The organism is Actinokineospora fastidiosa (assembly GCF_014648415.1).
GTDB lineage: Bacteria > Actinomycetota > Actinomycetes > Mycobacteriales > Pseudonocardiaceae > Actinokineospora > Actinokineospora fastidiosa.
Map to the genome: position 1 here is coordinate 342,143 of NZ_BMRB01000004.1, position 57,671 is coordinate 399,813.

At 71.8% G+C, this 57,671-nt stretch carries 46 protein-coding genes and 1 pseudogene (2 of these 47 running past the window's edge); 26 read left to right on the forward strand and 21 right to left on the reverse strand.

The annotated features are described in order from the left end of the window. Both IEY98_RS23660 and IEY98_RS23665 read right to left on the reverse strand, forming a co-directional pair. A protein-coding gene (locus IEY98_RS23660) for a DUF8741 domain-containing protein (RefSeq protein ID WP_229787292.1) crosses the window boundary here: on the reverse strand, window positions 1–996 show its beginning. 1,821 nt of this gene lie to the left of the window's left edge; only the first 996 of its 2,817 coding nucleotides appear in the window; it begins with the start codon at window positions 994–996; its stop codon lies off the left edge, out of view. Then, complete coding sequence (locus tag IEY98_RS23665) at window positions 993–6,140, reverse strand: DEAD/DEAH box helicase (protein WP_189212805.1); 5,148 nt, start codon at window positions 6,138–6,140, stop codon at window positions 993–995. The genes IEY98_RS23660 and IEY98_RS23665 overlap by 4 nt, the downstream gene beginning before the upstream one ends. Before the next feature lie 134 nt (window positions 6,141–6,274). On the opposite strand from IEY98_RS23665, the gene IEY98_RS23670 reads away from it, so the two are divergent. Continuing rightward, window positions 6,275–6,700 (forward strand): winged helix-turn-helix domain-containing protein, encoded by a 426-nt coding sequence (locus IEY98_RS23670; protein WP_189212806.1) that lies wholly within the window; start codon window positions 6,275–6,277, stop codon window positions 6,698–6,700. A 17-nt stretch (window positions 6,701–6,717) separates the two neighbouring features. On the opposite strand, the gene IEY98_RS23675 is transcribed toward IEY98_RS23670, so the two are convergent. Next, window positions 6,718–7,206: a metallophosphoesterase family protein gene (locus tag IEY98_RS23675; RefSeq protein WP_189212807.1), complete on the reverse strand. Its 489-nt coding sequence runs from the start codon at window positions 7,204–7,206 to the stop codon at window positions 6,718–6,720. Between the two features lie 74 nt (window positions 7,207–7,280). Here IEY98_RS23675 and IEY98_RS23680 point away from each other — a divergent pair, with 74 nt between their 5' ends. The 3 genes from IEY98_RS23680 (at window position 7,281) to IEY98_RS23690 (ending at window position 9,503) form a co-directional block, all read left to right on the forward strand. Beyond that, window positions 7,281–7,685, forward strand: coding sequence for a DUF6098 family protein (locus IEY98_RS23680; protein WP_189212808.1), 405 nt, complete (start codon window positions 7,281–7,283; stop codon window positions 7,683–7,685). A 64-nt stretch (window positions 7,686–7,749) separates the two neighbouring features. After that, a complete protein-coding gene (locus IEY98_RS23685) occupies window positions 7,750–8,949 on the forward strand; it encodes a hypothetical protein (RefSeq protein ID WP_189212809.1) in 1,200 nt (399 codons plus the stop codon). Next, window positions 8,946–9,503: a hemerythrin domain-containing protein gene (locus IEY98_RS23690; protein WP_189212810.1), complete on the forward strand. Its 558-nt coding sequence runs from the start codon at window positions 8,946–8,948 to the stop codon at window positions 9,501–9,503. Before IEY98_RS23685 ends, IEY98_RS23690 begins: the two co-directional genes overlap by 4 nt. Here the strand turns inward: IEY98_RS23690 and IEY98_RS23695 are convergent, their stop codons facing one another. Continuing rightward, window positions 9,504–9,932, reverse strand: coding sequence for a DoxX family protein (locus tag IEY98_RS23695; protein ID WP_189212811.1), 429 nt, complete (start codon window positions 9,930–9,932; stop codon window positions 9,504–9,506). 63 nt (window positions 9,933–9,995) lie between these two features. Then, complete coding sequence (locus tag IEY98_RS23700; protein ID WP_189212812.1) at window positions 9,996–10,817, reverse strand: carbohydrate kinase family protein; 822 nt, start codon at window positions 10,815–10,817, stop codon at window positions 9,996–9,998. Window positions 10,818–11,368: 551 nt separating this feature from the next. Here IEY98_RS23700 and IEY98_RS23705 point away from each other — a divergent pair. The 3 genes from IEY98_RS23705 to IEY98_RS23715 all read left to right on the forward strand — a co-directional run bounded on the left by IEY98_RS23705 (window position 11,369) and on the right by IEY98_RS23715 (window position 14,575). Further along, window positions 11,369–12,202: a phosphotransferase family protein gene (locus IEY98_RS23705; RefSeq protein ID WP_189212813.1), complete on the forward strand. Its 834-nt coding sequence runs from the start codon at window positions 11,369–11,371 to the stop codon at window positions 12,200–12,202. 136 nt (window positions 12,203–12,338) lie between these two features. Next, complete coding sequence (locus IEY98_RS23710; protein WP_189212814.1) at window positions 12,339–13,541, forward strand: DUF6801 domain-containing protein; 1,203 nt, start codon at window positions 12,339–12,341, stop codon at window positions 13,539–13,541. A 38-nt stretch (window positions 13,542–13,579) separates the two neighbouring features. Further along, on the forward strand, window positions 13,580–14,575 hold the full coding sequence (locus IEY98_RS23715) for a linear amide C-N hydrolase (protein WP_189212815.1): 996 nt from the start codon (window positions 13,580–13,582) through the stop codon (window positions 14,573–14,575). A gap of 60 nt (window positions 14,576–14,635) precedes the next feature. Here the strand turns inward: IEY98_RS23715 and IEY98_RS23720 are convergent, their stop codons facing one another. From IEY98_RS23720 to IEY98_RS23740, 5 genes are all read right to left on the reverse strand, one after another. Beyond that, entirely contained in the window at window positions 14,636–15,748 is a 1,113-nt protein-coding gene (locus IEY98_RS23720; protein WP_189212816.1) for a GH12 family glycosyl hydrolase domain-containing protein, read from the reverse strand. A 92-nt stretch (window positions 15,749–15,840) separates the two neighbouring features. Further along, complete coding sequence (locus IEY98_RS23725) at window positions 15,841–17,484, reverse strand: alpha-amylase family protein (RefSeq protein WP_189212817.1); 1,644 nt, start codon at window positions 17,482–17,484, stop codon at window positions 15,841–15,843. Then, window positions 17,481–18,434 (reverse strand): TIGR03885 family FMN-dependent LLM class oxidoreductase, encoded by a 954-nt coding sequence (locus tag IEY98_RS23730; RefSeq protein WP_189212818.1) that lies wholly within the window; start codon window positions 18,432–18,434, stop codon window positions 17,481–17,483. Before IEY98_RS23730 ends, IEY98_RS23725 begins: the two co-directional genes overlap by 4 nt. Window positions 18,435–18,512: 78 nt before the next feature. After that, a complete protein-coding gene (locus IEY98_RS23735; RefSeq protein ID WP_189212819.1) occupies window positions 18,513–21,695 on the reverse strand; it encodes a S8 family serine peptidase in 3,183 nt (1,060 codons plus the stop codon). Window positions 21,696–21,869: 174 nt separating this feature from the next. Next, the gene (locus tag IEY98_RS23740; protein WP_189212969.1) at window positions 21,870–23,249 is read right to left on the reverse strand and encodes an MFS transporter; all 1,380 of its coding nucleotides are present in this window, start codon (window positions 23,247–23,249) and stop codon (window positions 21,870–21,872) included. Window positions 23,250–23,338: 89 nt separating this feature from the next. On the opposite strand from IEY98_RS23740, the gene IEY98_RS23745 reads away from it, so the two are divergent. Beyond that, a complete protein-coding gene (locus tag IEY98_RS23745) occupies window positions 23,339–23,746 on the forward strand; it encodes a winged helix-turn-helix transcriptional regulator (RefSeq protein ID WP_189212820.1) in 408 nt (135 codons plus the stop codon). Between the two features lie 102 nt (window positions 23,747–23,848). After that, entirely contained in the window at window positions 23,849–24,838 is a 990-nt protein-coding gene (locus IEY98_RS23750) for an alpha/beta fold hydrolase (protein WP_229787294.1), read from the forward strand. A gap of 2 nt (window positions 24,839–24,840) precedes the next feature. On the opposite strand, the gene IEY98_RS23755 is transcribed toward IEY98_RS23750, so the two are convergent. Next, entirely contained in the window at window positions 24,841–25,272 is a 432-nt protein-coding gene (locus IEY98_RS23755) for a helix-turn-helix domain-containing protein (RefSeq protein WP_189212821.1), read from the reverse strand. Window positions 25,273–25,334: 62 nt separating this feature from the next. Between IEY98_RS23755 and IEY98_RS23760 the strand changes: the two genes are divergently transcribed. The 10 genes from IEY98_RS23760 to IEY98_RS23805 all read left to right on the forward strand — a co-directional run bounded on the left by IEY98_RS23760 (window position 25,335) and on the right by IEY98_RS23805 (window position 35,904). Continuing rightward, window positions 25,335–26,519: an MFS transporter gene (locus tag IEY98_RS23760; RefSeq protein ID WP_189212822.1), complete on the forward strand. Its 1,185-nt coding sequence runs from the start codon at window positions 25,335–25,337 to the stop codon at window positions 26,517–26,519. Between the two features lie 102 nt (window positions 26,520–26,621). Continuing rightward, the gene (locus IEY98_RS23765) at window positions 26,622–27,143 is read left to right on the forward strand and encodes a thermostable hemolysin (RefSeq protein WP_189212823.1); all 522 of its coding nucleotides are present in this window, start codon (window positions 26,622–26,624) and stop codon (window positions 27,141–27,143) included. Window positions 27,144–27,178: 35 nt separating this feature from the next. After that, window positions 27,179–28,288, forward strand: a complete 1,110-nt coding sequence (locus IEY98_RS23770; protein WP_189212824.1) for a monodechloroaminopyrrolnitrin synthase PrnB family protein — start codon at window positions 27,179–27,181, stop codon at window positions 28,286–28,288. A gap of 278 nt (window positions 28,289–28,566) precedes the next feature. Continuing rightward, window positions 28,567–29,283 (forward strand): response regulator transcription factor, encoded by a 717-nt coding sequence (locus IEY98_RS23775; protein ID WP_189212825.1) that lies wholly within the window; start codon window positions 28,567–28,569, stop codon window positions 29,281–29,283. Window positions 29,284–29,471: 188 nt separating this feature from the next. Further along, window positions 29,472–30,803 (forward strand): aspartate aminotransferase family protein, encoded by a 1,332-nt coding sequence (locus tag IEY98_RS23780; protein WP_229787297.1) that lies wholly within the window; start codon window positions 29,472–29,474, stop codon window positions 30,801–30,803. Continuing rightward, window positions 30,803–31,822: an NAD-dependent epimerase/dehydratase family protein gene (locus tag IEY98_RS23785; RefSeq protein ID WP_189212971.1), complete on the forward strand. Its 1,020-nt coding sequence runs from the start codon at window positions 30,803–30,805 to the stop codon at window positions 31,820–31,822. Before IEY98_RS23780 ends, IEY98_RS23785 begins: the two co-directional genes overlap by 1 nt. After that, the gene (locus IEY98_RS23790; RefSeq protein WP_189212827.1) at window positions 31,822–32,823 is read left to right on the forward strand and encodes a glycosyltransferase family 2 protein; all 1,002 of its coding nucleotides are present in this window, start codon (window positions 31,822–31,824) and stop codon (window positions 32,821–32,823) included. The genes IEY98_RS23785 and IEY98_RS23790 overlap by 1 nt, the downstream gene beginning before the upstream one ends. Window positions 32,824–32,858: 35 nt before the next feature. Next, on the forward strand, window positions 32,859–33,827 hold the full coding sequence (locus IEY98_RS23795) for an endonuclease/exonuclease/phosphatase family protein (protein ID WP_189212828.1): 969 nt from the start codon (window positions 32,859–32,861) through the stop codon (window positions 33,825–33,827). Between the two features lie 2 nt (window positions 33,828–33,829). Then, window positions 33,830–34,825 (forward strand): glycosyltransferase family 2 protein, encoded by a 996-nt coding sequence (locus tag IEY98_RS23800; RefSeq protein WP_229787299.1) that lies wholly within the window; start codon window positions 33,830–33,832, stop codon window positions 34,823–34,825. Next, complete coding sequence (locus tag IEY98_RS23805) at window positions 34,822–35,904, forward strand: endonuclease/exonuclease/phosphatase family protein (RefSeq protein WP_189212830.1); 1,083 nt, start codon at window positions 34,822–34,824, stop codon at window positions 35,902–35,904. The genes IEY98_RS23800 and IEY98_RS23805 overlap by 4 nt, the downstream gene beginning before the upstream one ends. Here IEY98_RS23805 and IEY98_RS23810 read toward each other — a convergent pair. After that, entirely contained in the window at window positions 35,810–37,738 is a 1,929-nt protein-coding gene (locus IEY98_RS23810) for a glycosyltransferase (protein ID WP_189212831.1), read from the reverse strand. The two genes, IEY98_RS23805 and IEY98_RS23810, sit on opposite strands and share 95 nt — an antisense overlap. A 353-nt stretch (window positions 37,739–38,091) precedes the next feature. On the opposite strand from IEY98_RS23810, the gene IEY98_RS23815 reads away from it, so the two are divergent. Further along, complete coding sequence (locus IEY98_RS23815) at window positions 38,092–39,630, forward strand: S8 family peptidase (protein ID WP_189212832.1); 1,539 nt, start codon at window positions 38,092–38,094, stop codon at window positions 39,628–39,630. Here IEY98_RS23815 and IEY98_RS23820 read toward each other — a convergent pair. The 3 genes from IEY98_RS23820 to IEY98_RS23830 are packed head-to-tail and all read right to left on the reverse strand — an operon-like array spanning window position 39,605 to window position 42,589. Beyond that, complete coding sequence (locus IEY98_RS23820) at window positions 39,605–40,828, reverse strand: FAD-dependent monooxygenase (RefSeq protein ID WP_189212833.1); 1,224 nt, start codon at window positions 40,826–40,828, stop codon at window positions 39,605–39,607. The two genes, IEY98_RS23815 and IEY98_RS23820, sit on opposite strands and share 26 nt — an antisense overlap. Window positions 40,829–40,839: 11 nt before the next feature. After that, window positions 40,840–41,877, reverse strand: coding sequence for a type III polyketide synthase (locus IEY98_RS23825; RefSeq protein WP_229787301.1), 1,038 nt, complete (start codon window positions 41,875–41,877; stop codon window positions 40,840–40,842). Window positions 41,878–41,881: 4 nt separating this feature from the next. Next, on the reverse strand, window positions 41,882–42,589 hold the full coding sequence (locus tag IEY98_RS23830; protein WP_229787303.1) for a class I SAM-dependent methyltransferase: 708 nt from the start codon (window positions 42,587–42,589) through the stop codon (window positions 41,882–41,884). Between the two features lie 27 nt (window positions 42,590–42,616). Here IEY98_RS23830 and IEY98_RS23835 point away from each other — a divergent pair, with 27 nt between their 5' ends. From IEY98_RS23835 to IEY98_RS33445, 3 genes and pseudogenes are all read left to right on the forward strand, one after another. Then, entirely contained in the window at window positions 42,617–43,411 is a 795-nt protein-coding gene (locus IEY98_RS23835) for a UbiA family prenyltransferase (RefSeq protein WP_229787305.1), read from the forward strand. A gap of 688 nt (window positions 43,412–44,099) precedes the next feature. Further along, window positions 44,100–44,435, forward strand: a pseudogene (locus IEY98_RS33440) (transposase); the annotation flags it as partial. Window positions 44,436–44,464: 29 nt separating this feature from the next. After that, a complete protein-coding gene (locus IEY98_RS33445) occupies window positions 44,465–44,689 on the forward strand; it encodes a transposase family protein (RefSeq protein WP_373292436.1) in 225 nt (74 codons plus the stop codon). A gap of 151 nt (window positions 44,690–44,840) precedes the next feature. Here the strand turns inward: IEY98_RS33445 and IEY98_RS23845 are convergent, their stop codons facing one another. Beyond that, window positions 44,841–46,019, reverse strand: a complete 1,179-nt coding sequence (locus IEY98_RS23845; protein ID WP_189212835.1) for a cytochrome P450 — start codon at window positions 46,017–46,019, stop codon at window positions 44,841–44,843. Between the two features lie 231 nt (window positions 46,020–46,250). On the opposite strand from IEY98_RS23845, the gene IEY98_RS23850 reads away from it, so the two are divergent. Together IEY98_RS23850 and IEY98_RS23855 are read left to right on the forward strand one after the other, a co-directional pair. Beyond that, complete coding sequence (locus IEY98_RS23850) at window positions 46,251–47,399, forward strand: carboxylate-amine ligase (RefSeq protein WP_189212836.1); 1,149 nt, start codon at window positions 46,251–46,253, stop codon at window positions 47,397–47,399. Next, complete coding sequence (locus tag IEY98_RS23855) at window positions 47,396–48,013, forward strand: UdgX family uracil-DNA binding protein (protein ID WP_189212837.1); 618 nt, start codon at window positions 47,396–47,398, stop codon at window positions 48,011–48,013. Before IEY98_RS23850 ends, IEY98_RS23855 begins: the two co-directional genes overlap by 4 nt. 4 nt (window positions 48,014–48,017) lie before the next feature. Here the strand turns inward: IEY98_RS23855 and IEY98_RS23860 are convergent, their stop codons facing one another. The 3 genes from IEY98_RS23860 to IEY98_RS23870 all read right to left on the reverse strand — a co-directional run bounded on the left by IEY98_RS23860 (window position 48,018) and on the right by IEY98_RS23870 (window position 50,633). Next, entirely contained in the window at window positions 48,018–48,839 is an 822-nt protein-coding gene (locus IEY98_RS23860; protein ID WP_189212838.1) for an SDR family oxidoreductase, read from the reverse strand. A 12-nt stretch (window positions 48,840–48,851) separates the two neighbouring features. Beyond that, window positions 48,852–49,784: a Ppx/GppA phosphatase family protein gene (locus tag IEY98_RS23865; protein WP_189212839.1), complete on the reverse strand. Its 933-nt coding sequence runs from the start codon at window positions 49,782–49,784 to the stop codon at window positions 48,852–48,854. 108 nt (window positions 49,785–49,892) lie between these two features. Continuing rightward, the gene (locus tag IEY98_RS23870) at window positions 49,893–50,633 is read right to left on the reverse strand and encodes an META domain-containing protein (RefSeq protein WP_189212840.1); all 741 of its coding nucleotides are present in this window, start codon (window positions 50,631–50,633) and stop codon (window positions 49,893–49,895) included. A 191-nt stretch (window positions 50,634–50,824) separates the two neighbouring features. On the opposite strand from IEY98_RS23870, the gene IEY98_RS23875 reads away from it, so the two are divergent. After that, entirely contained in the window at window positions 50,825–54,280 is a 3,456-nt protein-coding gene (locus tag IEY98_RS23875) for a ThuA domain-containing protein (RefSeq protein WP_189212841.1), read from the forward strand. Window positions 54,281–54,334: 54 nt separating this feature from the next. On the opposite strand, the gene IEY98_RS23880 is transcribed toward IEY98_RS23875, so the two are convergent. Both IEY98_RS23880 and IEY98_RS23885 read right to left on the reverse strand, forming a co-directional pair. Beyond that, window positions 54,335–56,266, reverse strand: coding sequence for a S8 family serine peptidase (locus tag IEY98_RS23880; protein ID WP_189212842.1), 1,932 nt, complete (start codon window positions 56,264–56,266; stop codon window positions 54,335–54,337). 221 nt (window positions 56,267–56,487) lie between these two features. Continuing rightward, on the reverse strand, window positions 56,488–57,671 hold the 3' portion of the coding sequence (locus IEY98_RS23885) for an MDR family MFS transporter (RefSeq protein WP_189212843.1). The gene runs 364 nt beyond the window's last position; 1,184 of the gene's 1,548 nt are visible here — the last part of the coding sequence; its start codon lies off the right edge, out of view — the gene reads right to left on this strand; it ends in the stop codon at window positions 56,488–56,490.

The window sequence follows — 57,671 nt, forward strand, 5'->3', positions numbered from 1 at the left end:
GAGGTAGTACTTGTGCTCCTGGATCAGGCGGTCCTGTGGGAACGGGGTGTCCTCGAGGAACTTGCGGATGTGCGCGCGGCGGCGCTGCACCATGTGCTTGGCCAGGCGCTCGCGGCCTGCGGGCGTGCCCAGGTCGACCGTGGCCAGATCGGGGTCGAGCAGGCCGATCAGGTTGCGGAAGCCCTCGTCCTTGCCGCTGTGCGGGGTGGCGGTGACCAGCAGCAGGTGCCTGCTCGGGACCGCGGCCAGCTTGCGCAGCAGGTCGTAGCGCAGCGTCCGGCCGCTGCTGGTCGACCCGTCGGCGACGCAGGTGTGGGCTTCGTCGACGATCACCAGGTCCGGGCACATCCGCACGAAGCGGTCCCGGTACTTGGTCGACTTGATGAAGTCGGTCGAGACCACGGTGAACGGGTAGCGGTCGAAGATCGACTGATCGTCGTAGAGGCCGCGCTCCAGCCGTCGCACCGTGCTGGGCAACACCAGCTCGGCGTCGATGCGGAACTTCGCGCTCAGCTCGGCCTGCCACTGCTCAGCCAGCGCGGGCGAACACAGCACCGACATCCCACGGGCGCTGCCCTGGGCGAGCAGCTCGGCGGCGATCAGCGAGGCCTCGATCGTCTTGCCGATGCCCACGTCGTCGGCGATCAACATGCGCACCGTGTCCTGCCGCAGCGCCATCAGCAGCGGCACCAGCTGGTAGGGGCGCGGCTCGACGGCGATGCCCGCGAGCGAGCGGAACGGCCCGGCCGTCGACCGGAAGCCGACCCGCAGCGCCGTGCGCAGCAGACCCGCGCTCACCGCGTTGCCCGCGTCCGTCGGATCGGGCTTCGGGAAGGTGGCCTGTTCGACCTGTTCGACGCCGGTGAGGATGCCCGCGATCTCGTCGTCGGTCCCGCCGAGCGGGCGGACCACGAGCAGGTCGGCGTCGGAGTCGGGCAGCACCACCCAGTCCCGGCCGCGGGCCCGCACCAACGATCCGACGGTGAACTGGCTCACCGATCTCCCTTCCGGCTCGCGCCGAACACGCTCGGGTACTTCGTCACAATCTGCGCGTATGTCGCTCCGCGCGGCACCGTTATTACACCCCATCCGGCGTCGCGAAGATCATCAACCGCATCATCGTCCTGGTCACCGACGAAAACCGCGACTGGCCCGGTGGGGGTGCGGTAGATCAGGTCGGGGTCGGTGGACTTCGCCGACGGCGTCACCTCGTCCGGGCAGCGGTGGTCGTGGTCGCGCAGCCACGCCAGCAGGTCGGCCACCATCGGGGCGGCACCGGCGATGGCCGCCGACCACTGCTCGTCCGGGTCGCCCGCGGCCGGTCGGCTGACCGTCGAGTTAGCGCAGGCGACCAGCATGTCCCTGGCCAGGTGCCGGTCGATGGCGAGGTGGGCGGACTGGTTGCCGTAGGACAGCAGACAGTCGTAGCAGGCGCGGGCGCACGGCTCGCCGGAGTCGTCGACCACCCCGCCTTGGTCCTTGCCGTGCTCGTCGAAGTGGCAGATGAGCAGGGCACGCCGCGCGGCGCGGGCGAGCGCGTCGGGCTCGTCGACCAGGCGGCGCAGCACGCCCGCGCCGCCCTCGGCGCTCTCCACGAACAGGGTCCGGCCCCGTTCGTCGGCGTCGGGCAGCAGCTCGCTGGCCAGCTCGCTGTCTTCCAGCTGGAACTCGGCCTCGATCCCGCGCTCCAGGGCGTACATGAACGACAGCGCGGTGGCCTCGTCCACGGTGCGGCGGTGTTCGGGGTCGCCGTGCCCTGCGCCGTCCTGGCCTGCTCCATCGGTGAACCGGGTGATCAAAATGTTGCGCCGGTCCTCGACGTACGGGATCACCTTCTGCTTGCGGGGCACCTTCTCGGCGTCCTCCAGCTCCGTGGTCTCCGCTGCCTCCAGCGCCTTGCTCTCGGACAACCAGTGCCCGGTCTGCACGTCGATCCAGTAACCGTTGTTGTCCTCGCCCGCCTTGCGCCTGCGCCTGCCCAGATTGGTCACCCGGACAGTGGCGGTGTCGCCGTAGCGCAGGTCCAGCACCGGCTTGCCGTCCATCTCGGCGACCGCGTCGAACCGGCCGGGCCGCGCGCCGTGGTCGGTGAACCGGTAGGAGGTGACCAGCTCGAACCCGCCGCGCCTGCGCTCCTCCTCGTCGGAGGAGATCCGCTCCCGGCGCACCGTCTTGACCGTCTGCAGCCGCAGCAGGCGGTACATCGCCTTGCGCAGGGGCGTGGCGCACGACTCGCAGACGTCGGTGCCCATCTCGTTCTCGTGCAGGTACCCGCACGCCTCACAGCGGCGCGCCGCGCGCGTGTCCAGCCCGGTCTGCCCGTCCTCGGAGGGAGCCAGCTGCACCTGGTTGACCAGATAGCGCGAACCTTCGTGGTAGATCAGCGCGCCGGGGCCGAACTCGCTGATCGCGATGAACCGCGGCCGGTGGATGAACTCCGCGTCCTTGGGCATCCCACGCCGCCCGGGCACGTAGGCGCGCAGCGGCAGCCGAGGGAAGGAGTACCCCGGCAGGAATCCCTCCGCGGCGAAATACCGGTAGGAGTAGAAGTCGGTTTGCAGGTCGGTGTCGTCGTTGCGCAGCAACCGCAGTTGGTTCTCCGCTTCCCGCCGCCGCGCGGTGGCCTTGACGCGGGCGTCGTGGCTGCTCGCGTGGTCGAGCACGATGGCGTTCTGCTCACGCTGCTCGGCCAGCGCGATGCGGTAGAGGTCGCGCCAGCGCTCCAACGCCTCGTCGAAGGCGTCCGGGGCGCTCGCCACCACCCGCGACACCCAGTCGTCGTGCCACCACGAGGTGTCGATCAACTCCTCCGACAGCGGTGCCAGGATTCGCCGGGTCCGCCGCTCGGCGCGCTCCCGCGCGTCCGTGCGGTCGATATGCGCACGCACCTCGTCGTTGATCGGGTAGCCCTCGCGGCCGGTGTCGACCACGTTGCCGATCGACTTGTCCATTACCAGGCCGGTCTCGGCGAGCCAGACCGCGTGCACGTGTGAGCGCAGCAGGTCCTCGTTCACCAGGTCGAGCCTGGGTGCGGCGACCGAGCCGCCGACCATCTGGTCCCGGTTGCGGAAGTAGTACTGGTCGTGGGCGTTGCCGGTCGCGCAGTACGTCGTGACCAGGGCGGGCTGGCCGGACCGGCCCGCCCGACCTGCGCGCTGGGCGTAGTTGGCCGGTGTCGGCGGCACGTTGCGCAGGCCGACGGCGTTGAGGCTGGCGATGTCGATGCCCAGTTCCATCGTGGGCGAGCAGAACAGCACCGGCAGCTCGCCGCCACGGAAGGCGTCCTCCCGGTCCATCCGGTCCTTGCTGCTCACCTGCGCGGTGTGCTCCTTGGCTCGCAGGCCCGCCAGCGTCTCGGCCACGTCGGAGTACAGGCGTCGGAAGAACGGGTTGACCCGGGGGCCCGACTCGGCCGCCACCTCGCGGCGCAGCCGGTCCTCCGCGCCGGAGGTGCCGTCGCCGGGCCGCCAGATGATCGAGGACGCCTTGAGCTTGTAGCCGGGGGCGCCCGTGTCGGGGTAGTCGGTCGCGGTGAGCAGGCCGCAGCGCTCCATGATCCGCAGCAGGTCGCTGATGATCTTCTGGGCGTCGTCGCGGTTGAGGCCGATCGGGCCGAACTGGCCCGGACGCAGCAGATACCGGCCATAGGCGCCGAAGCCGCTGAGATAGAGGTGCCTGCGCCTGCCGCCCTTGCCGCCCGCGCGGGCGAACGCCTCCCCGGTCTCCGGGGGCTTGGTCTCCCGCTCCGCCAGCGTCCACGGCTCGGCCAGATGGTGTGCGCTGAGCTTGTGCAACTGCTCGAAGCCGATGTCGGTGAAGCAGTCGACGTCGATCGCCAGCACCCGGCGCAGTTCATCGAGCAGGATGCGCATCAGCTCGTGGCGGTGCTCGGGGATGTCGTCGCGCAGCGCGGGATGCCGGTCCGACCACAGCTCCTCATCCGCGGCGATCTCGGCGAGGTCGATGTAGTCGATGCGCAGCAGACCGGTCTGTTCGAGGTTGGGCATCGTCACCCGCCAGCCGCGTTCAAGGTCCTGGTAGAGGCGGAAGCCGATGAGCCGCCGAAGCGACTCCCACGCCCGCCGCGCGGCGCTGAACCTGGCCTCGACGTTCTGCGCGAAGTCCGGCAGTTCCAGGCCCAGCGCGTCGGTGACCCGCTGCTCGACGACCTCGTGGGTGAGCCCGTCCGGCTCGTCCTTGATCGCGCGGTAGAGAGCTCCGCGCAGCTGCGTCACCTGGACGAAGTCGTTGAAATGGCCCGCTTGCAGGCTCGCGTCTTGGCGGTTGTCGGCGAACGCGAGGAGCTTGCGCGCGTCCGGGGGCACGTCGGCCTGCTCCCGCAGACTGCGCACGATGCTGGCGGTCACCACCGACATCGCCGAACTGCGCCCCTCGGCCGAGAGCGAGGCCAGCTTGGCGAAGTCGTTGCTGCGGATCTGCTCGTATGAGACGCGGCAGCGCAGGCAGAACGCGAAGGGGCTGGGGATGAAGGCCGCCCGCACGCCGCTGCCGCGCTCGACCTGGTTGCCCGCCCGGTCCAGGTGGACGACCGAGGGAAGGCTCTTGAGCCTGCGGGGCAGCACGACGGTCGCACCGTCGTCGGCGGTGGTCAGCCAGGTCTCCGGAAGTCGCTGTTCGCCGATCGCCAACTCGACGCTGTCCGGCCAGGGGATGTCGGAGCTGAGGAAGAGATACCCGGTCTCCGCCCCGTCACTGTCGGTTCGGGCGGTGAAACGCAGGCCGCTGCGTTGGACGACCAGGTAGTCCTGTCCGCACTCCCGGCAGAACGCGGCAGGCAGCAGGATTCGCTCGTCCGCGGTTCGCTCGGGCACAACCGTCTGATAGCGACTGGTGATGTACCGCGAGTCCGGTTCATCGATACTGAGGTAGACGTTGTCTCCCTTGGAGAGGAACTGGTGCAGGCGGAATGCGAAGACGGGCCTGCCAGTCCGCGGATCGGTCAGCGCGGCGCCGAATTGCAGGGTCCGCTCCACCGCGCGTGCGCAGTCGTCGACCGTTTCCCCCGTCCGCTCGGCCAGGATCGCGGCGGCCTCGGGCACTGTGCGCGGTGTGCGCGGCCGGATGAGCCTCCCGTCCTCCTCCACCACGCCGAACGTGGCCTCCACCCACGCCGCGAGCGGGTCGGCGGTGAACTCGGCGAACGACGTGGCGACCGAACCCGCGGGAATCCGGGCGGCCAGCGCCGCCGCGTCCACCTGATCGGCGGTCGTGGCCCGGCGCAGCGTCTCCCCGATGACGTTCACCCCCGACACCGGCACGCCGAACAACCGGGTCGCGACATCGGCGACCACCGCCCGCCGGTCGTGGTCGGAGCCCTCGGTCGTCATCGTCGCCGATGTCCCCACACACATGATCTCCTCGGCCGCGCACGCGTCACGCAGCCTGCGCACCAGCATCCCCACGTCCGCGCCCGCCCGGCCGCGGTAGGTGTGCAGCTCGTCGAGGACCAGGAACCGAAGCCCGTGCGCGGCCGTGATCAACCGCTCGCGCTCGCGGGGACGGGTGAGCACCAGTTCGAGCATCACGTAGTTGGTGAGGAGGATGTCCGGCGGGTTGTCCAGGATCGCCGCCCGCTCGGCCTCGCGGTCCTGCCCGGTGTAGCGGCGGAACGTGACGGCCTGCTCGTCCTCGGCGCCGAGGAACTTCTCCAGTTCGTTGCACTGGCTGTTGGCCAGGGCGTTCATCGGGTAGACGATGATCGCCTTGACACCAGGCTGGTAGCGGCCCTGGGCACGCAGCCGCAGCACGTGGTCGACGATCGGGATGATGTAACTGAGGCTCTTCCCCGACCCGGTGCCGGTCGTCAGCACGTAGCTCTGCCCGGTCCCGGCGATCTCGATGGCCTCGCGCTGGTGCTGGTGCAGCGTGAGCTCGCTGGCGCCGAGGCGGAAGACCTCGGCGCAGTGGGGATGCAGCAGGCCCTCGGCCACGAGATCGCCGACCGTGCCGCCGGGGGCGAAGTTGGGGTTCAGTGACAGATAGGGATCCGGCCACTGGTCGCCTGCGCGCTGCCGGTGCTCCACATGATCGCGGATGCGCCTGTCGTGGATCTCCGTGAAGCCCGACGTGAACGCCTGATAGTCGGCGATCAGCTGCTCGTGCAGCTTGAAGACATCCATGCCGTTCTCCCGGTCACCAGCATGCGCGACAGGCTACTTGTCCTGCTGCCGAAAGCGCGAGCACGCGCTGTAGCCAATCTTGCAACTTCTCGGTCAAGGTTGCAAGATTGGGGCAGGTTGACGAGGGAGGTCGGATGCCGGTCACTGTCCGTTTGGACGACGACGTGTTCGAAGCGCTGCAGAAGTTGGCGACGCCATTGGTCGACGACATCAACAGCGTCCTGCGCAGGCAGCTTGGGTTGTCCGAGCGGCCCGCCGCTCGTGCCGGGGGTCCCGCTCTGGGGGATCGCGAGTTCGAGGCGCCAGTGCTCCAGGCGCTGGTCCGCCTTGGCGGTAGTGGCCAGACCAAGGCGGTCATCGACCTCGTCGGCGAGATCCTGGCTCCGAGGATGCGCGAAGGCGACTTCGAGCGACTGGAGTCGGGCGACATCCGGTGGCGGAACCGCGCCCAGTTCGCGCGTCTCAACCTCATCCGGGCAGGTCTGATGAGGGAGGGCTCACCGAGGGGCCTGTGGGAAATCACCGACGCGGGCAGGCAGCGGGTCGAGGCGGACGAGTGATTCCCGGGGCGGACCGATCACGTCACCGGCACGATTCGCGCCTGCAGTTCGCCCCCGCTGACGTCCCACAGGCCGATCGTTCCGTGGGGCTGGCGGCGGCGGTCGGTGGGGGAGCCGGGGTTGAACACCCGGACCCCGTCCCCGGTGACGTCCATCGGGATGTGCGAGTGGCCGAAGACCACCACGTCCGCCTCCGGGAACCGCCTGCGCATGCGGGCGGTGCGGCCGGTGGCCTGGCCGCTGTCGTGGATCATGGCCACCCGCAGGCCGTCGATGGTCAGCTCCAGCGTCTCCGGCGCTCCCCAGGCCGCCACGTCCGGGCCGTCGTTGTTGCCCAGGACGGCGTGGACCGGGGCGTAGGCGGAGAGTTCGTCGAGGACGTCGGCGGTGCAGACGTCGCCTGCGTGCAGGATCAGGTCGGTGTCGCGCAGGTGGGCGGCGACGGCGGGCGGGCAGCCGCGCCACCGTCGGGGGGCGTGGGTGTCGGAGAGGACCACGACGCGCATGCCGCGATCATCCCGGGTTTCGCGCGCGGGCGGCGGGGGAAGCCGGGGCGCACGATTCGGACCGGAGGACGCCTTTGTTCACGCTGCTCAGCCTCGGCGAACTGGCCGAGGTCTGCCACATGGGACCCGAGCTGTACCTGCGGTACTCCCACGGGCCGGAGGCCGACGCCGGGCACGCCAGCACCGACCACGAGAGCGGGCTGCTGATGCCCGGCCTGTCGGCCAACCCGCTGGCCGCCCCCAAGTGGTGGACGCTGCCGGTGGAGGACTGGCTGGCCCGGCGGGTGTGCCAGTACCTGCGCGAGACCCACGAGGGCGCGCGGCCGTGGGTGCTGCACGGCCGGGTGGTCGACTTCGGCCCCGACAACGAACCCTTGCTGGTCGAGGTGAATCCGGTGGCGTGGCTGGACGGGCGGCTGGTGGCCGAGGCGCACGCGCGTTACACCGAGCGGATGAACGTGGGCAAGTCGACGCACTGAGGGTTTCGCCGCGGCGGCGCGGGGCAATCCGCGACATGTTTGCCCCCGATCGAGAGGCGCCCTGATGTCGTTCAACCCGCTGGAGCACCGCGGCATCCCACTGGACCGGCAATTGCGCAACTGGCGTGAGCTCGATGTGGAGCCGACGGATCCCGACCACGCCGATCCGTACACCCGCTGCCGCATCATCACGATGAACGGCATCGAGGTGGAGGCGCTGATGTTCAGCCACCACTTCGCGCGGCAGTGCCCGGACATGGAGGTCAAGCGCAAGCTCGCGGAGATCCGCTACCTGGAGCAGCAGCAGCAGAAGGTCGTCAACTGGCTGCTGCCGGGCACGGCGTCCGCGCTGGAGACGACGATCGCCTACGAGCAGGTCGCCGTCGACCTCACCGCGTGGGTGGCCCGCATGGAGCCCGACCCCTACCTGACCCAGGCGTACGAGTTCGGCGTCCTGGAGGACTTCGACCACCTGTACCGGTACGCCAACCTCTACGAGATGGTGCAGCACCGCAAGGCGGAGAAGATCGTCGACGGCCTGACCGAGGTGATCCCGGGGCGGCCGACGAAGTACCACCACCGGCACCCCGCCGACAACGTCCGCACCCCGTACGACAAGTCGACCGCCGCCCCCATCTCCAAGCTGCACGCGCTGACGATCATGTCGGCCGAGCAGCAGACCATGAACTTCTACATGAACGTCGGCCCGCAGTACATGGAGCCGATCGCCCGCCAGCTCTACCAGGAGATCGGGCTGATCGAGGAGGAGCACGTCACCCACTACGAGTCCCTTGTGGACCCGGGTGAGACATGGTGGGAGCGGCTGGTCCTGCACGAGTACAACGAGTGCTACCTGTACCACTCGTTCATGCAGACCGAGTCCGACCGCCGGGTGAAGGCGATCTGGGAGCTGCACCTCAACATGGAGCTGGAGCACCTGCACGCCGCGTGCGACCTCATGCGCGCCAACGACGGCCGCGAGCCCGAGGAGGTCCTGGGCGACAGCCTGCCCGAGCCGGTCACCTTCGAGCCGAACAAGGAGTACCTGCGCGAGCTGCTCGACACCCAGATCGACCTGACCACCCTGGGCGAGGGCTACGTCCGCGACGCCCACGAGCGCTTCGAGCGCATGCAGGCCGCCATCCACGGCGGCGAGGACCCGCCGAGCGAGCGGGTGATCGACGACCACGCCGCCCTGTTCGACGGCGCCGACTACCGCCTGTCGACAGAGGGCGCGCACCCAGTGGAGGAGTTGCGGCGATGACCGGGGTCAAGACGGCCGACGTGGTGGAGCTGCTGATCGGCCAGCACATGCGTATCCGCGACCTGTTCACGCAGGTCGAGTCGACCGCGGGCAAGGAGAGGGAGGACGCCTTCCGGGAGCTGGTGTGCCTGCTGGCGGTCCATGAGACGGCCGAGGAGCTGGTGGTCCACCCCGAGGCCCGCCGGGTCCTGGAGGGCGGCGACGACGTGGTGGAGGACCGGCTGCTGGAGGAGCGGCAGGCCAAGGAACTGCTCAAGCGGCTGGACTCCCTCGGACCCGACCACGCCGACTTCCTCCCCGCGCTGGCGGAGTTGCGGGCGGCGGTGCTCGAACACGCCTCGTACGAGGAGCAGTACGAGTTCCGCTACCTGCGCCGCACCCTCGACCCCGAGCGGCTCGCCCAGCTGGCCGACGCGGTGCTCGTCGCCGAGAAGATGGCGCCGACGCGGCCGCACCCGGGCGCCGAGTCCGCCACGGCCAACCTGGCGGCGGGCCCGGTCCTGGGGCTCTACGACCGCGTGAAGGACGCCGTGCGCTCCGCGCTCTCGCGGTGATCACCGTCGGTCGGCTTCCACGGGCGCGACCGCGGCGGCCATCACGACCAGGGCCGCGGTGAGGAGCACGAGGTTCTTCACCACGAACTCCCCGGTCATGGTGAGCAGCAGCGGGTTGCCCGTCTGGAAGGCGACCGACGGCTGGACCACCAGCGTCAGGAAGATCCCGCAGAGGTGCGCGGCGACCAGCAGCGCCACCCACTTGACCTGCCTGCCGATCACCATCGCGATCCCCAGGACGACCTCGGTCAGCCCCAGCCCGACGACGAGCGCGGTCGGCTCCAGCCAGGGCACGGTCCCCGCCACCAGGTCGGCGACCGGGGTCGTCCCGGTGATCTTCAGCGCGCCGAACCAGACGAACACGACGCCGAGCGAGACGCGCAGCAGGGGGATGCTCAGGGCGCGGAGCGTGAGCAGGGCACTCGCCATCCGGATCACTTCCTGTCGATCGGTTGGGAGCGCTCCCAGTGAGATTACCGGCGATCCGGCCGCTCACGCAAGATCGGGCGAGGCGAGGCAGCGGGCGGCGTGCTCCGCGCCCGCGTGCAGGGCGGCCCGGACGTCCGCGCCTGCCAGGCGCGCGACCAGGAAGCCCGCGAAGAACGCGTCGCCCGCGCCGTTGGTGTCGACGATCTCGGCGACTTCGACGGCGTCGACGCGCTCGATCCCCGCCGCGGTCGCGGCCATGGCGCCCCGGGCGCCGAGGGTGGCGACGGCGGTCTCGGCCCCGGCCCGGACGCGGGCGGTCAGGAACGACTCGGGGTCGCCGATGGCGTCGTCGTTGAGGAACACGTGGGCGGCGGCGGCGAGGAAGTCGCGGTGGTACTCGGCGGCGCCGTCGTAGTCGTGCAGGTCGCACCAGATGGGGGCGTCGGCGGCGAGGAACGGGCGGGCGTGGTCGGCGAGGTCGACGACGACGGCATCGGCAGCGCGCGCCGCCGCCCAGGCCGCTGCGTCGTGGCGGGGCTGGGTGAGGCTGGGGAGCTCCAGATAGACCGACAGCCGCCCGCCGTGCGGGTCCATGAGGTTGAGGTGCTGCTCCGTGGGCGTGTCGGCGACCTCGGCGATGACCTCGATCCCGGCACCGGCGAGCACCCGCACGACTTCCCGCCCGGCTGGGTCGTCACCGACCACGGTCCGCAGGGTGACCTGTGCGCCGAGCTTGGCGAGATTGAGCGCCTTCCCCGCCGACGTGCCCCCCACCGTCTCCCGGTGCCCGCGCGCGAACACGGTATGCGGCCGGGCCTCGGGCAGCCGATCGAGCTGGACGAGCCGGTTCCAGGAGACAGGACCGGCGATGAACACCTTCGGCATAGGCTGCATTGTGCGAACGATGGGGGAGAGCACGCTCGTCCGCCACACCGGATGGGTGCAAGAGACCCGCCGAAGGCTGCGGGTGCCGCAGCCCGGGAAGGGTTCGAGACGGTTGTCTTTGCCGCCGTCGCGGGCTCGGATCCGGTGCGGGAGGTCGCCGCTCGGGGTTATCGGGAGCTGCGAGCTTTGGGCGCGAGGTGGGGTTTCGCGTCTTCGTCGGGAGCCTGTGCGGAAGGCTGCCGCCGCTCGGGGGGCTACGGGCGTTGGGGGAAGGGTTGGTCTTGGTTGCCGACGCGGGGCTCGGTCGTGTGGGGAAGGGTGTCGCCGCTCGGCCTGCGGGCGTCGGGGCGGGGTGGTCATCGTCGCCGACGCGGGGCTCGGGGGATGTGCGGGAAGGTGTCGCGGCTCAGGTTGTGGGCGTTGGGGCGGGTTGGCCGTCTCCAGGGCCGGGGGATGAGGGGCATGCAGGAGATTGCTCGCAGGTCTCGCGGCCTGCCGGGGTTGGGGTTTGGTCTCGTCGTCGCTGGTGTGGGGGCTGAGGCGTGAGTTGTGTGCGGGAGGTTGCCGCTGCTCGGGGGTATCGGGAGCTGCGGGTGGTGGGGGAGGGGCTGGAGTTCCGTGTCTTCGCCGCCGTCGACCCGGACGGTTCGCGGGTTGTGCTGCGGACACCGGTGGGTGGGCGGTTTCAGGCCAACCCGAACGATCCCCACGTCGACACCCGGGAGGTGCTGGCCTGGGAGTACGCGGTGACCCGCCACGTCGCCGCGTATGGGGTGCCTGTGGCGCGGGCGCGGGAGCTGGTCCGCGGCGAGTCGGACGTGTTGATCAGCGACTATGTCCCCGATGACGGCAACGGCGTCGATCCGGTCGCTCTGGGGGTGGTGCTCAAGCGGCTGCACGGCCTGCCGCCGCCTGCTCGGACCGGTGGTGATCTGGCGGGGCGGATCGTGCGGCGGTGGCGGGAGGTGGCCGCGCGGGTGCCGGACCTCCCGCCCGCGCCCGAGGTCGCCTCGGTGCTCCGGGCGGGCCGCAGCCTGGTGCACCTGGACGTGCGGGCGGCCAACCTGCGCGGCGTCGGCGGCGCGCCGCTGGCGCTGCTCGACTGGTCGAACGCGCTGGTCGGGGACCCGAGGCTGGAGCTGGGCAGGCTCGCGGAGTTCGCCCGCCTGCCGGACAACGGCATCGACCTCCCCGCCGTCCTGGCCGGGTACGGCGAATCCGAGCCCGACGACGCCGCGTACTGGGCCTACCGCCTCGACGCGGCCGTCATGCTCGCCCTGGTGTTCCTCGCCGAGGCCCCCGACGCCGCGCGGGCGGCAGCGGCGGTTGATCGGATGCGTGCTATCCGGGAGCGGCTCGACTATCACCGAAATGACAAGCGTTAGCCGCATATCCAATTCGTTCATACGGTTTCCGCAATGCGGGTGCACGGATGAAAATGGGTCTGGATAACGCCTTCTCCGCTGCAGTACGTTCGGGTCATTCCAATTCCTTCGAGGAGGACGACGCATGCCCCGAATAATGCGGAAAGCCTTTGCCGCTGGCCTGGCCGCGGTCGCGCTGGCCGCGCTCGCGCCGTCGGCGCAGGCACTGAAGATCGAGGACGTTCCCGGGATCGGCGTCGACACCGGCCGGTTCAACCTGCCCATCAACTGCGCGATCACCATGCCCGACCTCGGCGGGATCAAGGTTTTCGACCTGGCCACGAATGTCGATGTGCAGGGCGTGGTGACCACGCATCTGGGCCCGGGGCAGGAGTTCTGGCTGACCCAGGGCTCCGGCGCCATCACCTTTCCGGCGTGGTTGACCGGCCTGGGCGGGTTCGTCGGCATCAACCGGGCCGACGCGGTCATCTCCAAGCTGGAGATCGGCGCCAGCAGCGCCAGCCCGCCGGTGGTCAACGTCACCGACCCGCCGCAGACGATCAAGGACATCGAGATCAAGGCCGGGCAGGAGCTGACCGTCGGGCTGCCGCTGCAGGGCACCTTCGACGTCGGCCCGTACACCGCGCCGCAGTCGGGCAAGGTCACGATGAGCTTCGAGCAGGCGGTCGCGCACGTCACGCTCAAGGCCGCGTGGGGTCCGCAGATCAAGATCGACGCCCACTGCACGCCCACCGCGGGCAACGCGCTGCTCACCGTCGCCGTCGGCGGGCCGCAGGGGCAGCCGCCGTCGAAGATCCACGACCAGCCGCTCAACTTCCCGCCGGTCGCGCCCGGCTACGTCGACGGCATCATCAACGCGCCCTACCGGTGCTCGTTCGGCGGTGACAGCCTCGACGTCGGCATCGCCGTCGGCGGGACGTTCCCGCTGTCGGTGCCGCGCGGCGGGCAGTTCTCCTTCACCAAGGCGTCCGGCGCGCTGACCATCCCGAAGGCCACCGTGAACAAGCTGCTGGACATGGGCTTCACCGGCAGCTTCTCCGGCCGGGTCACCGAGCTGAACCTCGTGGTGGAAGGCGGGATGCCGGAGGTGCAGAACGTCGCGGCCGACATCGCGATCCCGCCGACGCCGCTGGTGCGCGACCGGGACATCGTCGTGTCGCTGCCCGCCACCGGCACGCTCACCGCCGGGCCGTTCGCGCCGAAGGCGGGCGCGTCGACCCTGGCGATCCGGCTCGGCGACGCCACGGCCGAGCTGACCCTGAACGGCTCGACGCTGCTGCCGGTCACCTGCGGCGAGCCCGCCGTGCCGGTCTACCTGCTGGAGAACGAAGTCATCTGACCCTGGTCCGACGGCGGCGGCGGGCGCAGAATGGCGCGGTGAATCGCACCGTTCGCATCGCCGCCGCCGTCGCGCTGCTCACCAGCGGGCTCGTCGGCTGCCGGTCGGAGGAGACCGCCGCACCCGGCGCCGCCCTGTCGGCCGACGAGAGCCGCACGCTCGCGTCCCTGCGCGAGGTCGACGACCACCCGCTGTGGACCATGACCTTCCACGGCGACTACGACCCGCTCGACGTGGACGGACCGGCCGTGACGCCGACGACGTTCGGCTGCTCGCTGTTCGCCGCCCGGGGCAACCCGGCGGACCCGGTGTTCGGCCGCAACTTCGACTTCGACCACCAGCCCGCCCTGCTGCTGTTCACCGACGCCCCCGACAGCCACGCCTCGGTGTCCATGGTGGACGTCTCCTACCTCGGGGTCACCTCGGCGGAGGACTTCACCACCGAGGAGGGCAGGCGCCTGCTCCTCGACGCCCCGCTGCTGCCCTTCGACGGGATGAACGACAAGGGCCTGGTCGTCGGCATGGCGACGGTCCCGGAGGCGGCGCCCACCACGGCCCCCGGCAGGCCGGTCGTCGGCAGCGTCCGCATCCAGCGCATGATGCTGGACCGCGCCGCGACGGTGGACGAGGCGATCAAGGTGTTCAACGAGTACACAGTGGACTTCACCGACAGCCCGCCGCTGCACTACATGGTCGCCGACGCGCACGGCTCCTCGGCGATCCTGGAGTTCGTCGACGGCGAGCTGCAGGTCACCCGGGACTCCGGCCCGTGGCAGGCGATGGTGAACTACCGGTGGTACGGCTCGACGCCCGAGGAGCGCCAGGCCGACTCCCGGTACCGCGCCGCGAGCGAGACCCTCACCGCGGCGGGTGGGCGGCTCGACACCAAGGCCGCCATGGACCTCCTGGCCGACGTGCGCCAGGGGCACACGCAGTGGTCGATCGTCTACGGGCAGCGCACCGGCAAGGTCACGCTGACGACCGGTCAGCGGTACGGGACCGTGCACGAGTTCACGCTGCCGATGGAGTTGTGACAGGACCTCGCCCCGGGCCGCGAACGGCGCGATACGCGACCCGGGGCGAGGGGTCTGGCGTCAGGCGCAGGCGGCCCCGTTGAGGGTGAAGCCGCCGAACGAGCCCGACGAGTTCCCGGTGGCCTGGTACCCGACGGTCACGCTCTGGCCCGGGTTGAGGGTCGTGCTCCACCCCGGCGCCGCGGCGGTCACCTGGGTCCCGGACTGGGCGAAGGTCGCGTTCCAGCCGTTGGTCACCGACACGCCGCTGGGCACGGTCCACCCCGCGCGCCAGTTCTGCGCCGGGGACGAGCCGGTGTTGGTGATGGTGGCCTCGGCGGTGAACCCGCCCGACCACGAGTTGGTGATCCGGTGGGTCGCCCGGCAGCCGCCCGGGCCGCCGGTGCCGGGGGTGGTGGTGGTCGTCGTCGGGCTCCCGCCGGAGGCGGAGAAGCTGAACGAGTTGACCGCGAGCCCCGGGCCGCCGCGCCACGGCTCGAAGCCGAACTGGACGCTGGTGAGGTACCAGGACGACTGCACGTGCCCGCGGCGCACGGCGTCGTTGGTGAACTCGGTGACGTTGATGTTCAGCGAGTTCGTCGTCTGCTGGCGCACGTAGGAGATGACGTTCCAGCCGATGTTGCCGTACCAGACGTCCCAGGTCGCGCCCGCGAGGTTCGCCGTGCCGACCCGGCTGCCGATGGGCTGCGGCGGGCCCTGGTGGTTGCCCCAGATCATCAGCTCCGCGCCGGTGTTCTGGCCGGACTGGTTCGGGTTGGGGTCGAACCACAGGTCGTAGGCGGCGTTCCAGTAGCCGTCCGCCGTGCTGTAGCTGACGCTGCTCGACACCGCGCCCATCCGGCTGACCTGCAGCGGCAGGCCGCTGTTGGCGCTGCAGTTGCCGTAGTGGCAACCGGCGTAGATCGACGGGTAGCCCGCGGGCGCGCCGTTGGTGGGCACGTCGTGGTGGCCGCTGGTGATCCGGAACCCGGTGTCGCCGACGCTGATGCACTGGCCGGCGTCGTCGCCCCACTCGTTGTTCTGGACGATGTACCGCCCGCCCTGGATGCTGGTCGAGCCGTACTTCTCGCAGATGGTCGTGGCGGCGGCCGCCTCCGGCGGGCTCACCGCCACCAGCAGGCCGACCAGCATCCCGGCGGCGCCGAGCGCGCCGAGGGCGTGTTTGAGGTTCATGGTCGCGCAACTCCCTTGTCGAACGGCCGGGCACGTTGAGAGCGCTCCCAAAAACACCCTAGCCGGTCGGCCCGACGCGCGGAAGGGGTGAGTCAGCGCGAGTGGCGGAACCAGCGGCAGCCGAAGGGCTCAATCGGCACGGTCACCCGGCCGCCGCGGACCGAGAGGGTGCCGTCGACGAGGACGTCGTCGAGCGTGCCGTCGGGCAGCTCCAGCTCGGCCTCCAGCGGCCGGTCGGAGAAGTTGTGCACGATGACGGCGGCGCGGTCGGGCGTGGCGCAGCGGTGGACGAAGAGCGCGTCGTCCCCGGCGTCGATGATCTCGAACTCGCCCCAGGCCAGCTCCGGGCACTCCCGGTAGCCCTCCACCAGCCGCTTGATCCACGACAGCAGCGAGTCCGGGTCGCGGCGCTGGGCGCGGACGTTCACCTCGTCCGGACCGAACTCGCCGGTCGTCACCGGGGCGGGGAACCGCTCGGGGTCGGCGGTCGAGAACCCCGCGCCCGGGCCAGGCTCCCACTGCATGGGCGTACGGACGGCGGCTCGGCCCTCCACGGCCAGGTTCTCGCCCATGCCGATCTCCTCGCCGTAGAACAGCACCGGCGTGCCGGGCAGGGAGAACAGCAGGCTGTAGACCATCTTGACCCGGCGCATGTCGCCGCCGAGCATGGGCGGCAGCCGCCTGCGCAGGCCGCGGCCGTAGAGCTGCATATCCTCCGACGGCCCGAACGCGGCGAATACCTCCTCGCGCTCGTCGTCGGTCAGCTTGTCCAGCGTCAGCTCGTCGTGGTTGCGGACGAACGTCGCCCATTGCGCGTCGCGCGGCGGCTCGGGGCGCTCCCGCAGGGCCTCGGCCAGCGGCGCCGACGACCCGCGCGCCAGCGCCAGGTACATCCGCTGCATGCCGACGAAGTCGAAGCACATGGTCAGCTCGTCGCCCACGCCCTCGGGGTCGCCGTAGAAGGCCATCGTGTCCTTGTACGGCAGGTTCACCTCGCCGAGCAGCACCGCCTCGCCCTGCCTGCGGGCCAGGAACGCGCGCAGATCGACCAGGTAGTCGTGCGGGTCGGGCAGCTGGTGGGCGTCGGCGTTGCCCGCGGTCTCCAGGAAGAACGGCACCGCGTCCACCCGGAACCCGGAGAGCCCGAGCTGCAGCCAGAAGCCCATCACCCTGGCCATCTCGTCGCGCACGGCCGGGTTGGCCACGTTCAGGTCCGGCTGGTGCTTGTAGAAGCGGTGCAGGTAGTACTGGTCGGTGTTCTCGTCGTACTCCCAGAGGCTGTCCTCCTTGTCGGGGAAGACCACGCCCTTGGGGCCGTCGCGCGGCGGCTCGTCGCGCCAGACGTACCAGTCGCGGTAGGGCGACTCGCGGCTGGAGCGCGCGCTGCGGAACCACGGGTGCTCGGCGGAGGTGTGGTTGACCACCAGGTCGGCGATCACCCGCAGGCCCCGGTCCCGCGCGGTCCGCACGAACTCGGCGAACTCGCCGAGGGTGCCCAGGCGCGGGTCGACGGAGTAGAAGTCGGTGATGTCGTAGCCGTCGTCGCGGTCGGGCGTGGGCAGGAACGGCATCAGCCACAGGCAGGTGACGCCGAGCCGGGCGAAGTAGTCGATGCGCTGCGTCAGGCCGACGAAGTCGCCGCAGCCGTCCCCGTTGCCGTCCTGGAAGGTCTCGACGTCCAGGCAGTAGATCACGGCGTTCTTCCACCAGAGGTCGGCGGTGTCGGTGAGCCTCATGCCAGCTCACCCAGCACCTTCGCGCCGAAGGCGTCGATGAACGCGTCCTGCTCCTGGCCGACGTGGTGCAGCTGGATCAGCTCGAAGCCCAGCTCGGCGTACTCCCGCAGCCAGGCGGCGTGTCGGGACAGGTCGGCGGAGACGTTCACGACCTCGCGCACCTGCTCGGGCGAGACGGACTTGGCGACCTCGTCGAAGTGCGCGGGCAGCAGGTCCCAGCAGACCGGCGGGGCGAACACGTTGCCGCGCCACTGCTCGTGCGCCACGGCCAGCGCCTCGTCCTCGTCGGGGGCCCAGCTCAGGTGCACCTGGAGGGCCAGCTGGCCGCGGCCGCCCGCGTCCCGGTAGGCGTCGACCATGGCGCGCAGGTGCTCGATGGGCGCGTTCACCGTGACCAGGCCGTCCGCCCATTCCGCGCACCAGGCGGCGGTGGCCGTGCTGACCGCCGCGCCGAACAGCGGCGGCGGCTCCTCCGGGCGGGTCCACAGCCGGGCCCGGTCGACGGTGACCAGGCCGTCGTGGGACACCTCCTCGCCCGCGAGCAGCGCGCGGATCACCTCGACGCACTCGCGCAGGCGGGCGTTGCGCACGTCCTTGCGCGGCCAGCGGTCGCCGGTGATGTGCTCGTTGGACGCCTCCCCGCTGCCCAGCGCCACCCACAGCCTGCCGGGGTACATCGCGGTGAGTGTGCTCATGGCCTGCGCGAGGATGGCGGGGTGGTAGCGCTGGCCAGGCGCGGTCACCACGCCGTACCGCAGGTCGGTGGCCTGCAGCGCCGCGCCCAGCCACGACCAGGCGAACCCGGACTGGCCCTGCGCCGACGTCCACGGCGCGAAGTGGTCGGACGACATGGCCGCGCCGAACCCGGCGCGCTCGGCCCTGCGCACCGCGTCCAGGAGCCGCGTCGGGTGGATCTGCTCGTGTGAGGCGTGGAACCCGTAGACCGCCATGACGGGGTACTACCCCGAATCGCGGCCGGTGACGCAGCGGGGGCGCCCGCCTGCCCGACGGGCGCCCCCGACCGCGGGCTACTTCAGCGCGTACGCCCGGATGATCGTCTGGTCGACCGTGTTGCCCTGGGCGTCCCTGGCCTGCGCCTTGAGCGAGACGAACTCCGCGCCCCTCGGGTGCAGCAGGACCGCGTGCCAGCGCTCGCCGACGCGCACCAGGCCCACCGGCCGCCACGTCGCGCCGTCGTCGTAGGAGACCTGGACGGCGGGCGTGCGCACACCCTCCGCCGTGGAGCCGTTGCGCTGGACGTACACCGGGACGGTGAACACCCGGCCCGCGGGCGCCCGGTTCAGCTCGTCCAGCTTCGGCGCGAACCGCACCGCCAGCAGCGGCAACGGCGCGGCCTCCCCGGTCGGCGCCGACCGGAACGTCCAGTCCGCGCTGACCTTTGTGGACAGCGGCGACACCGACCGGGTGGCCTCCGTGCGCAGGCGGTAGCCGCCCTCGCCGCCGGGGTCGACGGCGTGGACGAACCCGACCTGGTCCGACTCGCCGACCAGGGCGTCACCGCGGTGCAGCGTCGTCATGGCCGTGTCGACCGAGGAGAAGCCGACGTGGTTCGGGTCCTGGTCGGTGAACATCGGCGCGGACACCAGGATCTCGTCGCCCGCGCGGGCCGCCCACTCCTCGGCCCTGTACCCGGAGGTGGGGAACGCCGGGCCGAACACCGCCGCGTTCCACCGCTGCCCGGTGTCCCGGGTGAACTCCCGCGGCTGGGCGGTGCTCTGGTAGCTCTGCGGCGGCCACGCGTTGGGCGCCGCCATCTGCGAGAACGACCCGTGCCACGCGACGCCGGGGGAGTAGTACTCGGTCACCGCGAGCGGGAGCGGCCCGCCCGCCATGTCCGAGAGGAAGCCCGTGCCGGGGCCGCTGGCCCTGGTCGCGACCTTCACCAGGTCCCGGTCGGCGAAGTGCCGCAGCAGGTCGGACGGGACAGCGCCGTCGTGCGACCACGCCACGTTGTACTGGTAGGGGCTGCCCACGTACTCGTGGTCGCCGCTGGGCCTGGCCAGCCGCGACTCCACCTGGAAGGTCGCCTTGCCCGGCGCGGTCGTGACCGACGGGCGGTAGCCGATGCCCTCGAAGTTGTCCCCGCCCAGCCCCGTCCCGGTGCTGCCCCAGTCGGTGGTGAGGCTGAAGAACAGGAAGGTGGAGCCGGACACCGCGTCGGCCTGGTCCACCGTGACGCCGACCTGCTCGGCGTCCCGGGCGTCCACGACGATCTCGGTGTCCCCGGTGATCGCCAGCGCGGGCTCGTGGAACTGGGCGAGCGGCCAGCGCCGCCCCTCGACCGGGGTCTGGACCCAGGCGTCGAAGAAGAAGACGCCCTTCGGCACCCGGGCCGTCAGCGTGCCGGACTCGGCGTAGTCCAGGTACGCGGCCGGGTGCGCGGTGTCGACGAACCGGTAGGAGTAGTTGGGCGTGAGCTTGCCGTCGGCGTCGATGAAGCTCAGCTCGACGTCGTAGCTCTCGACCTCCTTGGTCAGCCCGATCGGGGTCCGCGTGCCGGTGGTCCCGTCGGTGGCGACCACCGCGCCCTGGTACGTGCCGTCCGGGGCGTCGATGTTCGTGATCGCGGTGACCGTGACCTCCGCCTGCCCGCCCGCGGGGACGGTGACCTCTCCCGGGGTGACCGTGAGCATGCCGTCCGGCGCGGCCGCGCCGGACCCGTCGCGCAGGTCCGCGCTCACGCGGAGGGTGAGCGGCGCGGTCCCGTGGTTGCGGTAGGTCAGGGTCTTCACGATCGGCGCGTCGTCGTCGTGCGGCCACCGCGCCGTGCCCAGGCTCAGGCTCGCGGGCGCGGTGGTGACGCTCTGCGCGGTCGCGCGGGCCAGGTCGACACGTCCCGCGCCCTGCTCGTAGACCGACAGGTCGGGATGGGCCTTGGCGCTCGCCATCAGCGCGGCCTTGAGCTGCTCGGGCGACCAGTCCGGGTGCTGCCCGGCCAGCACGGCCGCCGCGCCCGCCACGTGCGGGGCGGACATCGACGTGCCCGAGAGCGCGACGTGCTTGTCGCCCACCGGGTCGCCGATCTGCCCCTCGGCCGCCTTCGCCGCCACGATCCCCACGCCGGGCGCGGTGATGTCGGGCTTGATGGCGTTGTCCTTCCAGCGCGGCCCGCGCGAGGAGAAGTCGGCCAGCGTGTCGTCGCGGTCGATGGCGCCCACGGTCAGCGCCGCGTCGGCAGCGGCAGGGCTGCCGATGGTCCCCGCGGAGGGGCCGGAGTTGCCGGCGGACACCACGAACAGCGCGCCCGTGTCGGCGGTGATCCGGTTGAGCGCCAACGACATCGGGTCGGTGCCGTCGGAGGCGAAGGGCGCGCCGAGGCTCATGTTGATGACGTCCGCGCCCGCGGCGGCCGCCCACTCCATGCCCGCGATGATGTCGGACTCGCGGCCGCCGCCGTAGTCGTTGAGCACCTTGCCGTTGAGCAGCTTCGCGTCGGGCGCGACGCCCTTGTACTTCCCGTCGCCGGTCACGATCGAGGCCACGTGCGTGCCGTGCCCGAACCGGTCGTCGGTGGAGTCGCTGTCGCTGAAGTCGCGCGACTCGACGACCGCGCCCGCGAGGTCGGGGTGCGTCTCGTCGATACCGGTGTCCAGCACGGCGACCGTCGTCCCGGTGCCGGTGTGCCCGGCCTCCCATGCCGCGGGCGCCCCGATCTGCGGGACGCTGCGGTCCAGGCTCGCCCGCACGGGCCCGTCGAGCCAGATCCGGCTGACGCCACTGGCGCGCGGCCCGGACAGGAACGGGTTCGCCTTGTCCGCCTCGACGGCGACCCCGTTGACGCTCGCCAGCACCTGCCCCGCGCTGCTGGCGACCGGCCCGTCATAGGTGATGATCAGCGGCGTGACGGCGCTGCGCGCGTCGTCGTACCCCGCGCGGATCAACCCGCCCACGTCGAACAACCGCTCATCGATGCGCCCCGCGGCGACGTCGGTGGCGACATCGCTGGGCACCACATGCACATCCCCCTCGACGTCGACGCGCTGCACGAACCGGACGTGCTCACGCCCGGCACCCGCCCGCACCCGCACCCGGTCACCCACGAGCGTGACCTTGTCCCCGGTGACCAGGGTGACGGTGTTGTGCGGCGCACGCCCCGGCCCGGAGGCCGCTGCTGCGGTCGTCGGAGTGACCGCGGCGCCCAGCACCGCGACCACCCCCACCCCCGCGACCAAGCGTTTGGATGGACTCATTCACTCTCCCCAGAATCAGACGGTCCCATCGCCGATAGGACGCCCGAGCCCCCCGGCGCCGTTGTCCGCATGATCGACATTCACTGAATCGGCCCCAACGATCGTCGGGGTCCATCCGCGCGAGTCCTTCGATGCCCGGAAAGGGGCGGGACGCTTGTCCCGCCCCTACAGCGGCTACGCCACGAGTTGTGGTTCCGGGGCGACTTCCGGCTTGCGCAGTCCGGTGAGTGCGATCACCAGGGCCGACGCGGCCGCGATCGCGGGGACCAGGAGGGCGGTGCGGATGGCGGTGAGGGGGGATGCGGTGGTGAGGGTGGCGACGTGGACCGCGGTGGCCAGGGAGATGCCCAGGGCGGCGCCGAACTGGAAGTTGGTGTTCAGCAGGCCGCCCGCGACGCCCTGTTCGTGTTCGGCGACGCCGTCCGTCGCGGCGATGGTGAGGGGGCCGTAGGTGAGGGCGAACGCCAGGCCCAGGGTGATCATCGTCGGGAACATCGCCGCGTACGTCCAGTCGTCGGTGACGGGCAGGAACAGGACGTACGCCAGGGTGGCGAAGGCCAGCCCGCCCGCGATCACCCTCGCGTTGCCGAAGCGGGCGACCAGGCGCGGGGTGAGGGTCGGGGCCAGGATGGCGTCGATGGCGACCACGAGCAGGGCCAGGCCGGTCTCCAGGCTCGACCAGCCGCGCAGTTCCTGCAGGTACAGGGTGATCAGGAACTGGAAGGCGAAGAACGAGCCCGCGAACAGCAGCGCAGCGGCGTTGGCGCGCACGAGCGGCCGGTTGGCGAGGATCCCCAGCCGCAGCAGCGGGGCGGGGGAGCGGCGCTCGATGGCGACGAACGCGGCCAGCGCGGCCAGGCCCACCGCGAACGCGGCCGCCGTCCAGCCCCAGCCCTCGGCCGGGCGCTCGAGGCGGACCACGGCGTACACCAGCAGCAGCATCGCCACCGTGATCGTCAGCGCGCCCGCGACGTCGGTGCGGCCGCGCGCGCTCGCCCGGGCGCGGGGGATGAGCGGGAGGGCGGCGGCCAGGATCAGCGCCGAGAGGATCACCGGGGCGAAGAAGACCCAGCGCCAGCCGATGGCGGTCAGCAGGCCGCCCGCGACCAGGCCGAGGGAGAAGCCCGCCGCGCCGGTGGCCGCGTAGACCAGCAGCGCCTTGTTCCGCCTCGGGCCCTCGGCGAACGACGTGGTGATGATCGACAGGCCCGCAGGCGTCATGAACGCCGCCGCGACGCCGGTGACGAACCGGGCCACGAGCAGCGTCCAGCCGTCGGTCGCCAGCCCGCCCAGGCCGGAGAACACCAGGAACACGGTCAGCCAGAACAGCAGCATCCTGCGCCTGCCGAACAGGTCGGCCGCCCGGCCGCCGAGCAGCATGAAGCCGCCGTAGCCCAGCACGTAGGCGCTCACCACCCCGCTCAGCATCGCGGTGGACAGGCCCAGATCGGCCCGGATCGACGGGAGCGCCACGTTCAGCATGGCCACGTCGATCCCCTCCAGGAAGATCGCGCCGCACAGCACGAACAGCACGCCCCACTCGCGGGCGCTCATCGGGGTGGACACCTGGTACTCCTCAGTTACTCATCAGCTGGTCAGTTACCTCTTGTAACCACGATCATCCTGCGGCACCATCGGCAGGTGTGGAAGAAGGCACTTTGAACTCACCGAGGCACATCGAGGACACCGACGACTGCCCGGTGTGGGACATCCGCCAGGACTGCGAGGTCCGCCAGATCCTCGACCGCATCGCCGACAAGTGGTCCCTGTTGGTCATCTCCCTGTTGGACTGCGGCACCATGCGGTTCACCGAGCTGTTGCGCGAGATCGACGGTGTGAGCCAGCGCATGCTCACCACGACGCTGCGGCACCTCGAACGCGACGGCCTCGTCTCCCGGACCGTCCACCCCGTCGTCCCGCCGCGCGTCGACTACGCGCTCACACCCCTCGGCCGGACCCTTCTGGACACCATCCAGGCGCTGGTGAGGTGGACCGAGCAGCACCAGCACGAAATCGCCGCCGCCCGCGCCCGATACGACAATATGGACTAATCCACATGTGACGGCGTCACCTCCCTGCGCCACGCGGTTGACTCCTTGATCGAGGCAGGCATATAAGAGTGCGTCTTTTGTCTTCCACGCAAGGAGAATCGAGTGTTCCGAAAGGATAGTCGGCTGCGTCGCGGCGTGTACGCCGCGTTGGCCGCCGTCGCGCTCCTGCTGCTAGGGTCGGCCGCGAGCGCCGAGCGGCCGGAGGCGTCGGCGGCCCGGCTCGCGGGCGGGTTCACCCACGGGACCGTCGCGGTGGAGGGGACGACCCTGCACTACGTGCGCGGCGGCTCCGGCCCGCCGCTGGTCCTGCTGCACGGCTGGCCGCAGACCTGGTGGGAGTGGTCGAAGGTCATGCCCGCGCTCGCCGAGCGCCACACCGTCATCGCCTTCGACCTGCCGGGCATCGGCTCGTCGTCCATCCCGACCGGCGGGTACGACAAGGCCCGCACGGCGGCGCGCATCCGCGAGGGCGTGCACAAGCTCGGGTTCCGCGAGGTCTCCATCATCGGGCACGACACCGGCGCGCTGGTGGCCTACCCGTACGCCCGCGACTACCCGACCGAGGTCAAGCGCCTCGTCGTGATGGACACCCCGCTGTCCGGCTTCGGCCTGGAGGACTTCTACGGGATCAGCTGGCACCTGGGCTTCAACCAGCAGCCCAAGCCGGTCCCGGAGACCATCATGGACAACGAGGACACCGCCACCTACCTCGGCTGGATGTTCGGCAGCACCCGCTACCCCGAGCGCATCGACCAGGAGGTCTTCTTCCGGGCCTACTACCCGGCCGAGCGGCGCTCCGCGGGCTACGAGTACTACCGCGCCTTCGCCGACGACATCGTGAACAACCAGGCGAACGCGCACAAGCGCCTGCAGATGCCGGTGCTGGCCATGGGCGCTGAGTTCGCCTTCGGTCCCGTCGTGGGCAACTCGTTCAGCCAGGTCGGCGACGACGTGCGCGGTGTGGTGGCCCCGGACTCCGGGCACTGGATCGCCGAGGAGAACCCGCGCTTCCTGCTCAACTGCGTCAACCTGTTCTTCGGTCCGCAGGGCGTGCCCGCGCCCGCCCCGGAACTGGCGAACTGCGTGGCGTGACCTCAGGCCGGGTGCCGGGTGATCAGCAGCAGCGCGTCGAGCAGCCGGTGGCAGTCGGCCTCCGTCAGCGGATGGGGGCTGACGGCAGCGGCCGACGCCAGGACGGCGAGCAGCCGCCCGGCGAGATCACCCGGCTCGGGCCCGCCGATGGCGGCGACGCAGTCGCGGAAGCGCTGACCGCGCCCGAGGCGCACCAGGACCGGCGGCAAGGGATCGGCCGCCGGTCCTGGTGCGGCGCCGAGCTCGACCCGCAGATCAGCGCCCAACGCGGTGGCGAGCCGCCGCAGGGCGTCCAGTGTCGGGTTGCCGCGCCCGTTCTCCAGATTGGCGATGTACGGGACGGACAGGCCCGCCAGCGCGGCGACGTCCGCGACCGTCTTCCCGCTCGCCGCGCGCAGCGAGCGCAGGCGATGTCCCAGCTCCGCGTTGTCCATGCACTTCCCTTGGAACAAGATCCTGTGCAACTATCTTGTCAGGATAGCACCTGGGGGAGTTCATGGTCCTGCGGAACCGGGAGTTCCGGCTGCTCTGGCTCGGCAGGTCGGTCAGCGGCCTCGGCTCGTGGCTGCTCGTGGTCGCGGTGCCCGCGCACGTGCTGGTGCTGACCGGCTCCCTGACGGCCACCGGGCTCACCCTGGCCGCCGAGTTCCTCCCGCCCATGCTGCTCGGCCCGTTCGCCGGGGTCGTGGTCGACCGCTGGGACCGCAGGCGGGTCATGATCGCCGCCGACGTGCTGCGCGCGTTCGCCGTCGCGCTCCTGCTGTTCGTGCGCGAACCGGACGACGTCGCCCTCGTATACGTCGCGGTCGCGGCCGAGAGCGTGGGCACGCTGGCGTTCCGGCCCGCCGCGCAGGCCCACATCCCCGCCCTGGTCGGCACCGGCCGCCCGCTCACCGCGGCGAACGCGCTGAACTCGGCAACCGACGGCGCCGTCCGGCTCCTCGGCGCCCCGCTCGGCGGCCTCCTCTACGCCTGGGGCGGCATCGACTTGGTCGTGTGGCCCGACATCGCCAGCTACTTGGTCTCCGCCGTGTTCATCGCGCTCACCAAGCCCGGCCCGCGGGCGCGCCGCGGCGAGCTCGGCGCTGTCATCGCCGAACTCCGCGAGGGCGCGCGGTTCCTGCGCGATGACCGCGCCGTCGGCGGGCTGCTCGTGCTCAACACCGCCTTCCTCGGCGCGAACGCCGCGCTCACCTCCGTGCTCGTCCCGCACGGGATGGCCGCGTGGGGCGGGACCGCGCGGGCCGGGCTCGTGATGTCCGGGCTGGGGGTCGGCTTCCTGCTCGGCGCGGTCGTCGTCCGGACCCTGGACCGCTTTCGGCCCCGCGCCGTCCTCGCGGGCGCGCTGGCGATGACCGCGGTCGGGTTCGTCGTCCTGTTCACGATCCCGTGGGCGGCGCTGCCCGCGGCTGTCGTGGTGGGCGCGTTCGGCTCGACAGCGCTGATCCTCGTGCAGACGACCGTCCAGCGCCGCACGCCCGACGCGGTGCTCGGGCGGGTGGCGGCGGTCGTGTTCGCCGCGGAGGCGGCCGCCACGTTCGCGGGCGCGCTCGCCGGGCCGCTGCTCGCCGAGGCCGCCACGATCGCGACCGTCGCCTGGGTCGCCGCCGGGATCACCGCGCTGTGCGCGCTGGTGGTCGCTCACCCCCCGGGCCGGGACCGCGTCCCGCGCCGCCCATGACCTCGTCATGCCTGAGCACTCCGCGAGATGCGGGCGCGGCGCGCCGGATGCGACGGTGTGCCAAGGGAAAACCCAGACCTGTCGGCACAGGGACGGTGGAGCATGACGAACACGGCGCGCCGGTTTCGCATCGGCTTCGCGCACCAGGGCACGCTGCATTACGAGTACTGCGCCGAGTTGGTCCGGCGCGCCCACCAGGTCGACGCGCAGCCGGGCCTGTTCGTCACGGCGTGGGACAACACCCGGCACTCGCCGTCCTTCGGCCGCACCGTGGGCGTCGTCGGGCTGACCGGCGCCGAGGACGGGCCGCTGGCGTCGGAGGCCGACCTGGAGGTCCCGGTCGAGCAGGCGTGCACGCGGCTGGCAGGCTGGGCGGTGCGCAGGCGGGTCGCCGAGGTGAGCCCGCTGGCCGTGGTCCAGCCGGGCGCGGACGCGTTCCTCATGCGGAACCTGCCCACGATCGCCGTCCGGCAGGGCTACGACTTCCTGTTGGCGACCCTCACGCCCGAGCAGCACTACCTGGCCACCGCGACCGGGTGGGACTTCCACACGCTGGTCGACGGCGTGAACCGGACCGGCATCGCCTTGTGCGGGGCCGCGGAGGCGTTCCCGATCGCGAGCTGATCGCCGCGCCACCCGGTTGTGGTAGACACGACCGGGTGGCGGTCGAGCGGGTGGAACAGTGGCTGCGGCGGGAGTTCGTCGCGTACAACACGGAACTGGACGAGGCGTACTTCGCCGAGCGCGCCGAGGTGCTGCTCGGCGTGCCCGCGCTGGACCGGGTCAAACGCGCCCTCTACACCGAGGGCCTGGAGCTGATCTCCGCGATCGACGCCTATCCGGACTCGCCAGCCGAGCGGTACAGCCTGCTCGGCGCGGTCGGGTTCTACCTCGGCGCCTGCAGGCGGCACGGCATCGACGACGAGCCGCGCGCGGCGTGGGCGCTGGCCGACGAGCTGGGCGCCGGGCTCGGCGTCGCCCCCCGCTACGTCTTCGCCCACCAGTCCACCCACAACCTCGCGGTCGACGGCGTGTGCAGGCGGTTCACCACACTGCCCGACGAGGCGAACTTCACCACCACGAACGGCCTGGCCGTGCTCGCCTACCAGCGGGCCGCCGCCGCGCTGCGGCGCGTGGCGGACGTCGGCGTGTCCAGTCCACTGGCGACGTACCTGTTGGAGGACGCCAAGTCCGCGCTGGACGACGTGCTCTCGTTCAACCGCACACTCGGCAAGTCGCTGGACGTCGACCGCTTCTACCTCAACATCCGGTCCTACTTCATGTCCCACCGCGTCGGCTCGCGGGAGTACCGCGGGGTCAACGCCGGGGACTTCGCCGCGGTCAACGAGATCGACCTGGTGCTGGGCCTGTGCTCGGCGCGCTATCCGTTCTACCAGCACGTGGTGACCGAGAAGTACCCCTATGTGCCGCCGGAGGACCAGCCCCGGCTGCGCGCGGCGATGACGGCCCGGCCGCTGCTGGGGCTGTTCCTGCGCGACCCGCACCCGCAGAACGCCGAGCTGTTCCTCGCCGTCTGCCGGGCCCACGGCGCCGCCTACGCCCACCACCACTCGCGGCTGGTCCGGCACTTCCTGGAGGGGCCCGCGCGCGCCGCCCGGCGCCAGGAGGACGTGACCGCGAGCGGCCCGCCGCTGGACGTCGTGGTCGAGGGCCTGGCGCGGCTGGCCGACCTGCGCGCCGCCCGCGACCGTCCCGGCCTGACGACGGCGCGGTCGGGTCTGGACGCCCTGCGCCGCGCGATCGGCTGAAGCGGCGGGCAAAGCGCCGCCGTTCCCCCAACTGCTCACGCGGATGAATCCGAATGCCGGGAATAGCTGTCTCGGCTAACGATCTGCTCGGGCGAGCGCAATTCTATCGAGTGCGGCAACCCGCCGTCGCCGAACGGCGGGACTTCCGTCGCTGGGGTGATGGGATCGCTCTCAGCTTTCCGCCTTCCGGCCGATCTTCTGACGTTGTCGGCCCAGCCGGAGTGGGTGGCCGGCTAACCTGATCCGGTCCCACAATTCCGGCACAGGAGAACCCACCGATGGCGGCAGCGCGCACCAATAGATACTCCGATCGGACCACTCCGGTCGCGGTGGTCCTGGCCGACGCCCACCCGCTGGTGCGGACCGGTCTGCGGGTCGTGCTGGAAGCCGACCCGGCCCTGCGGGTGGTCGGCGAGGCGGTGTCGATGTCCTCGCTGACCATGGCGGTGCGCACCCACCGCCCCGCCGTGGCCGTGGTCGATGTCGAGTTGCCCGGCGTCGACGCCGCGGCCGATCCGGCCAGGGCCAAGGCCCGCCTCGGCGACCTGCCCGCGCACGTGCTGCTGGTCGGCGAGACCTGCGACCCCGAGCTGGTGCTGCGGCTGGTCACCGACCGCGTCCGCGGCTTCGTGCGCAAGAGCAGCCCGCCGCCGGAGCTCTCCGGCGCGGTGGCCGCCGTCGCGGGCGGGCACGCCAGCCTGCCCGTCGAGGTGGCCGGGCGGCTGCTGGACAGCTACCTGCTCGACGCCTCCGGCCACGACGAGCTCGACGTGCCGCTGACCCGGCGCGAGCGCGACGTGCTGCGGCTGATGGTCGAGGGCAACTCCACCGCCGAGATCGCCAGCGCGCTCGTGGTGCAGACCAGCACGGTCAAGTCGCACATCTACCACCTGCTCAGGAAACTCGGCGTCAATGACCGCGCGCAGGCCGTCGCCCTGGCCTATCGCTCGGGAATGCTACGCTCGACGATAGCCCAGCACAGCGTCACCGGATAGGTATTCAGCCGCCGGGCTGAGATCGCCGAGGCGCTATTCCAGCCGTCGAGGCGAAGACGCGACGACGCCCGGATGAATACGGTCTGAGAATGCCCGACCTCATTAGCGTCGAGGAGTGCGAAGCGCTCTCGACGAAACAAGTGCACGACTTGTACCGGCGTCACGTCAGCCGCAGCCAGGTCTCCCTCATGACCTCGTTCGGATTCGGCCGCGAATTGGTCGAGTCCGCCGAGGGGGCGTGGCTGCGCACCCGCGACGGCAGGCGGATCCTGGATTTCACCGGCGGGGTCGGCGTGCTCAACCACGGCCACAACCACCCGCGCATCCTGGCCGCCCGCGCGCGGTTCCAGGAGAACCGGCGGATGGAGGTCCACAAGACCTATTTCTCGCCCTACGTGGCCGCGCTCAGCCACAACCTCGCCCAGCTGCTGCCCGGGGACCTGGCGATGTCGTTCTTCCCCAACTCCGGGGCGGAGGCCGTCGAGGGCGCGGTCAAGCTGGCGTACAAGTACCACGAGGGCGCCCGCAACACGATCCTGCACGCCGACATCAGCTTCCACGGCAAGCTGCTGGGCTCGGGCAGCCTGACCGGCGGCGCGCAGAACCACTTCGCCTTCCCCGGCATCCCCGGCGTGCGCCGCTTCGCCTACGGCGACCTGGACTCCGTGCGCGCCCAGGTCGAGCAGGCCAGGGACGCGCGCGGCCGCTGCGACGTCTACGCGATCCTGATCGAGCCGTTCAGCGCGTCCACGATGACCGTCTGCTCCGAGGAGTTCCTGCGCGGCCTGCGCGAGCTGTGCACGGCCGAGGACATCGTCCTGGTCTTCGACGAGATCTACACCGGCTGGGGAAAGACCGGCAGCCTGTTCCACTTCATGCGCTATCCGGGACTGGTGCCGGACGTGCTCACCACGTCGAAGTCCTTCGGCGGCGGCAAATCGTCCATCTCGGCCTATATCGCGCGCGAGCCGGTCTTCCGCAAGGCCTACGACAACCTCGCCGACTCGCTCATGCACTCCACAAGTACGACTTATTACGGGTTCGGCGAGGAGACCGCCACGGCGATCGAGGCGGTCGCCATCGCGGTCGAGGACGACTATCCGAAACGGGCGCGGATGCTCGAAGACGTCCTGCTCCCGGGACTGGGAGCGCTCCACAAGCGCTATCCCGACGACATCGCCGACATCCGGGGCGCAGGCGCGCTGTGGGGCGTCTTTCTCGATTCCGGATCCCGAATGCTCGACCTCGTCGGACGGCTCATTCCCGGCGGCCTCGGCCGCGACCCGCAATTCCGCACCAAGGTCGTCACCTGCTCGGTCATCAACGCCCTCTACCGGGATCACGGCGTGTACGCCTACTACACCCTCAACGGCCGCAACCCGCTCGTGGTCGGCCCGCCGCTGGTCGCCGAGCCCGAGGACGCCGAGTACTTCCTGGACAGCCTCGACGCCGTGCTCGCCAAGGGACTGCCCCGACTGCTGACCGACTTCGTCCGGGAGAAGGTGACCTCGCTGTGGTGATGAAGGTGCTGGTGACCGGCAGCGCGGGCGTGCTGGGCGGCAGCCTGGCGGCGTCGCTGAGCGCGAGCGGCCACGAGGTGCACGGTGTGGACGTCCGGGAGGCCGCCGTGCCGGAGGCGGCGCACCACGTCGCCGACGTGCGCGACACCGCGACCCTGCGCGGGCTCGCCGCCGGGATGGACGCCGTCGTCCACACCGCGTCCGCGCTGCCCAGCTACCCCGCCGACCAGATCAGGTCGGTCGTTGTGGACGGCACCCGCTCGGTGCTCGACGCCGCGCACCGGGCGGGGGTGCCGCGCGTCGTCCACATCTCCTCGACCGCGGTCTACGGCCTCCCCCGGCTCGTGCCGACGCCCGAGGACTACCCGCAGGTGCCCGTGGACACCTACAGCGCGGCCAAGGTGGACGCCGAGGTCGTCGCCCGCGAGTACCGCGCCAAGGGCATGTGCCTGTCGGTGATCCGGCCGAAGACCTTCCTCGGCCCCGGCCGGATGGGCCTGTTCGCCATGCTGTTCGAGTGGGCGCGGGAGGGCCGCAACTTCCCCGTGCTCGGCCGGGGCGACGTGCGCATCCAGATGCTCGCCCTGGAGGACCTCGTCGAGGTGATCGGCACCGTGCTGCGCGCCGAGCCGGACGTCGCCAACGACACCTACAACGTCGGGGCCGCGGAGTTCGCCACCCTCCGCGAGGACTTCCAGACCGTGCTCGACGCCGCTGGGCACGGCAAGCGGGTCGTGTCGCTGCCGATCGGACCGGCGCTGGCGATGCTGCGCGGGCTGGAGCGGGCCAAGCTGTCCCCGGTGTACGGACGGCTGCTGAGCAAGCTCAAGGCCGACTCGTTCGTGAGCATCGACAAGGCCGCCGCCCGGCTGGGCTTCGCGCCCAAGTTCTCCAACCGCGACGCCATCCTGTCGACCTATCGCTGGTGGACCGAGCAGCCGCCGGCCACCGGCAGCGGCACCTCCTCGCGGGAGCCGTGGCGGCAGGGCGCGTTGTCGCTGGTGAAGGCGCTGTTCTGATGAAGGTGTCGGTGATCGTCCCGAACTACAACTACGCGCGGCCCCTGGAGGAGTGCCTGCGCGCCGCGCTCGCCCAGACCTACCCGGACACCGAGGTCGTCGTGGTCGACGACTGCAGCACCGACGACTCGCCGCGGGTGGCGGAGTCCTTCGGCGTGCGGGTCGTGCGCACCCCGCGCAACGTCGGCGCGCCCGCCGCCCGCAACCACGGCGCCGAGCACACCGACGGCGACGTGGTGATGTTCGTCGACTCCGATGTGGCGCTCGCCCCCGACGCCGTGGCCCAGGCGGTGGCGGCGCTGCGCGCTGACGACTCGGTGGGCGCGGTGTGCGGGATCTACGACCCGGACCCGATGTTCGTCGACAGCCTCGCCGAGCAGTACCGCGGCCTGCAGCTGCACTACTGGCAGAAGGAGGACGAGGGCCACATCACCACGTCCTACACCGCGATCCTGGCCGTGCGCCGGGAGGTGTTCACCGCGCTGGGCGGCTTCCACCCGACCATGCGGCACACCGACAACGCCGAGTTCGGCGCCCGGCTGTCGCTCAACCACCGCATCCTGCTCACCTCGGCCGTGCGCGGCAGGCACGACTTCGACGACAACCTGCGCATGGTGCTGCGCAAGATGTTCACCCGGGCCCGCCTGACCATCCCGATCTACCTGCGCCGACCGGAGCTGAACGGCGGCCTCAGCGGCGGACCGCGCGCCTACGCCAGCCTGATCACGCTCGCGGCGCTGGCCACCGTGCCGCTGCCGTTGCTGTTCGGCCCGGCGCTGGCCGCGGTCCCGGCTGGCGCGCTGGCCGTGGCGCTGGTGTGCGACCGGGGGCTGTTCCGGTTCGTGCGGCGCCACCGCGGACCGGTGTTCCTCGGCTACTTCATGGGCGTGCACATGATCGTCAACGCGACGGTCGCCGCGGCGGCGGTGGCGGGGGGTGCGCAGTGGGTGCTCTCCCGGCGGTTCCGCCGGATGTACGACGGCATGCCCGGCTGGGCCTAGCTGTCCAGGCCGTCGCGATCGGCTGGACGGTGGTCGTGCTCGGACAGCTCGCGCTGTCCGGGCGCGTCTGGTGGTGGGCGATGGTCGACCTGGCGATGACGCCGGTGGTGGTCGTCGCGGTCCCCCTGCTGGTCGGCGCGGTCGCCGCCTACCTGCGGCGGATGGCCGCGATCGGGCTGGCGGTGCTCCAGCTGGCCGTCGCCCAGTTCGGCGGCCAGGCCGACCTCGGCGCGCTCGCCGCCTGCGCGGACGCGCCCGCGCACACCCTGCGGGTCACGTCGTGGAACACGCTGTACTGGCACGTCGACTCCGACCGCGACGCCTTCTACGCACTGCTCCGCGAGCAGCGCGCCGACGTGCTGGTCCTGCAGGAGTACATGGGGCACGACGCCTGGGTGCCGCGCCCGATCGACGACCTGCCCCGGCTGCGCGCGGAGTTCCCCGGGACGCACATCGCCGCGGCCGGGGAGCTGCTCACCGTGTCCCGCTTCCCGATCGTCGACCAGCGCGTGCTCACCGCCGAGCCCGCCGAGCCCGCCACCGGCTGGCGGGAGTACTGGACCCACCGCGTCCTGCGGACCGACCTCGACATCGCCGGGCGCGTCCTGTCGGTCTACAACGTGCACCTCGCCGACCCGATCGACATCGCGGTGAGCCCGCTGAGCGTGGAGTTCCTCACCTCGGCCGAATACCTGGGCCGCTGGAAGGCGGCCCAACTGGACCTGCTGCGCGCGGAGCTGGCCGCCAACCCGAACCCGGTCCTGCTGACCGGCGACGTGAACTTCCCGCCGGGCTCGGGCGAGGAGCGCGCGCTCGAACCGCTGTCCGACGCCGCGTGCGGGGCGTTCCTGCCCACCACCTTCGCCTTCCGCGGCCTGTGGTGGTGGCGGCTGGACCGCACGTTCACCAGCGAGGACGTGCGCGTGCACGAGCACGCCGTGCTCGACCCGCGCGGGCAGTCCACCCACAAGTTGCAGAACCTCGTAGTGTCGATCAAGGAGTGAGCGTGCTGGTCTCGGTCATCGTCCCCAACTACAACGGCGCCCGCACGCTGCCGCTGTGCCTGGCATCGGTCCGCGCGCAGACCTACCCGGACATCGAGCTGATCGTCGCCGACGACGCCAGCACCGACGACTCGGCAGCGATCGCCGAGGCGCACGGCGCGCGGGTCGTGCGCGGCGCGGTCAACGGCGGCTGCGCGGTGGCCCGCAACCTCGGCGTGGCCGCCGCGTCCGGCGACGTCCTGTTCTTCCTGGACTCCGACGTGGCCATCGAGCCGGACGCGGTTCAGCGCGCGGTCGACCTGCTGGCGGCCGACCCGTCCGTCGGCGGGGTGTGCGGGGTGGAGGACCCGGAGCCGCTCATCCCGGGCGGCGCGGTCAAGCGCTTCCGCGCAATGCAGTACTACTGGTGGTCGATCAGCTCGGAGGGGCCGATCTCCTTCCTGTTCCCCAACATCTGCGCCATCCGCGCGTCGGTGTTCGCCGAGACGGGTCCGTTCAACCCCGCCCTGCGCCACACCGAGGAGGTCGACTACGGCCACCGGATCAACCACGCGCACACGCTGCTGCTCACCGCGCAGGTCCGCGGGCGGCACGACCACGACGGGAAGCTCAAGGTGCTGCTGCGCAAGCTGTTCCACCGCGGCCGGATGCGCATCCCGCTCTACATGGGCGCCCGCCGGTTCGCGAAGGGCTTCGAGACGGCGACCCGCGCCTACGCCGCCGTCGCCGCGCTGCTGGCCGTGGTCACGCTGCCGTCGGTGCTGCTCGGCCCGCTGTGGGCGCTGCTGCCCGCCGGGCTGTTCGCGCTGTCGGTCGGCCTGGACGCCGGGATGTACCGCTTCGCCGTCCGGCACGCGGGCGTGCTGTTCCTGCCCCGCTTCGTGGCGCTGCAGTTCCTGGTGAACGTCACGATCGCGCTCGCCGTCGGGGTCGGCGTGCTGCACTGGCTGACCTCGCCGCGCTTCCGCGGCATCTACACCACGGGGGTCCCGGCGTGAGGTGGTGCCGCGGCAGCAGGCTCCTGGTCGCGGCGGCGGTGGGGTGGGCCGGGTTCGTCCTGGCCCACCTCCGGCTGTCCGGCCGCTGGTGGCTCTGGTCGGTGGTCGACGCGTTGCCGCCGCTGACGTTCACGGCCGTCCCGCTCCTGGTCATGGCCGCGCTCGCCGCCGTGCTGTGGCGCGGGCTGACGGTGCCGCGCGCGGCCCGCTGGTGGGTGGTCGTGCCGTCCGTCGCCGCGCTCGTCACCGGGCTCGGCCTGGCCGGGTTCACCTGGGGCGAGGCGCGGCCCGCCCCGCGCGACGCGGTCCGGGTGTTCGCGTGGAACACCGAGTATTGGAGCCAGCACGACGACCCCGATGCCTTCCACGCCTTCCTCAGACAGCAGGACGCCGACGTGTACCTGTTGCAGGAGTACGTGCACCACACCGACGGCGAGCCGGACGTGGTCAAGGCCCACTCGCCCGTGGACGACACCGAACGGCTGCGCCGCGAGTTCCCCGGCTACACCATCGTGGCCCGCGGCGAGCTGCTGACCCTGACGCGGTTCCCGGTCGTCGCCCGGCCGCTGGTCGGCCCCGACCGGCCGGGCCTGCCCTGGCCGCTGGAGTTCCGCGACGCGAAGGTCCTGCGCACCGACCTCGACGTCCGTGGCACGGTGATGTCGTTCTACAACGTCCACATCCCCGTGCAGTACAACTTCGCGGGCGCCTTCCTCGCCCACATGGCCGACGCGGCGGGGGAGCGGCGGGCCCACTTCGCCGCCCTGCTCGCCGACGTGCGGGCGAACCCCCGGCCCGTCGTGGTCGCGGGCGACTTCAACACCAGCCCCAGCATGGGCGAGCTCGACGCCGTGCGCGCCGTCGTCCGCGACGCCGCCGAGGCGGGATCGGAGGTGTACCCGACGTCCTGGCACGTCGGTCCGTTCGGGTGGCGGCTGGACTGGGCGTTCACCTCGCCGTCGGTGCCGGTGCACCGCTACGGGTTCACCGATCCGCGAGGACTGTCCGATCACCGTCCGCAGGAGCTGCTGCTCTCCCCGCCGCCAGCAGCGACACACCCGCCGCGAGCAGTTCGCTGACCAGCACCGCGATCCGGCTCAGCACGAGCACCGCGGCCACGGACGGCCACGGCAGGATCGTGGCCAGCGGAAGCGCCAGCACCACCTCGCGCGCGCCGATGCCGTCGGGCACGACCACCACCAGGCTGCCCACCAGCATCGCCAGGGCGAACCCGCCGACGCACACCGGCAGCGCCGGACCGGGGTCCGCGCCGAACAGGACCGCGAGCGCCCACAGGTGCAGACCCGACACCAGCCACGACACCAGGGAGAACCCGATCGAGGCGCGCACCGCCCTCGGCGAGGCGAACCGGTCGGGCCGTTCCCGCCTCGCCAGCCGCAGGGTGAGCGCCGACAGCCGGTTGACCGAGTCCGGCCACACGAACACGGCGACCGCGACGGCCGCCGGGACCGCAACAGCCCACGCGGTGTCCGCGGGCACCGCCAGCAGGCCGACCACGGCCGCGGTGAGCAGCCCGATCGGGATGTTGAGCAGGTACACCGCCACCATGCGGGCTGGCGTGATCCCGGCGGCCTTGCCGTAGCGCACGTGCGTCAGCACCGCCCACACCCGGCCCGGCACCAGCTTGGTGACCATCCCGACGAAGAAGATGCGCGCGCTGTCGCGCACGCCCACCCGGGGTCCGCTGTCCACCAGGACGCTCCGCCAGCCCAGCATGGCCAGCACGAGCCCGCCCGTGTTCGCCGCGACCGCCGCGCCCAGCATCGGCGGCGCTGCGGGGTCGCCCAGCGTGTCCGCCAGCGCGGACCACTCCAGCGACCGCAGCGCCCACAGGACGAAGACCAGCACCACGGCGGTCACCACCACCGTGACGGCCCGACCCAGCCATCGCGGCCGCGCCAGCCTGCTCGGCCCGAAGTCCTTGTCCACCAGAAACCGCAGCGCGCCGACCGAGGCCCCCGCGACGATCGCCAGGTGCAGCAGGAAGTGCACCGCCGTGAACCCCACCAGGAAGCCGGGACCGCGCTCGCGCAACACATAGCGGGACAAACTCGGCTCGATCACGGCGAACACGCCCACCATGGCGGCGGCGACGATCAGCGCCTCCGTCCACACCAGACTAAACGGCAGCGCGGCGACGGCCAGCCCGGCGGCGGCGACCCCGGAGAACCGGTTGGCCCGCACCCCGCCCCGGCCCGCGCCGCGCTCCACCAGCGCCACCGGGACGAGCAGCTGAGCGCGCTTGAACTGGGTGCGCAGCAGGGGGAGCAGCGCGGTCTCGTCGTCGTGGCCGCCCTGCACCGAGTCGGTCAGCAGGATGCCGAAACGCGGATGCAGGCGGTCGGAGTACTCCACGTCCTCGGACTCGCGCAGGTTCTCGTCGAACGGCCCGACCTCGTCGAACACCCGGCGCGGCATGGCGGCCAACGCGAAGAACGCCGTGCGCACCCGGCCCGCGTGCCGTTCATGCCAGTGACGGCTGTGCAGGAGGCGGTAGCGCGCGATGAAGCCGTCCTCGTTCAACGGCTCCGTCGTATACATCCCGTGCACGCATCCGAGGTCCGGCTCGGATTCCAGCAGCCGCACCGCGCTGGCGATCGCGTCGGGCTCCAACGCGACATCGGAGTCCAGGAAGAACAGCACGTCGCCGGAACTGGCGGCCACGCCCCGGTTCCGCGCGCCGGACGGGCCGGTGTTCACCTCGGCGGGCACGACAACACAGCCGTGCCGGGCGGCGATCTCCCGCGAGTCGTCGGTGCTGCGGTCGTCCGCGACGACGATCTCCAGCGGCGGGTACGACTGCGCGTGGAGCGCGCGCAGGCACGCCTCCAGGGTCTTCGCGCTGTTGTAGCAGGGGATGACCACCGACACCGTCGGTCGGGCGTGCTCCATGCCCCGACGCTAGGGGCGCGGCGGCGGTCCCGTCATCGGTTCCCGGACTGAACTCCACCCGTCCCCTCTCATCCGCATGGCTGTCCGACCGGTATGACGCGCCCGCGCCCCGGACTACACGCCGCGCCCGTGAATTTCCCCCTCGCGGGATTTACCGCTTGCCGGTCTCGCGCCAAACCGGCAGGTCACCACCCACGGGACGGGCGCGCCCTGACGATCGTCGGTTGGCCGAAGCCCCTGCCGTGCTTACCGTTCCCCCTGTCCGCCTCCCCTGCATGGGCGGACACACCACACCCGCGCGGGCCGTCCCTGCTTCCGGCCCGCGCGGGCTACGCGAGGGAGAACAGCGCAAGATGACGCATGTTCGGAAGAAACTGGCCTTGGTGGGCATGGGCGCGCTCACCGCGGTGGCTGGCGGAGTGCTGACCGCCATGCCCGCCGAGGGCGAGGTGCTGTCCGTGGCCGACGCCATCAGCGGCAGCTACATCGTCGTGCTCAAGGGCGGCTCGTCGACCGAGGCGGCCCGCGAGCTGACCGCCGAGCACGGCGGCCGGGTGGACACGGTCTACACCAGCGCGATCAGCGGCTTCAGCGCGGCCATGTCCGACCGGGAGGCCCGCAGGCTCGCCGCCGACCCGAGGGTCGCCTACGTCGAGCAGAACCACCGGGTCGAACTGGCCGACGTCCAGCAGAACCCCACCTGGGGCCTGGACCGCGTCGACCAGCGCGACCTGCCGCTGGACAGCCGGTACGAGTACACCGCGACCGGCGCCGGGGTCAACGTCTACATCATCGACACCGGCATCAACATCAACCACCAGGACTTCGGCGGCCGCGCCAAGCACGGGCGCGACACGGTGGACAACGACAACGACACCAGCGACTGCCAGGGCCACGGCACGCACGTGGCGGGCACCGCGGGCGGCACCGCCTACGGCGTGGCCAAGGGCGCGACGCTCATCGGCGTGCGGGTCTTCGGCTGCTCGTCCACCGGCACCGCAGCCGACATCCTGGAGGGCATCGACTGGGTGACGAGCAACGCCGTCAAGCCCGCGGTCGCCAACCTGAGCCTGCGCACGGGCAAGTCGACCGCGACCAACGACGCCGTCCAGCGCATGATGGACTCCGGCGTCGTCACCGCCGTCGCCGCGGGCAACTACGGCGACGACGCGTGCGACGACTCGCCGTCCAGCACGCCCGACGCGATCACCGTCGGCGCGACCGACCGCAACGACGGCCGCGTCGACAACCAGATCTGGACGTCGAACTACGGCCCCTGCGTCGACATCTGGGCGCCGGGCGACAACATCGTGTCCGCCGCGTACAACAGCAACACCGGCACGGCCACCAAGAGCGGCACCTCCATGGCCACCCCGCACGTCGCGGGCGCTGCGGCGCTGTACCTGGAGGGCAACCGGACCGCGAGCCAGCTGACCGTGCGCGACGCGCTGGTCGCGAACTCCACCAAGGACACGCTGACCAACCTCGGCGCCGGGTCGCCGAACCGGATGCTCTACACCGGCTCGGGCGGCACCACGCCGCCCACCTGCGCGCCCGTCACCAACAGCGCCGACGTGTCCATCCCGGACGCGGGCGCCGCGGTGACCAGCTCGGTGACCGTGTCCGGCTGCACCGGCACGGCGTCGGCGTCGACCAAGGTCGCCGTGGACATCCGCCACACCTACGTCGGCGACCTGCAGATCGACCTGGTCGCGCCGGACGGCTCGGTGTACCGGCTCAAGAGCACCAGCAACGACTCCAGCAACGACGTCAACACCACCTACACGGTGAACGCGTCGGCTGAGACCGCGAACGGCACCTGGCGCCTGCGCGTCCAGGACCGCTACCGCGCCGACACCGGCTACATCAACTCCTGGACCCTGACGGTCTGAGGCACCCGTTGACGGACCGCGTCAGGGCAGCCAGCCCCGACGCGGTCCGCGCCGTTCCCGCGACCACGCCGTCCGGACGCACCAGGCGGTTCCCGACCACGGCGAAGTCGTCGTAACTCGCACCCGGCAGCACCTTGCCGCCCCCGCGCCGCACCAGCGGCCCGCCGCGCAGCCGGGGCGCGACCTCGGCCATCGGCAGGTGCGCGGCCGCGCGCAGCAGGCGTTGCCGGGCGCGGCCACCGGTCATGGCCCACCCCAGCAGCCGCGCCGCCCGGATGGTGGTGAGCGCGTGGGGGAGCCGTTCGGCCTGGTAGGTGTCCAACAGCTCGTCCGGGGCGCCGCGGTCGAGCACGTAGTCCAGCTTCCACGCCAGGTTCACCGCGTCTCGCAGGCCCGCGCCGAGTCCCTGCCCGGCGAACGGGGGCGTCAGGTGCGCGGCGTCGCCCAGCAGGAACACCCGGCCCAGCCGCCAGCGCTCGGCGACCCGGGCGTGGAAGGTGTAGACGGCGCGGCGGATGACCGTCGGACCGTCCGGTGGGGACAGTGACCCGCCGTCCTCGCCGGGGCGCAGCCGGAACTCCCAGCGGTAACGGTCTCCCACCACTCGCATGAACGTCGCCGGGCGCTCGGCGCACACCTGGTGCACGCCGTCCCACATGTCCACCGGTTCGGGGGACACCGCGTCCACCACCAGCCACCGCTCGGCGGGGCGCAGCTCCCGCACTCCGATGCCGAGCGAGCGCCGGACCACGCTGTCGGCCCCGTCGCAGCCGAGGACCGCCTCCGCCGCGATCCGCGTGCCGTCCGCGCACACCACCACCGGACCCGGCTCGACCGCCACCACGTCCACGCCGCGCCGGATGACGCCGTCCGGCAGCGCGGCGGCGAGCACGGCGTCCAGCGCGGGCTGGTCGAACAGGGACGCGTCCGGGTGCCCGAACCGGCCGACGGGCGCGCGGCGGAACTCGGCCAGCACCCGGTGCCCGGCGTCGACCAGCCGCAGTCCCGGCATGGCCCGGCTGATGCGCAGGAACGGCTCCAGCACCCCGGCCCCGCGCAGGATGTCCACGGCCTCGCCGTCCAGGTGCACCGCGCGGGGGAGCGGGTACGGCTCCGCGTGCCGCTCCAGGACGGTCACGTCCATCCCGCGCCGGACCAGCAGCAGCGCGGCCGTCATGCCGACCGGGCCTGCCCCCACGATCACGACGCTCAGGGCTCGGCCACCATCAGCGCGCCGGACAGGGTCAGGCCCGGGCCGAACGCCATCGCCACGACCGTCTCCCCGGGGGCCGGGGCTAGGCGGCGCAGGATCAGCCCGACTGTCGCCGAGGAGCAGTTGCCGTAGTCGGCCAACACCCGGCGCGACTCGGCGAGCGCGGTGTCCGGCAGCCCCAGGCCCTGTTCGACCACGGTCAGGATGCGCGGCCCGCCCGGGTGCACCGCCCAGTGGTCGACGTCGGCCGCGGTGAGGCCGTGCGGGTCCAGCAGGTCCTTGGCGAGCAACTCCACCTCGACGCCCAGCACGTCCGGCACGCGGCGGGACAGGCTCATCCGGAAGCCGAGGTCGGTCACGTGCCAGGTCATGTGGTCGCTGGTGTCCGGGTGCGTGCGCCACGCGGTGTCGACCACGCGCAGCCCCGGCCCCCGGTCCGGTCGCAGGACCAGCGCCACCGCGGCGTCGCCGAAGAGGGCGTGGCAGACGATCTGCTCGGGGTCGTCGGTCGGCGGTTGGGCGTGCAGGGAGGTGAGCTCCAGGCAGAGCAGCACGGCGGGTCTGCCGTTGGCGTTGACGTAGTCGCTGACGCTGTCCAGGCCGGGCAGCGCGGCGTAGCAGCCCATGTGCCCCACCAGGAGCCTGCGCGCCCTCGGGTCCAGCGGCAGCGACCCGGCCAGCGCGATGTCCACCCCGGGGGTGCCGTACCCGGTGCAGGAGGCGACGGCGAGCAGCCCGATGTCGCCCGCGTCCAGCCCCGCGTCGGCCAGGGCCGCGGTGACGGCCTGGTGGGCCAGCGGCGGGGCGGCCTCGGCGTAGCGGCGCATCCGCGCCGCCGTCGACCAGTGCGCGACGTCCTCGCTGCGCGGGTCGGCCACCGCGTGCCGGGTGCGCACGCCGGACGCTGCGAAGATCCGCTCGGCCGCTCGGCTCCCGGCCAGCGCGCCGCTGAAGTGGGTGTCCCACATGACCCGCTGGTCGAAGGCCGGGGGCACGGCGACCCCGATCCCGGCCACCACGGCCCGTCGTTCCACCGTCTCATCCCACCTTCCGGCCGACGCCCTGGAACAGCACACCCGTGTCCCGCACCGGCCGGAGCCGGACGGAGTCCCGCCTGCCCAGCAGCCAGCCCGCCACGTCGGACAGGACGGGCCGGATGCCGCGCAACCGCAGCGGGATACCCACTTCCGCGGCGACCTTGACCAACGCGGCGCGATCAACCAGCAGCCGGGGATCGTGCACCCCGCGCGGCGCCATCCCGGGCACCCGCTCGGCGACGCCGATCGCCACGAACCGGCACCGCCGGGTCGCCGCGAGCGTGTCCAGCACCAGCAGCCCGCCCGGCGCCAGCACCCGCCCGATCTCCCGGACCGCCGCGTCGAGGTCCGTCACGTGCTCCAGGATCTCCCCGGCCACGACCACGTCGGCACACCCGTCGCGCAGCGGCACCCGCAGGACGTCGCCCCGCACCGCCGTCACCCCGTGCTCCCGCGCCTGCCGCAACCCGCTCGCCGACATGTCCACCCCGATGTGCCGGTATCCGCGCACGTGCGGGGCCAACAACCCGGCCCCGCACCCCAGGTCCACCAACACGGCCCCCGCCCGTTCCGGCGGCGGCACCAACTCCCCCCGGGCGGCGGCCAGCCAGTGCAACATGGCGAACACACCCCGAGGCCGCCACCACTGGTCGGCGAGTCGGTCGTAGAGGCGGATGTCGTTCCTCGGCAACTGCTCGGTCGGTGGCACGTGCTCCAGGCTGGCACACTCGGGCCCGTGCAGCAGGCCGTGCGGACCGGAGCCGCCCTAGCGATGGCGTGCCACCCCGCGCCCACCCTCACCGTGACGGCCCTCGCGGCGGCCTTGGCGGCGGCAGCGGACAGGACGGTCCCCGAGGTCGTGGGCCTCGCTGCCGCTGTCCTCTGTGGACAACTCTCGGTGGGCTGGCTGAACGACCTCGTCGACGCCTCCCGCGACGCCGCCGTGGGCCGCTCCGGCAAGCCGGTGGCCGAGGGCCGCGTGTCCCGTCGGACGGTCGGTGCAGGCGTGATCGTCGCCGCCGTGGCCGCTTTGGCCCTGACGTCTCTGTTCGGCCTGACAGCCCTCCTGGCCCACACGGTCGCTTTGGCGTCGGCCTGGGCCTACGACCTGGGCGTCAAATCGACAGCCTTCTCGGTCGTCCCGTACACGGTGTCGTTCGCTTTGCTACCGGTGATCGTCGGTCCGGCTCCGCTGTGGCTGATGGCCGCAGCCGCCACCCTCGGCAGCGCAGCCCACTTCGCCAACGCGATTCCCGACTTGGCGGACGACCTGGCGACGGGAGTACGCGGCCTACCGCACCGAATCGGCGCACGCTCCTCGATCCTGGCCGCAGCCGCCCTGATGCTCGCCACCGGCGTCCTACTAGCCCTAGGCCCACCAGGCCCACCGACACCCCTGGCACTGGCGGCACTGGGAGTAGCGGGCATGATCCTGGCGATCGGAGTCGCAAAAGGCGGCAGAGCCCCCTTCGCAGCGGTGATGGCAGTAGCCCTAGTAGACGTAGCCGTAGCAGTCCACGTACTAACCTGACCGCTCCCTCGAACCCCGCGATAAAGCAACGCAACCACCCACACACGCAACACGCGTGACGCTTATGTCCGATGGAGTGGACTTGCATTCGTGGGGAGCGAAGCGGTGCTACCCTTGCTCGGCGCGGAACGGCTTCGCCGCTCCGCCCTTCTTTCCGCGCGCGCCGCTTCGCTTAGGGGCCCCGCGAATGCGAGTTCACTCCATCGGACACCCCAAAAGCAAATCGCGAACCACCTACGCCCCCGCCTGTCGCCCTACGACGCCTGCGCCTCGTCAAAGGTGTGCGGAGGAGGCGGTTGGGGCGGAGTCGGAGGCTTGAGCTGCGCACCCAAGGTTCGGAGCGCGATTTGATCCTTGGGCGTCCGATGAGCGTTATGCGGGTGATGTGGGTGTGATCGGCGCCTCGGGGCAGCGCAACGGCCTCTGTCGTTAAGATCGTTTCCTACCACAGAGACGATTCACGAAGAGGCCGTTGCGTGACAGAGAATATCACCGGGCTCACCGATGCCCAGGTGCGGGAGTTGTCGGAGCTGTTCGCCGAACGGGTGCCGTGGGATCCGCGCCGCCGGTTCACCCCGGCCGGGCGGTGGTGCTGGCGTTGGAGGCCTGGCGCACCAACCTCGCCCAAGCGGTGCTGGCGAAGTTCTATCGGGTGCACCAGAGCACCATCTCGCGCACGGTGCGGCTGGTGACCGCCGTCCTGGCCGTCGAACTGGCTCGCCTGGACCCGCCGGTCACCGTCGTCCCGGACACCGCGTTGATCATCGACGGCACCCTGATCCCGACCGGGAACAGGCGCGATGTCACCGGAACCCGCTCCGGACACCGACGCCGACACGGCATGACCGTCCACGTCGCCGCCGACCTGCACGGCCGCGTCCTGGCCGTCTCCGACCACGAACCCGCGGCACTGCAGGACATCACCGCCTTCCGCGCCTGGCGCCTGGCCGAACAACTCGACCGACCCCAGACCCTCGCGGACAAGGCCTACCAAGGCAGCCGCATGACCACCCCACACAAGAAACCACGCACACCGACTTCCCCGACCCCGACATGCGCGAGTTCAACCGACAACTGTCCGCGATCCGCGCAGCCGTCGAACGCTGCATCGGACACCTCAAGAACTGGAAGATCCTGGCCACCGGCTACCGCGGCCGCATCACCGAACTCCCCACACTCATCCAACTCATCGTCCGACTCGAACGCCTACGAACCACCTGGCAGAACCATCTACGCATAACCCTCGATGGGGTGAACCCGCATTCGCGGGGCCCCTAAGAAAAGCGGCGCGGGCGTGGAAAAAGGGCGGAGCGGCGAAGCCGTCCACGCCCGAGGTAGGGTAGCACCGCTTTTCTCCCCACGAATGCGGGTTCACCCCATCGGACGGTTATCTGGGGCGTGTTGCGTAGGTGGGTGGGCGCGTTGCTTCTTATTTGGTTTTTGTTAGTGTCAGTTTGAAGGGGTTCAGGTTTGCTGGCATTGGTCCCGTCAGGGGTTTCTTTGGGGTTAGGTCTGCGCGGCTGAGTAGGGCGTGGATCAAGGTTGAGGTGATGAACAGGACCAGGTTTCGGCCCGGGCAGCCTGCTGGGCCTGTGCTGAACGGGAGGAGGGCCGGGTTGAGGGCGGCCCTGCCGTCCAGCCAGAGGTCCGGGTCGAAGCGGTCGCCGGAGTCTCGGTGGAACAGGGGGGTGATCACGGCGACGGTGGTTCCCGGTGGGCCCCAGTCCGTGGCCTCTGTGGTGTCTCGGAGGATGGCGGGGGTGGTCGGCCACAGGCGGAGTGATTCGAGTACGCAGGCCCTCAAGACGGGACGTTGGTCGGTCTCGTCGCGGAGGCGGGCCAGGATCTCCGGGTGGCTGGTGACCAGGGTGAGGGTGCGCATCACCGCCATGCCCGCGGCGTCGAAGGCGAAGAGCCACTGGGGGAACTGGTCGACCGCCTGGGAGCCCTGGGCGGCGGTGAGGCCTGCGAGGCTGCCCGGCTCGGCGCGGTCGAGGTGGGATTCGAGGCGTTCGGCGAAGCGTTGGCGGCGGCGTTGGCGGCGGGGGTGCAGGTAGGACCAGTTGCCGTCGGCGCGCAGCGTGTGCAGGAGGTCGATCAGTTCGACGTCGTCGCGGGCGCCCTTGCCGAGGGTGATGCGGCGGACCAGGCGCCACCAGCCGTCGGCGAAGGTGGGCCAGTCGAGGCGGTCGTGTTCGAGCATCGCCTCGGCCTCCGCGCTCACGGCGGCGGCGAACGGGGCCGACAGGCGGTGCATCGGGAGCGGGGTGTCCAGCACGTGCTCGGTGAACCGGCGGCGGTCGCGGCGGGCGGCGGCGGGGGAGATGAGCAGGCCGTGCGGCTGGAAGTGGCGGAGCGCGGCGACCTTCTCCCGGTTCGCCGGGGAGAACGGCACCGGCGTCTCGGCCAGCACGAGCGCGGCGTCCTCGGCGGACAGCGGGATCACGAACCGGCGCTTGCCCAGCCGCACCGAGGCGGGACCCGGGCCGTAGCGCACGCGCATCCTGCGGAGCTCGTTCAGCATCGCCTGGTAGGCGCCCGCCTTCGTCAGCAGGCCGACCGTCCGCGGTCTGCGCACGACCAGACCGCTCGCCACCAGCGGAAACACGACGCGCAGCCCCAGTTTGGCTGCGTCGCTCCGCGAAATCGCCGTCAAGGTCCGCGGCACGGCCGTGCGTGTCATGACCGGGGGTACCCTCCCCGTCCCGGGCCGCAAACCGACCCGTTCGGTGGCTGCGCGGGCGGCGGGGCGTCGCGGAATCTCGTCCTTGGTGTGCCGCCCGCCCGCTGCCGCCGCACCATGATGGGGAGCCGACTTCGGCCGCGATCGGAGCAGCCCATGCACACGACCGACCCCCGAAGCCGCGTCGACGCGGGAGCCACCCTCGGCATCGAGGAGGAGTTCCTGCTGGTCGACCCGCGCACCGCAGAACCGGTCGATTGCGGCCCCGCCGTCATCGACCAGTGCCACGGTTACGGGCCGTGGACGCCGCAGTACGAGTACGCCCGCAGCCAGGTGGAGGTGGCCACCGGCGTCTGCCACACCGCGGCGGCGGCCGCCGCCCAGCTCACCGACGCCCGCGCCCGGCTCGCCGAGCGGGCCCGTGCCCACGGCGCGCTGCTCATCGCGACCGGGGCGCCCATCGTCGCGTCCCGCCCCATCACCCTGACCAGCGGTGACCGGTACGCGCGCATCGCCACGCACTACGGCGGCATGTTCTCCGACTACCAGTGCTGCGGCCTGCACGTGCACGTCGGCGTGCCCGACCGGGACGCGGCCGCCGCCCTGCTCAACTACGTCACGCCCTGGCTGCCGACCCTGCTGGCGCTGTCGGCCAACTCGCCCCTGCGCCAGGGCAGGGACGCCGACTACGCCAGCCTGCGCGCGCTGGCCCAGGCCGCCTTCCCGGCCGCGGGCCCGCCGCCGTGGGTCGAATCGGCCGCCGACCACGACCGCCACATCGCCCGGCTCGTCGACTGCGGCGCGTTCACCGACGACCGCATCACCTTCTGGCTGGCCCGGCTCTCACCGCACCTGCCGACCATCGAGATCCGGGTCGCCGACAGCGTGCCGACGCCCGCCGACGCGATGCTGCTGGCCGCCCTGTGCCGGGCCATCGTCGTCACCGCGGCCTCCGACCTCGCCGCGGGCATCCCCGCCCCGCGCCCCGACCGCGACACGATGGCCGCCGCCCTGTGGAGCGCGGCCCGCCACGGGATGCGCGGCGCCGCGGTCGACCCGGTCACCCGGCGGCGCACCAGCGCCCGCCGCCGCCTCGCCGCCCTGCTCAACTGGGTGCGGCCCGCGCTGGCCGAGTTCGGCGAGCTGAGCATGGTCACCTCCACGCTCGCCGAGCTCTCCCGCCGCGGCACCGGCGCCGAGCTGCAACGCGTCGCCGCGCCCGGGGGGCCCGCCGCGGTCGCGGCCATGCTCGCCGCGCAGACGACGGGATTGACCCCGGTCGAAGCGGGATACACCCCGGTATGAGCGCCGAGCCGTACGTCCCCGACCGGGGGACGCTGGACGACCTGCGCGCCGCGGTCCACACCTGCCGCGGCTGTGACCTCTACCGCGACGCCACCCAGGCGGTGTTCGGCGCCGGGCCGGACACCGCCCGGCTGGTCCTGGTCGGCGAGCAGCCCGGCGACCGCGAGGACGTCGAGGGCGAGCCGTTCGTCGGCCCCGCGGGCCGCATCCTCGACAAGGCGCTCGCCGAGGCGGGCATCGCCAGGGACGAGGTGTACCTGACCAACGCGGTGAAGCACTTCAAGTTCCAGCGCTCCGAACGGGGCAAGACCCGCATCCACAAGACCCCCGGCCGCACCGAGGTGGTCGCCTGCGCGCCCTGGCTGGCCGCCGAGATCACCCGCGTCGACCCCGAACTCGTGGTCTGCCTCGGCGCGACCGCCGCCAAGGCCCTGCACGGCCCGAAGTTCCGCATCACGACCGACCGGGGCCGCGTCCTCCCCGCTCCCGACGGCCCCTTCGCCGGCCGCGACGTCCTCGCCACCACCCACCCCTCCGCCGTCCTGCGCGCCCGCGACGACCGCGACGAGGTCTACGCCGGACTGGTCGCCGACCTGCGGGTGGCCGCCGCCTAGTCCGTCAGGGCGTGCGCCAGTCGTCGTTCTGGAGGGCGCCGCTGGCCTGCGGGCCCATGAGCAGCATGCCGCCGTCGACGACGTAGGAGGCGCCGGTGACGTAGCCAGCGGCCGGGGTGGCCAGGAAGGCGATCACGGAGGCCACCTCGTGCGCGTGGCCCGGCCTGCCCAGCGGGTAGCCGGGGCGGGGCTGCTCGCGCGGGTCGGCGTCCTCCTGGCCCGTCATCGGCGTGGAGATCTCGCCGGGGGCCACCGAGTTCACCGTGATGCCGTACGGCGCCAGCTCCAGGGCGAGCGTCTTGGTCAGCATGCCCAGCCCGGCCTTGGCCACGCAGTACGGCCCCGCGCCCACCCGGGGCGCGTGCTCGTGCACGCTGGTCACGTTGATGATCCGGCCGCCCCGGCCCGCGGCGACCATGTGCCGGGCGGCCCGCTGCGCGCAGAGGAACGCGCCGTGGAGGTCGACGTCGAGCACCGCGCGCCAGTCGTCGAAGTCCAGGTCGAGCAGGGGCGTCGACGAGCCCGTCCCGGAGGCGTTGACCAGCACGTCCAGCCCGCCGAGCGCCTCGGCGGCCGCGTCGACGGCGCTGGCCGCCGTGGGCAGGTCGGTCAGGTCCATCCGGGTGACGAAGGCCGACACCCCGGCGGCCTCGACCTCGCGGGCGGTCGCCTCCGCGCCCTCCCGGTCGGTGTGCCAGGTGATGCCGACGTCGACGCCCCCGCCCGCGAGGGCGACGGCGGTGGCCCGGCCGATCCCGGAGTCGGCGCCGGTCACCAGCGCGCGCAGCGGCGCGCCGCGGCGGTCCTCCGGCAGCGGGGCTGCCATGGCGGTCTCCTCTCAGCGCAGCCGCAGCGGGTCGAGCGGCAGCGGCTCGTCACCTTCCCGGTGGTGCAGGAGGATGCCCTCGCGCAGCGTCAGCGGGCACAGCTCCACTTCGGACACGTCGAGGGTGCGCATCATGCTCCTGGCCACGATCGCGCCCGCCAGGACGTACGGGGCGCGGGCGGCGGAGATGCCGCGCAGCCGGGCCCGCCGCGACGAGGGCATGTCGGCAAGCCGGGGGATCCACTTGTCCAAATCGGACAGCGTGAGGACGCGGCGGGCGTCGGCGCCCGCCCCCAGCGGCGGCGCGCCCGCGAGCCTGCCGAGCTGCTGCAGGATCCGGGAGGCGGCCACGGCGCGGTCGAAGTCCGGGTCGCCCACGACGTCGTCGAGCGAGCGCCGCACGTGCCGCTTGAGCCTGCGCAGGTCCTTCTCCGTCGGCGGGTCCTTGTGCAGGAACGCCCTGGTCAGGGTGCCAGCGCCCAGCGGGAGCGACAGGGCGGCGTCGGGCACGGTGTCCTCGCCGTAGACGATCTCGCTGGTGCCCCCGCCGATGTCCAGCAGCAGCATCCGCCCGGACCCGCCCGCCCAGTGCCGCGCGGCGTGGTAGGTCAGCCAGCCCTCCTGCGGCCCGGTGAGGAACTGCGGCCGCAGCCCCACCGAGCGGTACACCGCCTCCACGACCTCGTCGCGGTTGGCCGCGTCCCGCACGCACGACGTGGCGAAGCAGAACAGCTCCCGCACGCGCAGCTCGCGCGCCGCGCTCACCGTCGCCCGGGCGGCCCGCACGACCCGCCGCACGCCGCGCTTGGTCAGCACGCCGTCCGGTCGGATCTCCCGGCCCAGCCGCGTGGGGTACTTGTACGCGGCGGTCAGCGGACCGTCGTCGGCCAGTTGCAGGCACGCCGAAACCGAGCCGATGTCGATGACGCCAACGCGGCCGCTCACCCGGGAACTCCCTCCTCCTAGGGGAGCCACAATCATTCCCGGTTATTACCCTGACCGGAACGACCCAAACGCGTGGTTCTCGTCCCACCGGCCGATCCGAAGTGGAAGTCAGCCCGCCGTCATGCGGATCCCCTTGGCCCCGTTGGACAAGGTCATGGTTTGTCCGTCCGTGCTCACTTCGGCCTTGCCGTCCATGACCGCGACGATGGCGTCCTCCACGGCCATGACCTCCGGCGCGCACGCCATCCGGGTGAGGACGGGCGGCTCGAACACGATCGCGTTCCCGGTCATCCGGTAGGTCGCCCCACCGGTGTTGCAGCCGGTGTCGACGGCCACCCGGTCCGCGCTGAACGTCAGCGTCGCCCGCGTGGGCACCGACGAGGCGACCTCGCCCTCGACGAGGGTGTCCACGACCCAGGTCGTGCCCAGCAGCGGCGGGACGGTCTCCCTGGCCATGACCAGCTCGGTGTCGTTCGCGGTGAGCACCAGCCGTTCGCCGTCCATCCGCCAGGCGGGCGACGCGGTCAGCAGGCCCGCCAGCCACTCGTCCTGCGCGTGCCGGGCCGGGTCGCAGCCCATCTCGGTGACGGACAGGTCCCGCACCACGACCTTGCCGCCGCCGGTCTCGACGGGCCCGCTCATCGTGTTGCAGCCCGCGCTCGCCAGCAGCCTGCCGTCGTCGGTGAACTCGACGCGCACCCGCGTGCCCTCGACCAATTCGTGCCCCGACTGACTGACGTAGACGCCGGTAGGGCCTGCCGCGCCCGGTCCGACGCCCACGGGAGTGCTGCCCTCCCCGCACGCGGTCATGGCCACCAGCAGCACCAGTACGCCGACAAGAGTCTTCATGCACCCAGGACGGAAGCGGCCGCCCCCCGGGTTGCCCGGCGTCTGTCACCCGATGGTGTGGGAACAGGCGGGGCGGGAGCGCTCTTCCCTCAGGTGAATCCTTTCAGTAACATCAGGTTCTCCTGAGTTCACCCAGCACGCATGGCGTGATCGGCGCACGCCTGTCGTCCCCCGACAGGAAGGCTCCGAGCGTGAAACGCAGGATCGCTGTCGCATGCGCTGTCGCGGCCACAGCCCTCGCCGTCACCCCACCCGCCCACGCCGCCCCCGACTTCACCGTGCTCGTCTTCAGCAAGACGGCGGGCTTCCGGCACGACTCCATCCCGGCCGGTATCTCCACCATCCAGCAGTTAGGGCAGCAGAACAACTTCACCGTCGAGACGACGGAGGACGCCGCCCAGTTCACCGACACCAACCTCGCCCGGTTCGACGCCGTCGTCTGGCTCTCGACCACCGGCGACGTCCTCAACAGCAGCCAGCAGGCCGCCTTCGAGCGCTACATCCGCGCGGGCGGCGGCTACGCGGGCGTGCACGCCGCGTCCGACACCGAGTACGACTGGCCCTGGTACGGCGACCTCGTCGGCTCCTACTTCGCCAGCCACCCCGCCCCGCAGCAGGCGACCGTCGACGTCCATGACCGTCAGCACGCCTCCACCGCGCACCTTCCGGCGCAGTGGAGCCGGTTCGACGAGTGGTACAACTACCGCGACAACCCGCGCGGGCGCGTGCACGTCCTCGCGACGCTGAACGAGAGCACCTACTCCGGCGGCACCATGGGCGCCGACCACCCCATCGCCTGGTGCCACGGCTTCGACGGCGGCCGCTCCTGGTACACCGGCGGCGGCCACACCCGGGAGAGCTTCGCCGAACCCCTCTTCCGCGATCACCTGCTCGGCGGCATCCGCTACGCCGCGCAGGGCACCGGCGGCTGCGGGGCCGCGCCGAGGTTCACCCAGGTCACGCTCGCCAAGGGCGTCGCAGAGACCGGCGAGCCGATGGGCATGACCGTCCTGCCCAACCGCGGTGTCCTGCACACCTCGCGCGACGGCACGGTCCGCTACACCGACGTCAACGGCAATACCAAGGTGGCGCTCACCCTCCCCGTCTACACCCACGACGAGGAGGGCCTGCAAAGCATCAAGGCGGACCCGGGCTTCGCCACCAACCGCTGGGTCTACCTCTACTACGCCCCGCCCCTGTCCACCCCGCCCGGCGACGCCCCGGCGACCGGCACGCCCGCCGACTTCGCCCGGTTCGCGGGGGTCAACCGCCTGGCCCGCTTCACCGTGCGCGCCGACCACACGATCGACCCGGCGTCGGCGGTCACCGTCCTGGAGGTGCCGACCAGCCGCGGCCTGTGCTGCCACGTCGGCGGCGACATCGACTTCGACGCGGCTGGCAACCTGTATCTGTCCACAGGGGACGACACGAACCCGTTCGACTCCGGCGGCTACACCCCCATCGATGAGCGCGCGGGCCGCAACCCGGCCTACGACGCCCAGCGCACCTCGGCCAACAGCAACGACCTGCGCGGCAAGATCCTGCGCGTGCGACCGTCGGCGGGCGGCGGCTACACGATCCCGGCGGGCAACATGTTCGCCCCGGGCACCGCGAACACCCGGCCCGAGATCTACGCGATGGGCTTCCGCAACCCGTTCCGCATGAGCGTGGACAAGGCGACCGGCGTCGTCTACGTCGGCGACTACGGTCCCGACGCGGGCACCGCCGACCCCGGCCGCGGCCCGGCTGGCCAGGTCGAGTTCAGCCGGATCACCGGGCCCGGCTTCCACGGCTGGCCCTACTGCTCCAGCTTCAACGACCCCTATGTCGACTACACCTTCCCGTCGGGCCCCTCGGGCGCGGCGTTCGACTGCGCGGGCGGCCCGGTCAACGACTCGCCCAACAACACCGGCATCCGCAGGCTGCCGCCCGCCCAGCGCGGCTGGCTGCCCTACACCGGGTCCACCCCGCCGGAGCTCGGCGGCGGCTCGCTGTCGCCGATGGCGGGCCCGGTCTACCGCTACGACCCGGCCCTGAACTCCAGCGTGAAGTTCCCGGCGTCCTACGACGGGCTGTTCTTCGCGGGCGAGTTCGGCAGGCGCTGGATCAAGACCGTCGGCACCGGGACCACGCCCGGCCCGATCGCGGCGTTCCCGTGGACGGGCACGCAGGTCATGGACATGGAGTTCGGGCCGGACGGCGCGCTCTACGTCCTCGACTACGGCACCGGCTGGTTCGGCGGCGACGCCAACTCCGCCGTCTACCGCATCGAGCACACCACCGCGGCGGGCCGTCCGCCGGTCGCGCAGGCCGCGGGCACGCCGACCTCGGGCCGCGTGCCGCTGACGGTGGCGTTCAGCTCGGCGGGCAGCGGCGACCCCGACGGCGACCCGATCAGCTACGCCTGGGACTTCACCACAGACGGCACGGTCGACTCGACCGCGCCCAACCCGTCCCACACCTACACCGCCAACGGGTCCTTCACCGCCACGCTGACCGTCAGCGACGGCACCAGGACGGCGTCGGCGAGCGTGCCGATCTCGGTGGGCAACAGCGCGCCGACCATCCGGATCGAGCTGCCCGCGAACGGGCAGACCTTCGCCTTCGGCGACGAGGTCTCGTTCCGGGTGGTGGTCGCCGACGCCGAGGACCCGGCCGTCGACTGCTCCCGGGTGAAGGTCGACTACATCCTCGGCCACGACACCCACGGCCACCCGATCACCAGCGCCACCGGCTGCTCGGGCGTGCTGCGGACGACGGCGGACGGTGAACACGACGTCAGCGCGAACATCTTCGGCGTCGTGAACGCCGAGTACGCCGACAGCGGCAGCCCGCCGCTGACCGCGCGGGCCACCGCGATCCTGCAGCCGCGCACCCGCCAGGCCGAGCACTTCGGCGCGCAGAACGGCATCACGGTGGTGGACAAGGCCGCCGCGGTCGGCGGCCGCGCGCTGGGCTACATCGACAACGGCGACTGGGTGTCGTTCACCCCGTACTCCCTGGCGGGCGTCACGTCCTTCACCGCGCGGGTCGCCTCGGCGGGCGCGGGCGGGACGCTGTCCCTGCGCACCGGGTCGCCGACGGGCCCGCTGCTGGGCTCCGTCGCGGTCGCGCCGACCGGCGGCTGGGAGAACTTCGTGACCGTCTCCGGCTCACTCACCCCGCCCGCCGGGACGCACACCCTGTACCTGGTGTTCACCGGGGGCGCGGGCAGCCTGTTCGACGTCGACGAGTTCGCCTTCGGGCAGGCGTCGCCGCCGTCGGAGGACGTCGCCCGGAACCGGCCCGCCACGGCGTCGAGCGTGGAGTCGGCGGCCTACCCGGCGTCGGCCGCGGTGGACGGCGACCCCGGCACCCGCTGGTCGAGCCAGTTCGCCGACCCGCAGTGGATCCAGGTCGACCTCGGCGCCACCGGCCCGGTGAGCCGGGTCAAGCTGACCTGGGAGACCGCGTACGGCTCCGGCTACCAGGTGCAGATGTCGACCGACGGCGCCACGTGGACGACCGTCCGCACGGTGACCGGGGGAGACGGCGGCGTCGACGACCTGACCGGCCTCGCCGCCTCCGGGCGCTACGTGCGCGTCCACGGCACGGCCCGGGCCACCGGCTGGGGCTACTCGCTCTGGTCGTTCGAGGTCTACCGCTAACGGCCGCCTGCCCGGCGGGGACGACCCGCCGGGCAGGCTCTCCGCGTTACCCGATCACCCCGCGGTCAGCGCGAGGTCGTCGAGGACGAACGAGGTCTGGAGCGACCAGTCCTCGCTGCCGGTGAAGCTGATCGTCACCGTCTGGCCCGCGTACGCGCCGACGTCGAACGACCGGAGGGTGTAGCCGGACTCGTCCACATTGGAGTACGTGGCCAGCGTGGTCGAGCCGATCTTCACCGTGAACGTGTCGTACACCGTGGAGCCGGACTCCGACGAGACGATCTTCAGGTACAGCGACAGGGTCGACTCGGTGCAGCCCGCCGGGATCGTGACGCTCTGCTGCAGCGTCTCGGTCTCGGTGTAGCCGTAGCCGCTGATCCACGACGACCGGGTGCCCGAGCGCGGGGCGCCCGTGCCGGTCCAGCTGTAGATCGTCCAGGTCGCGTTGGACCAGCCGGTGGTGCCGCTCTCGAAGCCGGGGTTCACCAGCTTCTGCCCCGGGCTGGCGCAGTCGCCGCCGCCGCCGTCCTCCTTCTCGATGATCCAGGTGAACGTGGTGCTCGCGCTGCGTCCTGCGCTGTCGGTCACGGTCGCGGTCACCGAGTACGAGTCGGCCACCGTCGGCGTGCCCGAGATCAGGCCGGTCGACGCGTTGACCGACAGGCCGGTCGGCAGCCCGGTGGCCGACCAGGTGTAGGGCGTGCTGCCGCCGGACGCGGCCAGCTGCAGGCTCGCCGGGGAGCCGACGACGTCCTGCTGCGTGCCCGGGTTGGTGATGCTCGGCCCGGACGGCTGGCCGGTGGCGACGTAGAGCAGCCGGTTGGGCGAGCCGCTGCCCGGGTTGGTGATCTTGTTGGGGGTCGACGCCGAGATCATCGCCGAGGCCACCTGCGCGGGCGTCAGCGACGGCGACGCGCCCAGGATGAGCGCCGCGCCGCCCGCGACGTGCGGGGCGGCCATCGACGTGCCGCTGATGGTGTTGGTGGCGGTGTCGCTGGTGTTCCACGGCGCGGTGATGTCCTGGCCGGGGGCGAAGATGTCGGTGCAGGTGCCGTAGTTGGAGAACGACGCGCGGGCGTCCGTCCGGGTGCTCGCGTTGACCGTGATGGCCTCCGGAGTGCGGGCGGGGGTGAAGTTGCAGGCGTCGGCGTTGGAGTTGCCGGAGGCGAGCGCGTAGGTGACGCCGGAGGCGATCGAGTTGCGGACCGCGTTCTCCAGGGTGGTGTTGGTGCCCGACGCGCCGAGGCTCATGTTCGCCACGGCTGGCCTGGTGGCGTTGTTCGTCACCCAGTCCACGCCCGCGGTGACCCCGGCGAGCGTGCCGGAGCCCTGGCAGTTGAGGACCTTCACCGCGACCAGACGGACGCCCTTGGCCACGCCGTGCGCGGTGCCGCCCACGGTGCCCGCGACGTGGGTGCCGTGCCCGTTGCAGTCGGTGTTGTTGCTGTCGACGGTGTTCGTGCCCCACGTCGCCCGGCCACCGAAGTCGGCGTGGGTGGTCCGGATGCCGGTGTCGATGATGTAGGCGGTGACGTTCGACGCGGTGTTGGGGTAGGTGTAGCTGTTGTCCAGTGGCAGATCGCGCTGGTCGATGCGGTCCAGGCCCCACGACGGCGGGTTGGGCTGGGTGTCGGCGACGCCGACCACGCCGTTCTGCTCGACGTAGGCGACGCTCGGGTCCGCGGCGAGCTGTCTGGCCGCCTTGGCCGAGAGTCTGCCCGCGAACCCGCGCACGGCGTGCCGGTAGGTGTGCTCGACGGAGGCGCCGTACTTGCGCGCCAGATCGCTGGTGGCGGTGTCGACGCTGGTGACGGCAGCGTCCTTGAACACGACTATGTAGCTGTTGGGGATCGCGGCGGGGTTGTCGGTGCCCAGGACAGTGCCCTCGGCGGCGGCGGCGGGCGAGGCGAGAACGGCGAACGCGGTGGCGGCGGCTGTGCCCGCCACGGCCAATCGGCGCGGCAGGGCTCGGCGAACAGGTCCCATGGAAGTGTTCTCCCTGGTTCGGTGCGAGCACCGGCGGGCGGGGAGTGACCGCTCGTCGGTGGCAGGGTGAGGAACTGTCCGCGCGAACGATTTGCACGTTAGACGAGGTATAACCGGAATACCATTGCCATTATTGCCACTGAGACGTTGGCACCAATCCCCGTTCAAACGAAGGACGGACCGGGGCCTACGCCCCGGTCCGTCCGTTGTGGACTGTACGGCTAGTGCGCCATCTCGGCGGCCAGCCGCTCATCGCCGCTCTGCGTCTTCAGCGGCTTCTCCTTGATGAACAGCACCGCCACCAGCGCGGCCGCCGCGAACGGCGCGCCGATCAGGAACAGTTCGGCCGTGGCCGACGCGTAGATGTCGGCGACCACCGCGCGCACCGGCTCCGGCAGGGTGGCCAGGTCCGGCACCTCGCTGGTGCCGCCGCCCGCGGCAGCCGGGCCGAAGCGCTCGGTCATCTGCCTGGTCACCGAGTTCGCCAGCACCGCGCCCAGCGCGCTCACGCCCACCGCGCCGCCGAGGCTGCGGAAGAACGTCAGCGTGGAGGTGGTCGTGCCCAGGTCCTTCGCTGGCACGTCGTTCTGCGCGGCCACCACCAGGTTCTGCATCAGCAGGCCGACGCCGATGCCCAGCACCGCCATGTGGACGGAGACGACCAGGACGCTCGTCGCCGCGGTGATCGTCGACAGCAGCACCATGCCCGCCACCATCACCGCGCCGCCGGAGACGAGGTAGACCTTCCACTTGCCGTAGCGGGTGATGAGCTGCCCGGCGACCGTGGACGACACCAGCAGGCCGAGGATCATCGGCAGGCTCATCATGCCCGCCTCGGTCGGCGTCTTGCCCAGCGCGATCTGGAAGTACTGCGACAGGAACACCGTCCCGCCGAACATCGCCACGCCGACCAGCGTGCTCGCCAGCGTGGTGAGCGTGACCGTGCGGTTGCGGAAGATCGTCAGCGGCACGATCGGGTCGGTCGCCCGCGACTCCACCCACACCGCCAGCGCCAGCAGCACCACGCCGACCGAGACCAGCAGCGCGGTCCAGCCCGACGCCCACGGGAATTGGTTGCCCGCCAGCGTCGACCACACCAGCAGCGTCGACACGCCGCCGACGATGAGCGCCGCGCCAAGGTAGTCGATCTTGACCTGCTTGCGCACGACCGGCAGGTGCAGCGTGCGCTGGAGCAGCACGATCGAGGCCAGCGTGAACGGCACGCCGATCAGGAAGCACCAGCGCCAGCCCAGCCAGGAGGTGTCGACGATGACGCCGCCGATCAGCGGACCGGCGATCGTGCCGACGCCGAACACCGCGCCGAAGATGCCCGCGTAGCGGCCCAGCTCACGCGGCGGGATCATCGCCGCCATCACGATGGTGGCCAGCGCCGTCATGCCGCCCG

Coding starts and splice junctions, on each gene's coding strand:
- IEY98_RS23665 (WP_189212805.1), bottom strand. CDS start 6,140: ATGGATGTCTTCAAGCTGCACGAGCAGCTGATCGCCGACTATCAGGCG.
- IEY98_RS23670 (WP_189212806.1), top strand. CDS start 6,275: ATGCCGGTCACTGTCCGTTTGGACGACGACGTGTTCGAAGCGCTGCAG.
- IEY98_RS23675 (WP_189212807.1), bottom strand. CDS start 7,206: ATGCGCGTCGTGGTCCTCTCCGACACCCACGCCCCCCGACGGTGGCGC.
- IEY98_RS23685 (WP_189212809.1), top strand. CDS start 7,750: ATGTCGTTCAACCCGCTGGAGCACCGCGGCATCCCACTGGACCGGCAA.
- IEY98_RS23690 (WP_189212810.1), top strand. CDS start 8,946: ATGACCGGGGTCAAGACGGCCGACGTGGTGGAGCTGCTGATCGGCCAG.
- IEY98_RS23695 (WP_189212811.1), bottom strand. CDS start 9,932: ATGGCGAGTGCCCTGCTCACGCTCCGCGCCCTGAGCATCCCCCTGCTG.
- IEY98_RS23700 (WP_189212812.1), bottom strand. CDS start 10,817: ATGCCGAAGGTGTTCATCGCCGGTCCTGTCTCCTGGAACCGGCTCGTC.
- IEY98_RS23710 (WP_189212814.1), top strand. CDS start 12,339: ATGCGGAAAGCCTTTGCCGCTGGCCTGGCCGCGGTCGCGCTGGCCGCG.
- IEY98_RS23720 (WP_189212816.1), bottom strand. CDS start 15,748: ATGAACCTCAAACACGCCCTCGGCGCGCTCGGCGCCGCCGGGATGCTG.
- IEY98_RS23725 (WP_189212817.1), bottom strand. CDS start 17,484: ATGAGGCTCACCGACACCGCCGACCTCTGGTGGAAGAACGCCGTGATC.
- IEY98_RS23730 (WP_189212818.1), bottom strand. CDS start 18,434: ATGGCGGTCTACGGGTTCCACGCCTCACACGAGCAGATCCACCCGACG.
- IEY98_RS23735 (WP_189212819.1), bottom strand. CDS start 21,695: ATGAGTCCATCCAAACGCTTGGTCGCGGGGGTGGGGGTGGTCGCGGTG.
- IEY98_RS23740 (WP_189212969.1), bottom strand. CDS start 23,249: ATGAGCGCCCGCGAGTGGGGCGTGCTGTTCGTGCTGTGCGGCGCGATC.
- IEY98_RS23755 (WP_189212821.1), bottom strand. CDS start 25,272: ATGGACAACGCGGAGCTGGGACATCGCCTGCGCTCGCTGCGCGCGGCG.
- IEY98_RS23760 (WP_189212822.1), top strand. CDS start 25,335: ATGGTCCTGCGGAACCGGGAGTTCCGGCTGCTCTGGCTCGGCAGGTCG.
- IEY98_RS23765 (WP_189212823.1), top strand. CDS start 26,622: ATGACGAACACGGCGCGCCGGTTTCGCATCGGCTTCGCGCACCAGGGC.
- IEY98_RS23775 (WP_189212825.1), top strand. CDS start 28,567: ATGGCGGCAGCGCGCACCAATAGATACTCCGATCGGACCACTCCGGTC.
- IEY98_RS23780 (WP_229787297.1), top strand. CDS start 29,472: ATGACCTCGTTCGGATTCGGCCGCGAATTGGTCGAGTCCGCCGAGGGG.
- IEY98_RS23785 (WP_189212971.1), top strand. CDS start 30,803: ATGAAGGTGCTGGTGACCGGCAGCGCGGGCGTGCTGGGCGGCAGCCTG.
- IEY98_RS23790 (WP_189212827.1), top strand. CDS start 31,822: ATGAAGGTGTCGGTGATCGTCCCGAACTACAACTACGCGCGGCCCCTG.
- IEY98_RS23810 (WP_189212831.1), bottom strand. CDS start 37,738: ATGGAGCACGCCCGACCGACGGTGTCGGTGGTCATCCCCTGCTACAAC.
- IEY98_RS23815 (WP_189212832.1), top strand. CDS start 38,092: ATGACGCATGTTCGGAAGAAACTGGCCTTGGTGGGCATGGGCGCGCTC.
- IEY98_RS33445 (WP_373292436.1), top strand. CDS start 44,465: ATGCGCGAGTTCAACCGACAACTGTCCGCGATCCGCGCAGCCGTCGAA.
- IEY98_RS23850 (WP_189212836.1), top strand. CDS start 46,251: ATGCACACGACCGACCCCCGAAGCCGCGTCGACGCGGGAGCCACCCTC.
- IEY98_RS23855 (WP_189212837.1), top strand. CDS start 47,396: ATGAGCGCCGAGCCGTACGTCCCCGACCGGGGGACGCTGGACGACCTG.
- IEY98_RS23860 (WP_189212838.1), bottom strand. CDS start 48,839: ATGGCAGCCCCGCTGCCGGAGGACCGCCGCGGCGCGCCGCTGCGCGCG.
- IEY98_RS23870 (WP_189212840.1), bottom strand. CDS start 50,633: ATGAAGACTCTTGTCGGCGTACTGGTGCTGCTGGTGGCCATGACCGCG.
- IEY98_RS23880 (WP_189212842.1), bottom strand. CDS start 56,266: ATGGGACCTGTTCGCCGAGCCCTGCCGCGCCGATTGGCCGTGGCGGGC.